The 54,590-nt window shown below is 67.8% G+C and carries 51 protein-coding genes and 1 tRNA gene (2 of these 52 cut by a window edge); 18 read left to right on the top strand and 34 right to left on the bottom strand.

Going from position 1 to position 54,590, the window contains the following annotated elements:
* Positions 1-6,149, bottom strand: partial view of a choice-of-anchor U domain-containing protein gene (locus ACJMK0_RS04785; protein WP_405236030.1) — the 5' portion only. Its footprint begins 1,975 nt before the window's first position; the window shows 6,149 of its 8,124 coding nt (coding positions 1-6,149); its start codon is at positions 6,147-6,149; the stop codon falls past the left edge of the window.
* A 112-nt stretch (positions 6,150-6,261) separates the two neighbouring features.
* A complete protein-coding gene (locus ACJMK0_RS04780; RefSeq protein ID WP_405236028.1) occupies positions 6,262-6,828 on the bottom strand; it encodes an ECF-type sigma factor in 567 nt (188 codons plus the stop codon).
* Positions 6,829-6,934: 106 nt separating this feature from the next.
* Here ACJMK0_RS04780 and ACJMK0_RS04775 point away from each other — a divergent pair, with 106 nt between their 5' ends.
* Positions 6,935-9,640, top strand: a complete 2,706-nt coding sequence (locus ACJMK0_RS04775; RefSeq protein ID WP_405236026.1) for a serine/threonine-protein kinase — start codon at positions 6,935-6,937, stop codon at positions 9,638-9,640.
* Positions 9,641-9,760: 120 nt separating this feature from the next.
* On the opposite strand, the gene ACJMK0_RS04770 is transcribed toward ACJMK0_RS04775, so the two are convergent.
* The 4 genes from ACJMK0_RS04770 to ACJMK0_RS04755 form a co-directional block, all read right to left on the bottom strand.
* Positions 9,761-10,885: a metallophosphoesterase family protein gene (locus ACJMK0_RS04770; RefSeq protein ID WP_405236024.1), complete on the bottom strand. Its 1,125-nt coding sequence runs from the start codon at positions 10,883-10,885 to the stop codon at positions 9,761-9,763.
* Positions 10,886-10,980: 95 nt separating this feature from the next.
* Entirely contained in the window at positions 10,981-11,382 is a 402-nt protein-coding gene (locus tag ACJMK0_RS04765; RefSeq protein WP_405226951.1) for a DUF1761 domain-containing protein, read from the bottom strand.
* Positions 11,383-11,505: 123 nt separating this feature from the next.
* On the bottom strand, positions 11,506-12,333 hold the full coding sequence (locus tag ACJMK0_RS04760; RefSeq protein ID WP_405236022.1) for a helix-turn-helix domain-containing protein: 828 nt from the start codon (positions 12,331-12,333) through the stop codon (positions 11,506-11,508).
* A 46-nt stretch (positions 12,334-12,379) separates the two neighbouring features.
* Positions 12,380-13,366: an OmpA family protein gene (locus tag ACJMK0_RS04755; protein WP_405236020.1), complete on the bottom strand. Its 987-nt coding sequence runs from the start codon at positions 13,364-13,366 to the stop codon at positions 12,380-12,382.
* Between the two features lie 178 nt (positions 13,367-13,544).
* Here ACJMK0_RS04755 and djlA point away from each other — a divergent pair, with 178 nt between their 5' ends.
* Positions 13,545-14,318, top strand: coding sequence for a co-chaperone DjlA (gene djlA, locus ACJMK0_RS04750; protein WP_405236018.1), 774 nt, complete (start codon positions 13,545-13,547; stop codon positions 14,316-14,318).
* A 77-nt stretch (positions 14,319-14,395) separates the two neighbouring features.
* On the opposite strand, the gene ACJMK0_RS04745 is transcribed toward djlA, so the two are convergent.
* A complete protein-coding gene (locus ACJMK0_RS04745; protein ID WP_405236016.1) occupies positions 14,396-14,893 on the bottom strand; it encodes a hypothetical protein in 498 nt (165 codons plus the stop codon).
* A 229-nt stretch (positions 14,894-15,122) separates the two neighbouring features.
* On the opposite strand from ACJMK0_RS04745, the gene ACJMK0_RS04740 reads away from it, so the two are divergent.
* Both ACJMK0_RS04740 and ypfJ read left to right on the top strand, forming a co-directional pair.
* On the top strand, positions 15,123-17,480 hold the full coding sequence (locus tag ACJMK0_RS04740; RefSeq protein ID WP_405236014.1) for a DUF6351 family protein: 2,358 nt from the start codon (positions 15,123-15,125) through the stop codon (positions 17,478-17,480).
* 148 nt (positions 17,481-17,628) lie between these two features.
* On the top strand, positions 17,629-18,513 hold the full coding sequence (gene ypfJ, locus ACJMK0_RS04735) for a KPN_02809 family neutral zinc metallopeptidase (RefSeq protein WP_405236012.1): 885 nt from the start codon (positions 17,629-17,631) through the stop codon (positions 18,511-18,513).
* A gap of 126 nt (positions 18,514-18,639) precedes the next feature.
* On the opposite strand, the gene ACJMK0_RS04730 is transcribed toward ypfJ, so the two are convergent.
* Positions 18,640-19,110 carry a DUF2306 domain-containing protein gene (locus tag ACJMK0_RS04730; protein WP_405236010.1) on the bottom strand — a complete coding sequence of 157 codons (471 nt, stop codon included), beginning with the start codon at positions 19,108-19,110 and terminating at the stop codon, positions 18,640-18,642.
* Positions 19,111-19,273: 163 nt separating this feature from the next.
* Here ACJMK0_RS04730 and ACJMK0_RS04725 point away from each other — a divergent pair, with 163 nt between their 5' ends.
* Entirely contained in the window at positions 19,274-21,475 is a 2,202-nt protein-coding gene (locus ACJMK0_RS04725; protein ID WP_405236008.1) for a patatin-like phospholipase family protein, read from the top strand.
* Between the two features lie 94 nt (positions 21,476-21,569).
* Here the strand turns inward: ACJMK0_RS04725 and ACJMK0_RS04720 are convergent, their stop codons facing one another.
* Complete coding sequence (locus tag ACJMK0_RS04720) at positions 21,570-21,743, bottom strand: hypothetical protein (protein WP_405236006.1); 174 nt, start codon at positions 21,741-21,743, stop codon at positions 21,570-21,572.
* On the bottom strand, positions 21,740-22,606 hold the full coding sequence (locus ACJMK0_RS04715; RefSeq protein ID WP_405236004.1) for a mechanosensitive ion channel family protein: 867 nt from the start codon (positions 22,604-22,606) through the stop codon (positions 21,740-21,742). The genes ACJMK0_RS04720 and ACJMK0_RS04715 overlap by 4 nt, the downstream gene beginning before the upstream one ends.
* 57 nt (positions 22,607-22,663) lie before the next feature.
* Here ACJMK0_RS04715 and ACJMK0_RS04710 point away from each other — a divergent pair, with 57 nt between their 5' ends.
* Positions 22,664-23,050 (top strand): hypothetical protein, encoded by a 387-nt coding sequence (locus ACJMK0_RS04710; protein ID WP_405236002.1) that lies wholly within the window; start codon positions 22,664-22,666, stop codon positions 23,048-23,050.
* Positions 23,051-23,129: 79 nt separating this feature from the next.
* On the opposite strand, the gene ACJMK0_RS04705 is transcribed toward ACJMK0_RS04710, so the two are convergent.
* Positions 23,130-24,011, bottom strand: coding sequence for an amino acid ABC transporter substrate-binding protein (locus tag ACJMK0_RS04705; protein ID WP_405236000.1), 882 nt, complete (start codon positions 24,009-24,011; stop codon positions 23,130-23,132).
* A gap of 133 nt (positions 24,012-24,144) precedes the next feature.
* Between ACJMK0_RS04705 and ACJMK0_RS04700 the strand changes: the two genes are divergently transcribed.
* Positions 24,145-24,516: a DUF427 domain-containing protein gene (locus ACJMK0_RS04700; RefSeq protein WP_405235999.1), complete on the top strand. Its 372-nt coding sequence runs from the start codon at positions 24,145-24,147 to the stop codon at positions 24,514-24,516.
* A 155-nt stretch (positions 24,517-24,671) separates the two neighbouring features.
* On the opposite strand, the gene ACJMK0_RS04695 is transcribed toward ACJMK0_RS04700, so the two are convergent.
* The 9 genes from ACJMK0_RS04695 to ACJMK0_RS04655 form a co-directional block, all read right to left on the bottom strand.
* Positions 24,672-24,875, bottom strand: a complete 204-nt coding sequence (locus ACJMK0_RS04695) for a cold-shock protein (protein WP_405227234.1) — start codon at positions 24,873-24,875, stop codon at positions 24,672-24,674.
* Positions 24,876-25,124: 249 nt separating this feature from the next.
* Entirely contained in the window at positions 25,125-25,553 is a 429-nt protein-coding gene (locus ACJMK0_RS04690; RefSeq protein ID WP_405235997.1) for a universal stress protein, read from the bottom strand.
* The gene (locus tag ACJMK0_RS04685; protein WP_405235995.1) at positions 25,553-27,217 is read right to left on the bottom strand and encodes a BCCT family transporter; all 1,665 of its coding nucleotides are present in this window, start codon (positions 27,215-27,217) and stop codon (positions 25,553-25,555) included. Before ACJMK0_RS04685 ends, ACJMK0_RS04690 begins: the two co-directional genes overlap by 1 nt.
* Positions 27,218-27,337: 120 nt before the next feature.
* Positions 27,338-28,645 (bottom strand): MFS transporter, encoded by a 1,308-nt coding sequence (locus ACJMK0_RS04680; RefSeq protein WP_405235993.1) that lies wholly within the window; start codon positions 28,643-28,645, stop codon positions 27,338-27,340.
* 88 nt (positions 28,646-28,733) lie between these two features.
* Positions 28,734-30,257: an MFS transporter gene (locus ACJMK0_RS04675; protein ID WP_405235991.1), complete on the bottom strand. Its 1,524-nt coding sequence runs from the start codon at positions 30,255-30,257 to the stop codon at positions 28,734-28,736.
* 341 nt (positions 30,258-30,598) lie between these two features.
* Positions 30,599-31,147 carry a DUF4124 domain-containing protein gene (locus ACJMK0_RS04670; RefSeq protein WP_405235989.1) on the bottom strand — a complete coding sequence of 183 codons (549 nt, stop codon included), beginning with the start codon at positions 31,145-31,147 and terminating at the stop codon, positions 30,599-30,601.
* Between the two features lie 98 nt (positions 31,148-31,245).
* The gene (locus tag ACJMK0_RS04665) at positions 31,246-33,234 is read right to left on the bottom strand and encodes an FAD-dependent oxidoreductase (RefSeq protein WP_405235987.1); all 1,989 of its coding nucleotides are present in this window, start codon (positions 33,232-33,234) and stop codon (positions 31,246-31,248) included.
* 16 nt (positions 33,235-33,250) lie between these two features.
* A complete protein-coding gene (locus ACJMK0_RS04660; protein WP_405235985.1) occupies positions 33,251-33,619 on the bottom strand; it encodes a hypothetical protein in 369 nt (122 codons plus the stop codon).
* Between the two features lie 39 nt (positions 33,620-33,658).
* Positions 33,659-34,861, bottom strand: a complete 1,203-nt coding sequence (locus ACJMK0_RS04655; RefSeq protein ID WP_405235983.1) for a class I SAM-dependent methyltransferase — start codon at positions 34,859-34,861, stop codon at positions 33,659-33,661.
* A gap of 113 nt (positions 34,862-34,974) precedes the next feature.
* Here ACJMK0_RS04655 and ACJMK0_RS04650 point away from each other — a divergent pair, with 113 nt between their 5' ends.
* The 3 genes from ACJMK0_RS04650 to ACJMK0_RS04640 all read left to right on the top strand — a co-directional run bounded on the left by ACJMK0_RS04650 (position 34,975) and on the right by ACJMK0_RS04640 (position 37,158).
* On the top strand, positions 34,975-35,298 hold the full coding sequence (locus ACJMK0_RS04650) for an REDY-like protein HapK (RefSeq protein ID WP_405235982.1): 324 nt from the start codon (positions 34,975-34,977) through the stop codon (positions 35,296-35,298).
* Positions 35,298-36,128 (top strand): SDR family NAD(P)-dependent oxidoreductase, encoded by an 831-nt coding sequence (locus tag ACJMK0_RS04645; protein ID WP_405235980.1) that lies wholly within the window; start codon positions 35,298-35,300, stop codon positions 36,126-36,128. Before ACJMK0_RS04650 ends, ACJMK0_RS04645 begins: the two co-directional genes overlap by 1 nt.
* A 112-nt stretch (positions 36,129-36,240) precedes the next feature.
* Complete coding sequence (locus tag ACJMK0_RS04640) at positions 36,241-37,158, top strand: LysR family transcriptional regulator (protein WP_405235978.1); 918 nt, start codon at positions 36,241-36,243, stop codon at positions 37,156-37,158.
* A 37-nt stretch (positions 37,159-37,195) separates the two neighbouring features.
* Here ACJMK0_RS04640 and ACJMK0_RS04635 read toward each other — a convergent pair whose 3' ends face one another.
* From ACJMK0_RS04635 to ACJMK0_RS04625, 3 genes are all read right to left on the bottom strand, one after another.
* The gene (locus tag ACJMK0_RS04635) at positions 37,196-37,903 is read right to left on the bottom strand and encodes a transporter (RefSeq protein WP_405235976.1); all 708 of its coding nucleotides are present in this window, start codon (positions 37,901-37,903) and stop codon (positions 37,196-37,198) included.
* A gap of 164 nt (positions 37,904-38,067) precedes the next feature.
* A complete protein-coding gene (locus tag ACJMK0_RS04630) occupies positions 38,068-38,823 on the bottom strand; it encodes a carbonic anhydrase (protein WP_405235974.1) in 756 nt (251 codons plus the stop codon).
* Positions 38,824-38,950: 127 nt separating this feature from the next.
* Positions 38,951-40,111 carry a hydroxymethylglutaryl-CoA reductase gene (locus ACJMK0_RS04625; RefSeq protein WP_405235972.1) on the bottom strand — a complete coding sequence of 387 codons (1,161 nt, stop codon included), beginning with the start codon at positions 40,109-40,111 and terminating at the stop codon, positions 38,951-38,953.
* A 103-nt stretch (positions 40,112-40,214) separates the two neighbouring features.
* Here ACJMK0_RS04625 and ACJMK0_RS04620 point away from each other — a divergent pair, with 103 nt between their 5' ends.
* The gene (locus tag ACJMK0_RS04620; protein ID WP_405235970.1) at positions 40,215-40,850 is read left to right on the top strand and encodes an SOUL family heme-binding protein; all 636 of its coding nucleotides are present in this window, start codon (positions 40,215-40,217) and stop codon (positions 40,848-40,850) included.
* 118 nt (positions 40,851-40,968) lie between these two features.
* Here ACJMK0_RS04620 and ACJMK0_RS04615 read toward each other — a convergent pair whose 3' ends face one another.
* The 5 genes from ACJMK0_RS04615 to ACJMK0_RS04595 all read right to left on the bottom strand — a co-directional run bounded on the left by ACJMK0_RS04615 (position 40,969) and on the right by ACJMK0_RS04595 (position 44,414).
* Positions 40,969-41,424, bottom strand: a complete 456-nt coding sequence (locus tag ACJMK0_RS04615) for an aminoacyl-tRNA deacylase (RefSeq protein WP_405235968.1) — start codon at positions 41,422-41,424, stop codon at positions 40,969-40,971.
* Between the two features lie 129 nt (positions 41,425-41,553).
* Positions 41,554-42,258: a ZIP family metal transporter gene (locus ACJMK0_RS04610; RefSeq protein WP_405235966.1), complete on the bottom strand. Its 705-nt coding sequence runs from the start codon at positions 42,256-42,258 to the stop codon at positions 41,554-41,556.
* 37 nt (positions 42,259-42,295) lie between these two features.
* A complete protein-coding gene (locus tag ACJMK0_RS04605; RefSeq protein WP_405235964.1) occupies positions 42,296-42,895 on the bottom strand; it encodes a c-type cytochrome in 600 nt (199 codons plus the stop codon).
* An 85-nt stretch (positions 42,896-42,980) separates the two neighbouring features.
* Positions 42,981-43,748 carry a DUF2182 domain-containing protein gene (locus ACJMK0_RS04600; RefSeq protein WP_405235962.1) on the bottom strand — a complete coding sequence of 256 codons (768 nt, stop codon included), beginning with the start codon at positions 43,746-43,748 and terminating at the stop codon, positions 42,981-42,983.
* 51 nt (positions 43,749-43,799) lie between these two features.
* Positions 43,800-44,414 carry a DUF1326 domain-containing protein gene (locus tag ACJMK0_RS04595; RefSeq protein ID WP_405235961.1) on the bottom strand — a complete coding sequence of 205 codons (615 nt, stop codon included), beginning with the start codon at positions 44,412-44,414 and terminating at the stop codon, positions 43,800-43,802.
* Between the two features lie 178 nt (positions 44,415-44,592).
* Here ACJMK0_RS04595 and ACJMK0_RS04590 point away from each other — a divergent pair, with 178 nt between their 5' ends.
* A complete protein-coding gene (locus ACJMK0_RS04590; RefSeq protein WP_405235959.1) occupies positions 44,593-45,015 on the top strand; it encodes an MAPEG family protein in 423 nt (140 codons plus the stop codon).
* Positions 45,016-45,072: 57 nt separating this feature from the next.
* Here ACJMK0_RS04590 and ACJMK0_RS04585 read toward each other — a convergent pair whose 3' ends face one another.
* Complete coding sequence (locus ACJMK0_RS04585; protein ID WP_405235957.1) at positions 45,073-45,492, bottom strand: DUF1330 domain-containing protein; 420 nt, start codon at positions 45,490-45,492, stop codon at positions 45,073-45,075.
* A 115-nt stretch (positions 45,493-45,607) separates the two neighbouring features.
* Here ACJMK0_RS04585 and ACJMK0_RS04580 point away from each other — a divergent pair, with 115 nt between their 5' ends.
* Complete coding sequence (locus tag ACJMK0_RS04580) at positions 45,608-45,946, top strand: ArsR/SmtB family transcription factor (protein WP_405235955.1); 339 nt, start codon at positions 45,608-45,610, stop codon at positions 45,944-45,946.
* A gap of 3 nt (positions 45,947-45,949) precedes the next feature.
* On the top strand, positions 45,950-46,483 hold the full coding sequence (locus tag ACJMK0_RS04575) for an SRPBCC family protein (protein ID WP_405235953.1): 534 nt from the start codon (positions 45,950-45,952) through the stop codon (positions 46,481-46,483).
* Positions 46,484-46,496: 13 nt separating this feature from the next.
* Here the strand turns inward: ACJMK0_RS04575 and ACJMK0_RS04570 are convergent, their stop codons facing one another.
* Positions 46,497-48,998 carry a zinc-dependent metalloprotease gene (locus tag ACJMK0_RS04570; RefSeq protein WP_405235951.1) on the bottom strand — a complete coding sequence of 834 codons (2,502 nt, stop codon included), beginning with the start codon at positions 48,996-48,998 and terminating at the stop codon, positions 46,497-46,499.
* A 300-nt stretch (positions 48,999-49,298) separates the two neighbouring features.
* On the opposite strand from ACJMK0_RS04570, the gene ACJMK0_RS04565 reads away from it, so the two are divergent.
* Entirely contained in the window at positions 49,299-50,000 is a 702-nt protein-coding gene (locus tag ACJMK0_RS04565) for a hypothetical protein (RefSeq protein WP_405235949.1), read from the top strand.
* 64 nt (positions 50,001-50,064) lie between these two features.
* Here the strand turns inward: ACJMK0_RS04565 and ACJMK0_RS04560 are convergent, their stop codons facing one another.
* Positions 50,065-50,859 carry a Mut7-C RNAse domain-containing protein gene (locus ACJMK0_RS04560; RefSeq protein WP_405235947.1) on the bottom strand — a complete coding sequence of 265 codons (795 nt, stop codon included), beginning with the start codon at positions 50,857-50,859 and terminating at the stop codon, positions 50,065-50,067.
* A gap of 83 nt (positions 50,860-50,942) precedes the next feature.
* On the opposite strand from ACJMK0_RS04560, the gene ACJMK0_RS04555 reads away from it, so the two are divergent.
* The 3 genes from ACJMK0_RS04555 (at position 50,943) to ACJMK0_RS04545 (ending at position 53,174) form a co-directional block, all read left to right on the top strand.
* A complete protein-coding gene (locus ACJMK0_RS04555) occupies positions 50,943-51,731 on the top strand; it encodes a ZIP family metal transporter (RefSeq protein WP_405235945.1) in 789 nt (262 codons plus the stop codon).
* A gap of 76 nt (positions 51,732-51,807) precedes the next feature.
* A complete protein-coding gene (locus ACJMK0_RS04550) occupies positions 51,808-52,098 on the top strand; it encodes a sll1863 family stress response protein (RefSeq protein ID WP_405232585.1) in 291 nt (96 codons plus the stop codon).
* A 98-nt stretch (positions 52,099-52,196) separates the two neighbouring features.
* Positions 52,197-53,174 carry a glutathione S-transferase family protein gene (locus ACJMK0_RS04545; RefSeq protein WP_405235943.1) on the top strand — a complete coding sequence of 326 codons (978 nt, stop codon included), beginning with the start codon at positions 52,197-52,199 and terminating at the stop codon, positions 53,172-53,174.
* 16 nt (positions 53,175-53,190) lie between these two features.
* Here ACJMK0_RS04545 and ACJMK0_RS04540 read toward each other — a convergent pair whose 3' ends face one another.
* The 3 genes from ACJMK0_RS04540 to ACJMK0_RS04530 form a co-directional block, all read right to left on the bottom strand.
* Complete coding sequence (locus ACJMK0_RS04540) at positions 53,191-53,784, bottom strand: DUF4136 domain-containing protein (protein WP_405235941.1); 594 nt, start codon at positions 53,782-53,784, stop codon at positions 53,191-53,193.
* Positions 53,785-53,811: 27 nt separating this feature from the next.
* A tRNA-Ala gene (locus ACJMK0_RS04535) sits at positions 53,812-53,887 on the bottom strand.
* Positions 53,888-53,952: 65 nt separating this feature from the next.
* On the bottom strand, positions 53,953-54,590 hold the end of the coding sequence (locus ACJMK0_RS04530) for a DUF748 domain-containing protein (RefSeq protein ID WP_405235939.1). The gene runs 2,515 nt beyond the window's last position; only the last 638 of its 3,153 coding nucleotides appear in the window; the start codon falls outside the window, past its right edge; its stop codon occupies positions 53,953-53,955.

Below are 54,590 nucleotides of genomic sequence, written 5' to 3'. Positions count from 1 at the left end.
TCCGTCTCCCAGGCGTCCGGCATGCCGTCGCCGTCGGTGTCGGCGTTGTAGCGCTCGTCCTCGGGGAAGGCGTCGTCGGCGTTGGCCACGCCGTCGCCGTCGATGTCGTCGTCACAGGCGTCGCCGACGCCGTCGCCGTCCAGGTCCGACTGGTCGTCGGCCGCCGTGCGCGGGCAGTTGTCGAACTCGTTGCTGGTGCCGTCGCCGTCGATGTCGTCGTCGCAGGCGTCGCCGACGCCGTCGCCGTCGAGATCGGCCTGGTCGGTGTTGGCCGTATCCGGGCAGTTGTCCGCGCCGGTGGCGACGCCGTCGCCGTCCGGGTCGTCGCCCGGGTCGACGGCCGTCAGGGCATGGCGGTAGATGCGCACGTAGCCGCCGTCGGGGTTCGGGCTCTGGGCGGTGGCGATGTCCGGGGCGCCGCCGGCGATGTCGTCGACGCCGTCGCCGTCCACGTCGCCCGGGATGGCGACGTAATAGCCCAGCATGTCGTAGTCGATGTCGCCCTCGCCGGTCTCCGGGTCGGCGGTGAGGCCGTCCGGCCCGCCGCGGTAGACCTGCACGTAGCCGGCGTCGGCGAGTCCGCCCCGGTTGGCACCGACCACCACGTCGGCGTAGCCGTCCCGGTCGAGATGGCCCAGGGCCACCCGCACGCCGAACTGGTCGCCGTGGGTGTCGCCGGGGTCGCTGCCGTCGTCGCGGCCGGCGATGGTCTGCACCGGCGGCGTGGTGCTGACGATCTCGTCGACGTCGGCCACCCAGTACGCCGTGGTGCTGTCGTAGACGTGGATGCGGCCGCGGCCGCCGTAGGCGCCGACGACCAGGTCGTCGATGCCGTCGCCGCCGATATCCGCGCCGCTGGCAATGCTGAAGCCGAAGCGGCTGGCCGACTCCAGGGCCTGCAGCTCGAAGGACGCCGCGGGCACGAGCGCCGGCGCCGCCCAGTCGTTGTCCGCGCCGAGATAGCCCGTGACCTTCTCGCCGCCGCCGACGAGCAGATCGGCGAGGTCGTCGCCGTCGATGTCGGCCACCGCGACGGCGGACGCCGAGAGGACATCCAGCGCGTGGACCAGCGGCGCGCCGTCCGGGCCGCCCGTGGTCGAGCGGTAGACGTACACCCGGGCGCGCTCGCCGGCGACGTTGGTCAGCGCCACCAGGTCGTCGATGCCGTCGCCGTCCAGGTCGCCGCTCGCGAGGAACGTGCCCAGATCGGCGCCGGTCTCGAGGCCTGTGAGACGCAGGTCCGGCGTCTCGTAGATCTCGCCGTTGTTGTAGCGGATGTCGATGCCGTTCTCGCTGGCGACGGCCACGTCCGGGTAGCCGCTGTCGTTCCAGTCGCCGGCGGCGACGGCGCGGCCGTAGGCGGTGTCGCCTGCCCCGGCCGGTAGTTCGGTGAGACCGGACGTGACGCCGTTCTCCGAGCCCCAGGCGATGAACGCGGCGCCGGCACCGTCGTATCTCAGCGCGCCGATCAGCACATCGGCGTAGCCGTCGCCATTGAAGTCGCCGCCGGCCAGGGCCTGGCCGAAGCGGTCGTCGGCGCCGGTCTCGGGCGCGGTCAGCCGCGCGCCGGCCTCGGCGGCCGGGCGCTCGGCCAGTTTCGGGAAGCCGCGGGCGCGGTATTCCTCCGCGAGCGTCATGCCGTCGCCGTCCTCGTCGGCCGCGGCGTCGTCCGCCGTATCCGGTTCGTAGCCGTAGTCCGTCTCCCACTCGTCGGGCAGGCCGTCGGCGTCCCGGTCGTCGGCGTAGTCGGGGTCGTCGGGGAAGGCGTCGTCCACGTCGATGACGCCGTCGTCGTCGGCGTCGGCCACCGAGACGGCCAGGACCGCCACGTTCTCGTCGCGGATCTTCGGCCCGTCGTCGAAGATCTCGAGCTCGATGGCGTAGGACTGCTCCTCGCGGGCGGCCTCGAGGCCGACGTAGCCCACGAGCTCGATGCGCGTGGCCTCGCCCCGGGCGAGATCACCGAGCTCGCACTCGAGCCGTTCGCCCTCGGCGCAGCGCGGGTCGACGGAGACGATGTCGAGGCCGTCCGGGATACCGAGGGACACCCGCACGTTACCCGCGACCAGCCCCTCCCAGCCGTCGGGGCGCAGGTTGGTCACGGCAATCGGCAGCGGGAAGGGGATGTCCGGATCCACCGCGTCGACCGGTGCACCGAGTTCCGCCGTCACGACGGTGGCGTCGATGACCTCGACGGTGGTGGTGGCGACGGTGTCGTCGAGGCCGAGATCCGGGTCGTTGAACATCGTGACACTGAGCGTCTTCGGCCCGACGCTCTCCCAGGTATGGCTGGCGATCAGGTAGCCGATGCCCGGCGCGGCGGGCAGGTGCGGGTCGATCTCCCGGTCGTTCAGATCGCGGCGGCCGGAGTTCGCCCAGTCGGGGCCGGTGGCACTCGTGCCGTCGCCCCATTCGATCGCGAGAATCTCCTGCTGCTCGTCCGGATCCTCGTCCGGATCGGAATAGTCCGCCGTGACGGTGCGGCGGAATCCGCGCGCCGCCTTCAGGTCGTCGGGCAGGTCGATCGCCACCGGATCCGGCACCGGTCGGATCTGCAGCCGCACGTCGGCGTCCGTGGCGGCGCTCGCCACGCCGTCGCTCACGTTCCAGGTGAATCCGTCGTCGCCGCTGTAGTCGGGGTCCGGTGTGTAGCGCAATACCACGGAGTTGTCCTGGGAGGCGATCTCGGTCAGCGTCCCGCTGTCCGGTGCGGTCTGCACGCTGAAGGTGTGCGTATCCAGACCGCCGGTGCTCACGAAGCCGTCGGGGTCGTAGGAGCTCAGGCGGATGAAGATCGTGCCGTCCTCATCGAGCTCACAGCGGACCGGCTCACCCAGCGTCTGGTCGGTGTAGCAGCGGGAGCGAAGGCGCTCCGGCGGCCGGAAGGCCCGGTCGACGGTGACGGTCACTTGGGCAGGCGCGCTCTCGTCGATGCCGTCGTCGACGACGTAGGTGAAGCGATCGACGTCGTTGTAGAAGTCGAAACGGGAGACGTATTTCACCTTCGCGCTGGCATCGGTCACGTCGTAGAACGGCAGCGTCTTGAAGACGTGGACGAAGTCGTCGCCGTACTCGCTGTCCGGTTCGATCACGAAGAACGAGGTGGAGTTGACCGAGAGGCGCTTCGGCTGCCCCATATTGCCGAGGATGAAGCCGGGTTCGTCGCCCTGGTTGACGCCGGTGCCGGTGGACTCGGCCTCGCCGGCGAAGCTCCCGTCCGGCCCGAAACGCTGCACGCGGAAGTTCAGGGTGTCGGCCACGTAGAGCCGGTCGTTCGGGTCGAGCTTGATGTCGCGCGGCCCGTCGAACTGCCCCGGGCCCGCACCGGCCGTGGCCCAGTTGCCGTCCGCATCCAGATCCTGAATGCAGGTGTCGTCCGTGCACGCATACCCCCGGCTGGTGCCGCTTGCCTCGTCACAGCCGTTGTAGGGCACGCCGGTGTCCGGGTCCGCCTTGTTGGCGGCACAGCTCCCCATCCAGCCGACATACTCGCCGAGCTGCCACTCGCCGAGGGCATCGCGGATGGTCGGCGCCCACTTGTGGATGCGGTTCTTGCGCGGCTCCAGTACATAGACATAACCCTCGCTGTCGACGGCGATGTCGGTGCCGCGCAGCGAGGTCTCGGTCAGGTCCAGACCGCCGATGATCGGGATCGTGAGATCGACGGGCGGGTCCGGGTCTTCCTCCAGCGTCGCGATGCCGGAGACGTCGAGGATGCCGATCTTCTGCTCCTCGGCCGAGAGATCGGGGTCGTCCGTGGAGGGGCGCACGTGCACGCCGTTGAAGTGCAGCTCGTACAGGAGATCCCAGCCGGACTCGCCGACGACGCCTTTCACCTCCCGGCCGTAGATGACGTCCGTCTCGCTGTAGGAGGAGCGGCCGTGGGCACGCAGGTCGCCGAGATCGGCGTCGAGGCTGCGGAAGTTCAGGCCCTGGCCGAAGGTCGTGACGATGTCCTCGAAGATGATCCAGAAGCGGCCGTTGTGGTCGACGGTGAACTCGTCCCGGGGCCACTCGTTCGAACCCAGGCCCGTGTCGTCGTAGGCCGGGTCGGCGGTGGGATACAGCGCGCGCATTGCCAGGAAGTTTCCGTTCTCGTCCCAGACGGATATGCGCGGGATGGCCGGCAGCTCGCCGGGAACGTCCAGGTGGTTGATCGGTGTCTCGCCGCAGACGAAGAACTTGTCGCGGATGTAGTAGACGTTGTCGTCACTCACGTACACGTGGCTCGGCTGGTAGACGAAATCCACCGGGATCACGTTGCCGAGGTCGTCGGCGCCGGGCGTTCCGGGCCCGGCCAGGCAGACGTTCTGATTCAGATAGGTGCCACGCTCGCCGGCGAGCGTATCGACGAAGCCCTGGGCCAGATCGCCCAGCGGGCTGACCCGTGTGATCTCGTCACCTTCGCGGCGCTCGCCGACCGGCGTGATGCGGAAGTCCTCGATGAAATAGGGATACAGCGGCGCCTCGAAATAGCCGCTCTCCGGCAGGCTCGCGATGCGGAAGTCCAGCGGGTCGACGCGGCCGTCGATCAGGTCGGTGTCCTCGCCCTCCAGCAGTATCTCCACGGCCTCTGAGGTGATGGTGGAAGCGCTCGCCGACTTCGCCTCGGGCGGCGTGTTGCTGCCCGGCCATTTCAGCGTCACCACCTGGGTGTAGCGATCCGGGTCGTCGGGGCCCGGCTCCGTCCGGTTGCCGGAGGCGTCGGTGGCCCACCATTGCACGATATAGCGGCGGCCGCCCTCTTCTTCCGTGGGTGCCGCCAGGCGCTCGCCTGCATCGTTGTCCGTCACGGGCGCGGGATCCGCCAGGTCGACCACCCGTGGCCGGCCGAGGGGAAAGGGCTCGGCCGTCAGGTCGATATCGGTCTCGGAATAGCGCGCGAAACCCGGCGGCGGCACCAGGATCGGCGCCTGGGTGTCCACCACCCGGATGCGCTGGGTGAGCGTGGTCACCACGTTGTCGCCGTTGCCGAGCCAGCGCTGATTGGCGGCCAGGGAATGCTCGGCGGTCTGATACGGGCCGCCGACGCGCTCCCGGCTCTCCCAGGTCACGATACTCTCCTGGTCGATCGGCAGCAGTCGCGCATCGCTCTCGTCGGTCTCCGTGAAGAACGCCTTGCCGCAGTCGTCCACCGGTTCGAATCGCTCCTGCAGTTTCTCGCGCACACGGCCGAAACGCACGCCGCCGAAGTCCGTGGCCTCCAGTTCGACGAGCTGCTCCTCGATGGGCGCGCTGCCGGTTTCGGTGTCGCGCAGATACGGCAGGTGCGTGTCCCACACCTTCAGCCACTGGGTGCCGCGATTTAGCGCGGTGATCTCGGAGATACGCTCGTTCCACGCGGTGGCGCTGATGTCCTCGTCCTTAGCGGCCAGTCCGGCGTCGATGGCGAGCTCGTAGAGCGTCGTGACGACACGGCCGGTGAATTTCGCCGCGCCCTTCTTCAGCGCCAGTTTCGCCATCGCCGTCTTGGCAACGCGGCTCTCCGCGTAGGAGGAGATGGGGATGAGCACGCTCGGCAGGGCGATGTCGAGGACCGGGTTCATGTACATGTCGGCCTGCCAGCTGAGACGGTGCAGGCCCTCCGGGAATTCCGGGTAGATGACGCCGCCGGCGAGATGCTCGTTACTGACCGAGACGGTGATGTCGCCCGACGGGTGGAACACGGACGGTGCACCCAGATCGGCCCAGACGTCATCCAGCGGGTTGTAGGGGATGAAGTAGGTGCTGGCGTAGCTCTCCTCGATGCCGTCGTCGTTCGCTTCCCCCTCCAGCGGCATCTTGAACCGGTAGACGCATTCGTTGGCGAACTCGGAGCCGCTGGCCGGTGCGTTCGGCGTGAGCTCCAGGTCCGCGGGCAGGCGCAACGACGGGGGCAGGAATTTCATGCCGATGTCCGTGCCGTAGCCGACCACCTCCGCGATCTGGTCGAAGGGCGGCGGCGCCAGGCCCGCCGGCACGCTCGCCACGTGCGCCCCGCCCAGTGAGCCGAGCGCCGCATCGAGCGTCCCGTTGTCGTCGGGCGTGCGCACGAGCACCGCGCCGCCGGCCGACTGCATGGCCATCACCGTCAGCAAGGCGCTCGCCAGGAGGTGGGCCGAGCCGAGGCGATGCCGCGGTGCACAAATCGTATTGGCGCTGGAAGTCATGTCGATTCCCCGGTTTTCTTCTGCCCTTGTCCCTGAAGGCGCAGAAAGCGGGGGAATCGTCTACGGATGGGTAGACGGGTAGGTCTACCGATGGCTGCCGGCGGCGATCCCGTTACCGATCCGGATCGTTCAGACGGACGTGCAGCCAGGCCTTGGCGAGGGTGAGATCCTGGGCCAGCTTGGCGCGCGACACGCCGCGGGCGGCCGCCGCCTCCTCGTAGGTGAGGCCGCCAAAGAAGACCAGTTCCACGGCAGCTGCCAGGTCGGCATCCTTGTCCGCGAGTTCGGCCAGGGCCTCATCGAGGTCCAGGATGGCCGTGAGCGGCTGCTCCGCGGCCACGGCGGCCTCGTCCAGGGTGACCTCCCGGGCACCGCCGCCCCGTTTGGCGCTGGCCTTGCGGCGAGCGTGGTCCACGAGGATGCGACGCATGGTACGCGCGGCCATGGCATAGAAATGGGCCCGGTCCTGATAGTCGAGCTCGATGTCGGCGAGACGCAGGAAGGCCTCGTTCACCAGCGCGGTCGCCTGCAGGGTGTGGGGTCCGGATTCCGCCCGCATCTGCTGGCCGGCGAGGCGCCGGAGTTCGTCGTAGACGTAGGGTGCGAGCTCGTCCAGCGCGCCGGCGTCGCCTTCGCGCCAGGCGTGGATCAGTCGGGTGATGCGCCCTGCGTCGCTCATCGCTCGGCTCTTGTGGCCCCTTGGAAGCCCTGGTCTATGACTGGTCTATTACTGGTCTATGACTAGTCTATTATCAGGGGATGCAGCACGACGGTACAGTACGGGCATGGCGAGCGGGGGCGACCAGCACTGGAGCACGCTGAAGGCCATCTTCGCCGAGGCGATGATGCGCCCACCGGACGCGCGGGAGGCCTTCCTGCAGGAGCGCTGCGGCGGAAACGAGGCGCTGCTGGCGGAACTCCTCGATCTCGTCCGCGCGAGCAGCGAAACCGACGCCGGACTCCGTGACATCGTGGCGGATGCTGCCGGCGAAATCACCGCCGCCGACGGCATGCGCAGGCTCGGCCCCTACCGGCTGGTCCGGCGCATCGGCGAGGGCGGCATGGGCACCGTCTGGCTGGCCGAGCGTGCCGACGACCAGTACCGCAAGCAGGTGGCGCTGAAGATCCTGCGCACCGGCGGCGATGCATCCCTCGTCAGCCGCTTCCGCACAGAACGCCAGCTGCTGGCGGACCTCGATCACCCGAACATCGCGCGCCTGCTCGACGGCGGCGAGACGGAAGACGGGCGGCCATGGCTCGCCATGGAATACGTCGAAGGCCTGCCGATCACCGACTACTGCGACCGGCACGGCCTCGACATCGAGGCACGGCTGCGCCTCTTCCTCGACTGCTGCCGCGCAGTGCAGCATGCACACCGCCGGCTGATCATCCATCGCGACGTCAAGCCGTCGAACATCCTGGTGGACGAGCGCGGCACGCCATACCTGCTCGACTTCGGCATTGCGAAGCTGCTCCAGGCCGGCGAGCTGCAGCACACGATCGCGGTCACGCAGGATGCGGCGCGGATCATGACGCCCGGCCACGCCAGCCCGGAGCAGGTGCGCGGCGAGACCGTCACAACCGCAACAGACATCTACTCCCTGGGCATCCTGCTGTACCAGCTCCTTAGCGGTCACTTCCCGTATCCGCTGGAGCGGTCGACGGCCGCCGAGCTCGAGCGCGCCATCTGCGAGCAGGAGCCGGCGAAACCGAGCAGCCGGGTGACCGCGGAGCAGCCGGCCGCGCAAGGGGAAACGGAGGACGCCGCCGACGTCGGGCGCGCCCGCGGCACGACCGTCGGCCGGCTACGCAGGGAACTCGCGGGCGACCTCGACAACATCGTCATGATGGCGCTGCGCAAGGAGCCGGACCGGCGCTACGAGTCTGTGAGCGCACTCATGGCCGACGTCCGGGCTTACCTGACGAGCCGACCGGTGAGCGCCCGCGCGGATTCCGCGGGTTATCGGCTGGGCAAGTTCCTGCGCCGCAACGCGGCGGGCGTGGCTGCAGCCGCCGGGGTACTGCTCGTCATCGCCGGCCTCGTCGGCTACTACACCTGGCAGCTCGCCGCAGAGCGCGACCGCGCCCGCACCGAGGCGCGCGTGGCCAACCAGGCAACGGACTTCGTCGTCACGCTGTTCAACGCAGCCAACCCGAAGATGACGAATCCCGGGGAGATCTCGCCGCGCTCGCTGCTCGAGGAGGGCCGGCGGCGCATCGACGAGGAACTCGCTGAGGCGCCCCGTGTGCGCGGCCGCCTGCTCGGCGTGCTCGGGGAGGCCTACCATTCGATGGGGGATCACGAGACGGCGATCGCCCTCGGCCGCGAGGCGGTGACCATCTACGACGAGGTCTATGCCGACCGCCCGGCGGAGGCCGCGCGCGCGAAGGCCGCGCTCGCCCAGAGCCTTGCCCAGGCCGGACAACGCGAGGAGGCCGCCGCGCTGTTCGAGGAGGCGCTCGCAGCCCTCCGCGCCGATGCGGACGCCGACGACGGCGCGCTCTCCTCCACGCTCAACCGCTACGGGAGGCTGCTGCGAGAGCTGGGCGAATACGACCGCGCGGAAGCGCTGCTCCGGGAGGTACTGGCCATGGTCGAGACCGGCCGCGACGTCTCCGCGCGCACGTCGGTTGCCGCCCTGGTGAATATCGGCACCGTCCTCGCCGGCAAGTCCCGCTACGCCGAGGCTCTGGAGTATCTGCAGCGGGCGGAGGCCCGCTACGCGCAGATCGGCGGGTCCGCCGACTACTCCCGGGCCGCGCTGTACCTGTCGATGGGCAACTACGAGTCGCGTCTCGGCAATGCAGAGGCGGCGCTTGCGCATCTCGACCGCGCCGTCATGCTTATGAAGCGGACGTTGGGGTCCGAGCACGAGGATTACGCGGCTGCCCGCCTCGCCCGCTCGAACGTGCTGGGCCTCCTCGACAGGGACGACGAAGCCGAGGCGGAGATTCGTGCTGCCCTGGCAGTGCAGCGCAGGGCACTCGGTCCGGACGACGCCCGCGTGGGCCTCAATCATCACTATCTCGGCAGTTTCCTGTGGCGCAAGCGGGGCGAGTACGAGGCGGCCGTGGGAGAGTACCGGCAGGCGCTGTCCATCTACGAGGCCGGGCTGAAGGCCGACCATCCCTACAAGGTGTTCACCCTGAACGCGATCGGCTCCATCCGGCTGGCGCAGGAACGCTATGACGATGCGGTGCAGCGGTTCGGCGAGGCGCTGGCGCTGGCCGAGACCGGCTTGCCGCCGGACCACCAGCAGGTGGTGTACGCGTACCGGGAACTCGGACGCGTCTACCGCGAGCGGGGCGACCACGAGCAGGCGCGCGCGTGGTTCGAAAAGGGTCTCGACCAGGCGCGCCGCGACGGCAGCTACCCCTACACCTTCGAACCGCTGCTGCAGGACTACGCCGAGCTGGCCGATGAGATCGGCGACGAGAAACTGGCCAACCGGCTGCGGGAGCAAATCGCCAGACTCGACGAAGGCGCCTGATCGGTACGCAGGAGGGCCTTCAGGCCCGATCGCGCTGTCGCGCCTGAAGGCGCTCCTACAGGGTGACAGTAGGAGGGGCTTTAGCCCCGATTCATTACAAGATCGGGCCTGAAGGCCCTCCTACGAGGTTCTCGAGAGGCGGTAGAGGAGGCGCAGCGCGTCTCCCGCCGTCTCGTCGCCCTCTTTCGACTGCGCCAGCAGCTCGTCCCAGGTGGCTTTCGCGTAGCCGGCCAGGGACACGGAGTCCTGGTCCAGCTCGTCGGGGACGACCGCGAGGTCGGTGGTGCGCTCGCGCAGCCTGAGGCTGGCGAAGAGTTCCCGCCGCGTCTCCATGACCTCGTCCAGCGCGCCGGCGGTGGCCAGGTTCACGCTGCCGGTGAACCCCACCTTCACCGCCGTGCGTTCCTTGCCCGGCAGGTCGTCCAGCCAGGAGCGGAAGCGTTCCACGTCGTCGGCCTCGTCGACGGTGAAGTGCTCGGCCACGAAGTGCCAGTCGCCGACGGCCAGCGGCGTGACCTCGCAGCGCCCGGCATCCGCGTCGACGAGCAGCGCCTGGTTCGGGTCCTCCTCCACAAAGTCGGTGGCCACCGGCGCGCCGGAGTACCATACCCGGCCGGTCTCGCCCATGGGCGTCACCGAGTGGCGGTCGCCGAGGGCGAGGTAGTGGAAGCGGCCCTCGCGGAGGGCGGTCTCGGCGCGCGCGAGGCCGATGATTGCGGGCTGGGAGAGATCCGGCGAGAGGTTATCGGTCTGGCCATGGCAGACGGCGATGCGTGTGACTCCGGCCGGCGCCGGGTCCAGGGCCGCGGCGAGCTCGGCGCAGAGGTCGGCGTTCGGGTGTCTGGTGCGCCAGGGCGCGCCGACCACCTCGACGCCTTCCGCGCCGGGCACCGGGATCGGCGTCTGATCGCGGATGACGATGACGTGCTCCGGCGCGTCGCGGAACTCCTTCGTCGAGAAGATGGCGGCGCCGTCCAGCGGGTCGTGGTTGCCCGGCAGCAGGAATACGGGGACGGGCAGCTGCTTCAGCGCCTCCAGCGTGCGCACCAGCGTCTCCCGGGAGATCTGGCTGGACTCGAACACGTCGCCGGCCACGACGATGAACTTCGCCTGGTGTGCGGCGGCGAGACGGCCGAGCGTGGCGATGGCATCGATGCGCGCCTGGCTGAAGCGGGCGGAGGCCTCGGGCGTGAAGAAGGCCCGGGTCATGCCAAGCTGCCAGTCGGAGGTGTGGAGGAAGCGCATGCGATGATCTTACCAATGTAGGAGGAGCTGGTAGGAGGGGCTGGTAGGAGGGGCTTTAGCCCCGATTCATTATCCAATCGGGCCTGAAGGCCCTCCTACATGGCGCCCAGGATAGCGCCCATCACCGTCAGTGCCACCACGCAGTAGCCGCCGTTGACCAGCCACAGCGCGGCCGGTCGCTTCTCGAACAGGTAGATGACGCCAAGGAACGTAGCCACCCAGCCGAGGCCGGCGGCGAGCCCCGCCATGGTGGCGAAGGCCATCGTGGCTTCGGGGCCGATGAACATCGCCAGGTTGACGGCGGCCGCCAGCATCAGCAGGAAGGAGACGCCGAAGACGAGTGGCATGCTTCGCTTTGCCAGGTCTTCCTCGGAGTAGCCGTTGGCGTTCATCCACGCCTTGCCGAACAGCGGGCCGTACCAGAGGCCGCCGATGATGAAGGCCGAAGCGGCGGCTGCGAAGACGGCCAGCCAGTTGATGGCGGGTGCTGGGTCCATTTTTTTCTCCCCCTGCTCTTGGAATCGGGCCTGAAGGCTCTCCTACTGTTGGAATCGGGCCTGAAGGCCCTCCTACAGTCGGTCGTAGCGTAGGCGAAGCGGCCGTCTGCGGATTGTAAAAAATTAACCTCGGCGGTCGAGGGGGAAGAAATTGGTCTGGGCGTCGAAGCCCTGGCGTAGGAAGTCGGTCGGGTTGAAGCCGCTGAAGTGGCGAAAGTCCCGGATAAAGTGGGACTGGTCCGCGTAGCCGCAGTGATGAGCGACGGCGCTCCAGGCCACCGGGCCTTCGGCCCGGATGACGCGCAGCACGTCGTTGAAGCGCAGTATGCGCTGGTAATACTTCGGCGTCACACCCAGGTAGCGGCGGAACTCGCTGATGAGATGCTTGCGGCTGCCGGGGTAATCGGCGATGGCATCCGCGTAACGCTCGCCGGGTTCGGCGGCGAGGCGTTCGACCACATCGTGTATTGCCGCAGGCGCCGCCAGGTCTTGCCGGTAGCGCTCGTGCAGCCATGCCTCCGCCACCGTGAACTTCGCCTCCCGGGATTCCGCTGCGGCCAGCCGGTCGCGGAGGGCGGGCAGTTCGCCGTCGAACACCTCGTCGCCGGGCACCACCCGCTCGCTGAATGCATCCAGCGACACGTGCAGGAATGGCCGCGCCCCGGCCGGCCGGAACTGGATGACGAGCATCTCCGAATCCGGGTGTGCGGAGATGGAAATGTAGTGGCGCAGCATGCCGGACACCCAGCCGCCGCGGAAGCTCGCGGTCGGCTTAAGGGTGTCGTTGTCGTAGGTGTGGCGCTCGATGCCGTCGAGTTCGAAGATCAGGAAGACGTGACCGCTGGGCACCACACGCTCGATGGAGTGGTCGGGTTGCCAGCCGCGGTAGTGGAAGAGCGTCTCGACATGACTATCGACGGGGGCGGCAGGGGTGTGGAAGGCGATGTCCATTCGGGCCTGAAGTAATCGGGCCTGAAGGCCCTCCTGCGTCTTCTGGTCAGCGCTGGACCAGCTCTACGCGGCGATTGCGTTCGCGGCCCGCGTCGGTGGCATTGGCGAATGCCGGCACCAGTGGCCCTACTCCGTGGGGCTCGATGCGGGCGGGATCGACGCCATGTTCCAGGCGCAGCGCATCCACCACCGCGCGGGCCCGGTCTGCAGAGAGCTTGCTGTTGTAGGCGAAGGTACCCACCGAATCCGTGTGGCCGACGACATAGAAGGACTTGTCCGGGTTGTCGGCCAGGTAGGTCGCGATGGCGGTCAGCGCTTCCGCAGACTCCGGCTTCAGCGTCGCCTTGTCGTGATCGAAGAAGATGCCGTCGAGGACGACCCTGCCGTATTCGTCGATATCGGCACCGATGGCTTCCGGGTCCACGGCGACCAGCCCGGTCTCGGCGGCCTGCACTTCCACGATGTCGATGAGCGTGCCAACGTAGTCCGCGGCATGCTGCTCGACGCTGATGACGGCGTAGACGATACCGGCCGCCCGCTCCTTCCGCGCCACGATGGAACCGGCGCCCCCCGCCGAGGCGCTGCCCGCGAACATCGTGTTCACCTCGCCGGGCTTGCCGGGCGGGTTCTCACGGTAGAGCACCTCCATCCATTGCCGGCTGCCCGCCGCCACGCCCTTGCGATCCTCGGAGATGCCTTGCGCCAGGATCTCGAAGTCCTGCGCCGTCAGCGAATCCAGGTAGTTCCTGTACACCTCGGAGAAAGAGCGCCCCTCACCCTGCAGCCGGTAGAACGTGCGGGTGACGCGACCCTCCGTGTCGATCCATTCACCGATGGCGCGATAACCGGTGACGGGGCCGACCGGCACCCGGTAGGGCATGTAGTTCTCGATCTGCTGCCAGCGGATCTCCTGGCCGGGATAGCGGGAGATCATCGGGTGCTCGGTCACGCCGTCGATGTCCTGGGCGGAGGCAGGGATAGCTGCCGTGGCAGCAATGATCAGGGCGAGTCGCGCCACGATCGGGTGCTTCATATTCTTCTCCTCCGCGATCGGCCTGTTTACGGCAGTCGCCAGAGATTAGACCAATTCCGGCGCGAAAACGGTAGGAGGGCCTTCAGCCCCGACCGGTAGGAGGGGATTTATCCCCGATCCATTAATGGTCGGGCCTGAAGGCCCTCCTACGCGTCCGTGGCATTGGTAAACTGGTGCCATGTTGTTCGTCATCATCGGCACTTTGCTCGGCGGGCTCTTCGGGGGCCTGAAGGGGCTGCTCATCGGCGCCGCCGTCGGCTGGCTGGTCGGGCGAGGCGTCCAGCGCTGGCTGATCGGCCAGCTGAGTGTGGTGCAGTCGCAGCTGCTCGACTCCACGTTTTCGGTGATGGGTGCGCTGTGCAAGACCGACGGCGTGGTCACCCGCGAGGAGATCAACGCCGCCGAGCGCATCTTCGACATGCTGCAGCTGGGCGCCGACCAGCGCCGGGATGCCAAGGCCGCCTTCAACCGGGGCAAGCAGCCGGACTTCGACCTGGACGCGGCGGTGGACGCCTTCGCGCAGCTGAGTCGGCGCCAGGGGCCGCTGATCCAGCTGTTCCTGCAGCTGCAGGTGATGGCCGTGGCGGCCGACGGCAAGGTGGACCCGGCCGAGCACGACATGCTGGTGCGGGTGGCGCGGCGGCTGGGCGTCGGCGAAGGCGCCGTCGCACAGCTCGAGGCCCTGCTGCGCACCGCGTCGGCGGGGCCTTCGGGCGCACCCGGCGGGCCGCCCGCCGGCAAGCGGCTGGAGGATGCCTATGCGGCGCTGGGGATATCGAAGGATGCCGGCGATGCCGAGGTAAAGCGTGCCTACCGCAAGCTCATCAGCGAGAACCACCCCGACAAACTCGCCGCCCGCGGCCTGCCGGAGAGCATGCGCGCGGTGGCCGAGGAGCGCTCGCGGGAGATCAACGCCGCCTACGACCTCATCAAGGAAGCGCGAGGCATGTAGGAGGGGCTGGTAGGAGGGGCTGGTAGGAGGGGCTTCAGCCCCGATTCCGCAAAAAGCAATCGGGCCTGAAGGCCCTCCTACCTCTCGAATTCGATGCGCCAGGTCTCCGACCGGGGCCGGTATTCGCCGGCGTCCATGTCGTAGGTGGAGACATCCAGGTCCACCGTCAGGGTGACGGCATCGCGCGGCTGCTCGAGGAACAGGTACTCGATCAGGTCCTTGTAATGCATGTGGTCGAAGGCGGAAGGATCTCGCAGCCGCAGGCCGCGCCAGCGCTCGGCGAAGATCTCGTCCACGCCGACGCCGTCTATCTCCGTGATCATCATGTCCGGCGCGAAACCCATCTCGTGCAGGTAGGGTCCGTGACCCGTGAAGTGGATGCCCGCGGGCCAGGTATTGCCGTCGATACCGGACAGCCGGGCGGTGGCGAAGCCGCCGGGGCCGTTGCCGCCGATGTAGGGTTTCGCGCGGATCTCCGCCAGGCGCTCGGCCGAAACCTGCAGAGTACGGTCGGCACCGGGGCCGCAGGCGGCCAGGGTGGCGAACACGGTCAGTGTCAGCAACAAGCGTCGCATGGACATACTCTTGCACGGTCACTGGCCTGGCGTCGTGACGAGAACCTCAGTTCCAGGGATACGCGCCTCGATCGCGGATTAAGTCAAATGACCTCTGAAGCGACGCGGGTAGGTCGACTCCTCCCAGAAATTCAAGTCTTGCATCCGAAACGGCGGTCTGCGAAGTTGGCATTGTCACTTGTAGAACAAAACCGACCACCCGGTCGGGACAACAATGAGGGGGAGTAGCATGAAGAGCGATAAGCGATTCAGACGCACGGCCCGTGCGTGCCTGGCGGTACTTGCGTGCCTCGCGATGTTGCCGGGACAAGCGGCATTCGCGAAGGCCGACAAGGGGAACCGCGGCGTCCCGAACGGGGAACGCCCGCAGTTTGCGGTCAGCGTGGTTTCCAGCGCCGCGGACCAGGTAACCGGCGGCGATGCCCGCATTCATATCGACGTCCCGCGCACCGTGCCGCCGCATCAGGTCAGAGTTCTGGTGAACGGACAGAACCAGGCGGACCGGTTCGAGCTGCTGCCGGGCACGCGCACGCTGTCGGGTGTCATCGACGGATTGGCACTCGGCGAGAACGAATTGACCGTGAAGCCGAACGGAAAGGGACGCGGCCGGCCGGATGACGTCCGCCTGACGCTGATAAACCATCCCATCACCGGACCGGTCTTCTCGGGACCGCATCAGGACCCGTTCGTGTGCACCGTGCACGATAACGGCCTCGGCCAGGCGATCCCGGACAACGGCAACGAGGGTTTCCCGGTCTTCGCGAACGGCTTCGACGACGGTGAGATCATCGGCTACAGCAAGGACTGCAGCGCCGAGACGCTCGTGACCTACGTCTACCGCTCGACCGGCGGAGGCTTCCAGCCATACACGCCCGGCGATCCGCGGCCAGCCGACATGGCGACCACCACCACGATGGATGGCAAGACCGTGGACTACTTCGTTCGCTGGGAACGCGGCACGATCAACCGCTTCATCTACAGCATCGCCATGCTGACGCCTTTCAGCGATGACGCGGATGGGCTGGACACCTCATCCTGGAACGGCAAGCTCATCTACTACTTCCAGGGCGGCGTCGCCATCGGCCACACCCAGGGCGATCCCAGCGGCAGCCGCATGCTGTATGACTACGGCCTGTCCCAGGGCTATGCCATCGCCTACTCGACGGGCACGAAGACCGGCACGCACTACAACCTGCAGCTCGGCGGCGAGACGGCGCTGATGGTGAAGGAACGCTTCGTCGAACTCTACGACACGCCGGTTTACACGGTGGGCGTCGGCGGCTCCGGCGGCGGCATCCAGCAGTATGTCTACGGCCAGAACCACAAGGGCCTGCTCGATGCGGCCATCCCGCAGCTGTCCTATCCGGACATGGTCACCCAGGCCATCCACGTGGGCGACTGCGAGCTGATCGAGTTCTACATGGATGCCATCTCGCCGAACCCGCTCTGGGAAACCTGGTCGAACCGGACGCTGATCGAGGGCATGAACGCCGAGGACGACCTGTTCAACGTATTCACCCAGTCGAATGGTCTTTCCGAGTGCGTGAACGGCTGGCGGGGGCTCTCGCCGCTGGTGCTGAACCCGCTGTTCGGCCGCGCAGACTTCCAGGAGTACTACGAACCGCAGTCCGCCATCGCGGCGATCCAGTGGACCCACTTCGGCGATCTCGTGAACATCTACGGAACGCGGGACGACGGTTATGCCCGCAATTTCTGGGACAACGTCGGCGTACAGTACGGGCTCCAAGCCGTGGCCAACGGCGACATCTCGCCGCAGGAGTTCCTGACGATCAACTCCGTGATCGGCGGCTGGAAGACGGAGCCCGAGATGCAACAGGAGACCTTCCCGTTCCTCGGTCCGTTCGCGCCCGAGCTGTACGACCCCTGGAGCGCCAAGAACCAGATCTTCAGCGTGGATCCCGCCAACCCGGCGCCCCGCAAGGAAGGCGACCTGCTGGCCATGCAGCGAGCCTACGAGGCCGGCCTGGTCTTCCTCGGCGATCACGAGATCCCCACCATCGACTGGCGTCCGTACCAGGAGCCGATACTCGACATGCACAACTCGCATCAGTCGTTCGCGGCGCGCCAGCGGATGATCGACGGCCAGGGTTCGGCGGACAACCAGGTGATCTGGATGACCGGCATCGGCCCGACCGGGCCGGAGTTCGACCAGACGCCGGAGGCGTTCCAGGTCATCGACCAGTGGATGACGAACCTGCTGGAGAACCCGCACCTCGGCGTGGCCGGCGCCAAGCCGCCGAAGGCCGTGGATCGCTGTTTCGACAAGGACGGCAACGAGATCGCCGCAGGCGATAACGTCTGGGACGGCATCCTCAACGAGAAGCCGAAGGGCGCGTGTACCGAGCGCTTCCCACCCTACTCCACCTCTCGCATCGTCGCCGGCGGCCCGTTCAAGGGCAGCATCTTCAAGTGCGAGCTGCAGCCGGTGGAGACAGCCATCGACAAGGGGCTCTACGGCGTGTGGGATCCCGCGCCCGCAGAGGTAGCGGCGCTGAAGCGCATCTTCCCCGATGGCGTATGCGACTTCGACAAGCCGGACGTGGGACTGCCGGCGAGCATGCGGTAACGAAATTGTAGGAGGGGCTTCAGCCCCGCCCGTCGGTAGTGCCTGCAGGAGGGCCTTCAGCTGTAGGAGGGCCTTCAGGCCCGATTCGAAAATGAATTCGGGCCTGAAGGCCCTCCTACATTTCTCCGGCTGCGGCTACACTTCGGTCATGAAGTGGAAAGGCCGGCGGCAGAGCAGCAACGTTACCGACGCCCGCGGGCGGCGCATGAGCGGCGGTCGCGGCGTGGGCAATCTCGGCGCCATTATCAACCTCGTGCTGCGCCTGCTTGGGCCGAAGGGTCTCATCGTCCTGGCGGTGGCCGGCGTCATCGCCTGGCAGGCCGGCCTCATCGACCCGGCGGCGCTCATGGGTGGCGGCGGCGGCCGGATGCAGGAGGTGAGCTACGAACCTTCGCTGGAGGAGCAGGAGCTGTTCGGGTTTGTCAGCGTGGTGCTGGCGGATACCGAGGACATCTGGGCACAGGAGTTCGCCCGCGTCGGCCGCAGCTACCAGCCGCCGGAACTCGTCATCTACCGCGACCGCCACCCCACCGCCTGCGGCGTCGGCGATGCGCGCATGGGGCCGTTCTACTGTCCCGCCGACCGGAAGATCTACATCGACCTGGGCTTCTATGACGACCTCGCCGGCCAGTTCAACGCGCCGGGCGACTTCGCCCAGGCCTACGTCATCGCACACGAGGTCGGGCATCACGTGCAGAATCTGCTCGGCATCTCGGAGCAGGTAGCCCGCCGCCGCGGCCAGCCGGATTACAACCAGTGGTCGGTGCGGCTCGAGCTGCAGGCCGATTTTCTGGCCGGCGTGTGGGCACGGCACAACCAGCGCTATCTGGACCGCGGCGACATCGACGAGGCCATGCGCGCCGCGAATCGCATCGGCGACGACGCCATCCAGCAACGCACCCGCGGCCGCGTGACGCCCCACGCCTTTACCCACGGCACCTCCGAGCAGCGCATGCGCTGGTTCGACCGCGGCTACGCGAGCGGCCGCCTCGAGGACGGGGATACGTTTGGTATCCCGTATCCAGAACTGTAGGAGGGCCTTCAGGCCCGACGAATGCATGAATCGGGGATAAATCCCCTCCCACAGGCACCCTGTAAGAGAGGCTGGCAGAAGGGGCTCTAGCCCCGATTCAACGAAGAATCGGGCCGGAAGGCCCTCCTACATCGGTAGATTTGCGACGGTGGCGGAAATGGCTGCCGGATCGCCGAAGAAGAACAGGTGCATGCGACGGCCCGGAATGAAGGTCAGAGCGCCCGCGATCACCAGCGCGCCGAAGTAGCTGCTCACCATCGGCCACTTGTGCGCGCGGCGGTCTTCTTGCACGAGTATCCCGTACAGCCCGCCGATGACGCCGTAGAGTGTCACGGGGATGAACACGTGGATCCAGGTCATGCCCTTCAGGGTCAGGTATTCGAGGCCGCTCACTTCGCCGTTGCGGATGAAGAAGGCGGCAACGGATGTCGCGAGCATCAACGTAACGTAGATGACGCCCATGGTGATATGGGTGGCCGTGCCCTTTCGGCTCGCCAGCACCGCCGCGCCCAGGCAGAACGCGATGACCGCGGTCGCCCAATGCAGCTGGATTTCGAAGGGCGAGAGGTGGGTGAATACCGGCCAGTTAAACGACATACGATCGTATCCGATTCCGCGTAGGAGGGCCTTCAGGCCCGATTTCCGATGTATCGGGGCTGAAGGCCCTCCTAGATAATGGCCTGCGTCGTGTGCGGATGGCAATCGTCATCCTCATCCGCCAAAGTTGGCCGGATCAACGATCCCGAACGGTCCGCTCGCAATGCTAGAACGGCTGCGCTGCTCGCATCTCCTGGCACTGGCCCTGGCCGCGCTGCTGGCCGCCGGCGACGCCCTGCCCCGCCCCACCGTCGGACTGGTGCTGAGCGGCGGCGGCGCCCGGGGCGGAGCCCACGTGGGCGTCATCCGGGTGCTGGAAGAGCTGAACGTGCCGGTGGACTACGTGGCCGGCACCAGCATGGGTGCGGTGGTCGGCGGCCTGTACGCCTCCGGCATGAACTCGGCCGAACTGGTTCGGGTGGTGGAGAACGCCGACTGGAACGTGCTGCTCACCGACCGTCCGCCTCGCTCGCAGCGCTCGTTCCGCCGCAAGTCCGACGACCTGGGCTTCCTGGTGGACTTCGATCTGGGCGTGGACCGGACCGGCCTGCTGCTGCCCGGCGGGCTGGTGCAGGGCCAGAACCTCGACCTCGAGCTGCGCCGGCTGACCGTGCCGGTGGCAACGGTCGATGAATTCGACGCGCTGCCCATTCCCTTCCGCGCGGTCGCCACCGACATCGCCACCGGCGATATGGTGGTGTTCGACTCCGGCGACCTGGTCTCGGCCATGCACGCCAGCATGGCGGTGCCCGGTATCTTCCGGCCGGAACGCGAGGGCGGACGCCTGCTGGTGGACGGCGGCATCGCCAGCAACCTGCCCATCGAGGTCATGCGCGAGATGCAGCCGGACGTGATCATCGCCGTGGATCTGGGCTTCCCGCTGCAGCCGGAGTCCGAGCTCGGCTCGGCCCTCGCGATCACGCGCCAGATGCTCACCATCCTGATCAACAGCCGGGCCGAGGATCAGTTGCGCCTGCTGCAAGACGGCGACGTCCACATCGAACCGCCGCTGGGCGATCTGGGCTCCCAGGCGTTCGACCGGATGGCGGAGGCCATGGAGATCGGCCGGCAGGCCGCGGCCGCGCAGGCGGACCAGCTGGCGCGGCTGTCGGTCCCGGCAGCCGAGTACCAGGCATGGAAGGCACAGGTGGCGGCACGCCGGGGCGAGCCGCCCGTGATCGACCGGGTGCGGGTGAAGAACCGCTCCGGTCTTTCGCCGAAGGCGGTGGAGGCGAGGCTGGGCGATCTCACCGGCGGGCCGCTGGACGTCGATGCGCTGGAGAGTGACATCGCGGAGATCTACGCGCTGGATACCTTCGAGACGGTGACCTGGGACGTGCGCGAGGAAGGCACGCTGACGACGCTGGAGATCGAGAGCACGGGGAAGAACTGGGGCCCGAATTACCTGCGCTTCGGCCTGAACCTGGAGGACGACTTCGAGGGCGGCAGCAACTACAACGCCGCCGCCCGGCTGACGATGACGGAGCTGAACCCGCTGGGCGGCGAGTTCCGCACCGAGCTGCAGATCGGCGAGTCCCCCCGCCTGTTCGCCGAGTTCTTCCAGCCGCTGGACTATCGCTCGCGCTGGTTCGTGAATCCGCGGGTGGAGCTCAGGCGCACGGCGCGGGCCCTGTTCGACGAGGGAGCGCAGCTCGCGCGCCTCGACGCCAGCGAGGCCATCGTGGCGCTGGAGGGCGGTCGGCAGCTCGGCAACTGGGGCGAGCTGCGCGTCGGCGTGTCGCGCTCGCGCAGCGACGAATCCCTGCGCATCGGCGACCCCGGTTTCGAGGAAGGCGAAGGCGATCTCGGGCTGTTGATCGCCGAATTCGCCTGGGACACGGTCGACCAGGTGGACATCCCCCGCCACGGCACGCTGATGGGGCTGGCCTGGAACGGTTCCCGGGAGGGCCTCGGCTCGGACGGCGAATTCGACGTGGCCAGCTTCTTCCTGCTGAAACCCTACACCTGGGGCCGCAACACGATCCTGAACTGGTGGAACCTGGACAGCACCGTGCGCGACGAGACGACGGGCGTGCGGCCGTTCACGCTGGGCGGGCTGTTCAGCCTGTCCGGCTACGCCATCGACGAGCTGCGCGGCAAACACCGGGGCATCGGCCGGCTGGTCTACTACCGCCGCCTCGGCGACGAGTCGCTGCCCGGCCTCGGCACGCCGGTCTACCTGGGCGCATCCCTGGAGGCCGGCAACGTGTGGGAGAGCACCGACGAGGCGAGCTTCGCCAATACCCTCACCGCCGGCAGCGTCTTCGTGGTGATGGACACGCTGCTCGGACCGCTCTACCTCGGCTGGGGTATGGGCGAAGGGGACCGGAGGTCGGCGTATCTGTTCCTCGGTCAGACGTTCTAGAATGTAGGAGGGGCTCGTAGGAGGGGCTCGTAGGAGGGGCTCGTAGGAGGGGCTTTAGCCCCGACCCATTGCACGATCGGGCCTGAAGGCCCTCCTACCCTCGTTTTCTCAGGAGTTCCCAGGTGGCCAGGGCCGCCAGGCCGCCGACGACACCGCTGAGATAGGGCGGCATGGCCGGCTCGAAGACGCGGGCCCAGACGAACCCGACGATCAGGCTCGCCGCGAACATCGCGACGAGGGCTATGAGCAGACGTTGCCAGAGCTTCATGACTTGCCTCCATGGACTTCGACGGGCGGCGCCGAGCGGATATCGACGGCCGTAGTGACGTCGGTGCTGAAGGTCATGCCCGCCTCGCGCAGCGCGCGCCAGCAGGATGCCTTCACGTCGTTGGTCACCGCGACCAGGCCGCGGGCACTCGCGTTCAGATCCAGATAGAAGAATACCTCGTACACGATCCAGCCGCTGCCGAACTCCGCGATGGTGACGAAGGGCTCGGGCTCGGGGAGCACGTCGTCCACGCCTGCGGTTGTGCGCTCCAGCAAGCCGATCACGCCCTCGGGTTCGTCGTCGTACGCGACGCCGACGGTGAAGCTCGGCCGCCGCAACCCGTCGCGGGTGTAGTTGTACAGGGGCTCGCGGAAGATCTGGGCGCTCGGCACGAAGACGTCGCAGGCGTCCGCGGTGCGGATGTGGATGGAGCGGATGTCGATGGAGCGCACAGTGCCGGTGAGATCGCCCGTCTTGATGAGGTCGCCGAGTTCGAACGGCCGGCTGAAGGTCAGGAATACGCCGGCCAGCAGGTTCTCCCCGATCTCACGGAAAGCGAAGCCGAGCACGATGGCCAGAACGCCGCCGGTGGCGAGCATGCTGGCTGCAACGCCGGTGAAGCCCATGACACCGAGGGCGAGCAGGAGTCCGGCGGAAACGATGACCAGGCTCGCCACCCGGCGGATGAAGCGCTCGTTCGGCCGGAAGCGCGGGCTGCGGCTGATGAGCCGGGCGAGGAGATTGCCGACGGCCCGTGCCGCGGCCATCGCGACGAGCAGCAGGATGACGGCGTAGATCAGCCGCGGGAGGAAGACGAGGAAGGCTTCCCAGTCGGCGCGGAGACTCTCGAGTACGAAACTCATACGGGTGGACTATACTCCGTCGGGCCATAACAACCATAAACCCCAAGGGGAGCTACGATGAAGAGATTACTGTCGCATGTGACGGTGGCGGGCGCTCTGACGTGCCTCGGCATGGCAGCTTACGCCGAGACCATCTTCGAGGAGGTGTGGACCTGCGAACTCGAGGAGGGCAAGACCGTCGAGGACGTGCAGGCGGCCAATTCGAAATGGCTGGCAATGGTCAGCAAGGAGATCGGCAAGGGCAAGATCCGCAGCAGCGTCGTTCGTTCGATCGTCGGCAAAACGGATATGTTCCTGTTCGTCGACACCTATCCGGACCTGGCGACGTGGAGCGCCACCAAGGAGTTCCTCGGCAGTGAAGAGGGCGAGGCGGCGGACCAACTGTTCGAAGGCATCTCCGACTGCAGCGAGAACCGCCTCTATCGCCGCGACTACACCGAATAGGAACAATGTAGGAGGGGCTTGTAGGAGGGGCTTCAGCCCCGATCCATTCACCGATCGGGCCTGAAGGCCCTCCTACCTCTTATTCGCCGACGGCCTGGAACTGGTACATGGCCTCGACGATGGGCGAGAGCGGCTCGCCGTAGCGGCCGAACCAGTCCTGGTAGAGGCGCCTGATGCGGGCGGAACGGTACAGCTCCGCGAGCGCGCGGTCGGCGGCCAGGCGGAAGCGCGTGTCGCCCCGCGGGACCATCAGCGCATAGGGCTCGAAGGAGAGCACGCTGCGGGTCATCTCGTATTCGTTGCGGGCGTTCTCGTCGGTGAACACCTGGCCGATCAGCATGGCGCGGTCCGAGGCGAAGCCGTCCACCTTGCCGCCGTTCAGCAGTGCCATGCCCTCTCCGTGGGTCTCCACCAGGGCCAGCTTCAGACCGGTCTCGTTCACCTCCGCGAATTGCCGCAGCACGTCTTCGGTGGTGGTGTCCGGCATCACGGCGATCACCTTGTCGGCGAGATCGGCGGCACTGGCGATGGGCGCGGCCTTGCGGGACAGTACCGCGCTGCCCGTGATGAACGTCATCAGCGTGAAGTCGACGCGCTCGCGCCGGGACAGCGTCACGGTGGTGGCACCACATTCGATGTCGACGTCGCCCTGCTCCACGGCTTTCAGGCGGTCCTGCATGGAGACCAGCGGCACGAATGTGAATTCGAGCTTCGGCAGGCCGAGTTCGCGCTGCAGCGTCCGGCCGATGTGCCGGCACAGCTCGATGGAATAGCCGGCCGGGTTGCCGTCCGCGTCATTGAAGGAGAGCGGCGGCGAGCCGGTGGCATAACCGATGCGGAATGCCCCGGTCTCGGCGACCCGGTCGAGGACGCCGTCCGCGGCACCGGCCGGCGGCGCGGAGGACAGCCCCGCCGCGGCAATCAGAACCATTACCCCCGCCAGTTTCGAGAATGCCGTCATCCCGCGCGCTCCTGATCCGCCCCTGGATGCGAATGAGTCTCCCAATTAGCAACCACGGTGTCTAGCACACGGTGTCTGCTACGCGGCTGTGCGGTATGCTCGAGCGCGGAAGAACCGGAACCGCGGGGTCGCCATGGATCGGAGCACATTGGGACCGTCGCCGGGCGCGGAGAGCGCGCCGGACCATCGAATCGAGATCACCGAGGCGGGCGGCCGCTGGAAGGTGGCGGTGAACGGCGTGCGGGTGGCGGACAGCACGGGCGTGCTGGCACTGGACGAGACGGGCTACGACCGGGCGCTGTACTTCCCGCCGGAGGATGTGGCCACGGAGAAGCTGGCGGCCAGCGATACCCGGACCACCTGCCCGTTCAAGGGTGAGGCGCGCTACTACGCGGTGGACGGAGAGGATGTGGCCTGGTACTACCCGGCCGTCTACGACGAGGTGGCGCCGATTGCGGGGTACGTTGCCTTCTACCCCCGCCGTGCCGAGATAGAAGAAATGTAGGAGGGGCTTTAGCCCCGATCCATCGAAAAGTCGGGGCTAAAGCCCCTCCTACAAGATCCACAACGAAAAACGGCCCCTTGCGGGGCCGTTTCCGGACGTAGGGATCCGGCCTGAAGGCCGGTCGGGCCTGAAGGCCCTCCTACATCTTGGTGGCGTTACGCCGCCTGCAGGTTGCCGGCCGCGGTCTTGCCGCGCTCGGTGACCAGCTCGAAGTTCACGCGCTGGCCTTCGGACAGCGTGTCCATGCCTGCAGCGTGAACCGCGGTGACGTGCACGAACACGTCCTTAGAGCCGTCTTCCGGCTGGATGAATCCAAAACCCTTGGCGGGGTCAAACCATTTCACAGTACCTGTAGCCATTCTGGCCTCCAATAACAGTAGTGCCGCACGCAAATCGGGTGCGGTGACGAACAATCCGGTCGCAATGGGTAGTCTCAAGAAGCCGTCCGAGGACCGGACGGGTAGTCGTAAGGCAGGCCAGAACTCTTGGATCGCCCCGGTATAATGCGACATGCGCGAGTTAAACGCAAGCGGCACGATTCATGTAGGAGGGCCTTCAGGCCCGATTGAGTAATGAATCGGGGCTAAAGCCCCTCCTACAAGGCCCTCCTACCCTCTGACCACGAATACCGACAGATCCGTGTGGGAGGCCAGGAAGCCGGCATTGGAGTGGAAGATGTACTCGCGGAAGCCGGGCACGTGGGAGGCCATCACCACCAGGTCCACGCCGAGCTCGTGGAACTGGCTGTCGAGTGCCTTGTCCAGGTCGGCGACCGGATCGCCGATGACCTCGGTCTGCGCATCCACCGCCACGCCGGATTCCTCCGCCAGCTCGGCGGCGAAGGCCTCCAGCTTCGCGCGGAATTCCTTCGGATTATGGGCCGCCTCCCCCGGCGCGGGACCGGTTACCGCCACCAGGGTCACCCGCGCTCCGTAGCACTTCGCCAGATCCGTCGCGGTGGCGAGCGCCTTGCCGAGCTTCTCCCGGTGCGCCAGATCCACCGGCACGCCGATGTGCCGATACAGTTTATCCGCCATCAGGCCTTCTCCCCTTCCGCCTGCTCCGTCTCGGCGTCTGCCTCTGCCTCTGCCTGAACATGAGCCTGCGCCTCCAGCAGCTTCACCTCCGCGGCGAGGCCCTTGTACAGACTCACCGACATCAGCAGGATCACGATGCCGAACGGGAATCCCGTGGCCAGCGCCAGGGCCTGCAACGAAGACAGCCCGCCGCCCTCCATGAGCGCGATGCCGATCAGCCCGAGGAACACGCACCAGAACACGCGCTGGGCGATGGGCGCGTCGATCTTGCCGCCGGCGGTCATGGTATCCACCACCAGCGCGCCGGAGTCCATCGACGTCACGAAGAAGATCAGCACCAGCAGGATGCCGATGCCCGAGGTCAGCGTCGCGAGCGGGTATTCGGCCAGGAACAGGAACAGCGAGAGCTCCGGCTGGAAGTTCCTGACCGTGTCGACGACGCCCTCGTAACCCTGCAGGAGGTACTGGTCCATGGCGGCATTGCCGAAGACCGTCATCCAGACGATGAAGATGAAGGAAGGCGCGAGGATGGACACCAGCAGGAACTCGCGCACCGTGCGGCCCGACGAGATGCGGGCGATGAACATGCCGACGAAGGGCGAGAATGCGATCCACCACGACCAGTAGAACGTGGTCCAGTCGTGCATGTAGTACATGTCCTCGCGGCCGACCCAGTTGGACAGCGCCGGCATGTAGCGGAAATAGGCGAGCGTGTTGTCGACGATGGCGCCCAGCGACTCCAGCGTGGGGCCGACCAGCAGCACGAACAGTCCCAGCACGGCGGCCATGGCCATGTTGCTCTCGGAGAGGACCTTGATGCCGCCGTCCAGGCCGCGCAGCACTGAGATGAGCGCCATGATGGTGATGACCACGATGATGGTGAGCTTCACCACGTGGCCCTCGGAGATGCCGAACAGGTAGGCGAGCCCGCCGGCGGACTGCTCGGCGCCGTAGCCGAGCGAGGTGGCCAGCCCGAACAGGGTGGCGAACACGGCGAGCACGTCGATGACGTGGCCCGGCCAGCCCCACACGCGCTCGCCGAAGATGGGGTACATGGCCGAGCGCACGATCAGCGGCAGGCCCTTGTTGAAGGCGAAGAAGGCGAGGGCGAGGCCGACGATGCCGTAAACGGCCCACGGATGGATGGCCCAGTGGAACACCGTGGCGGCCATCGCGAGTTCCCGCCGCGCGTCCTCACTGAGCCCCTCCAAACCGAGCGGCGGCGTGAGCAGATGGTTCATCGGCTCCAGCACGGCGTAGAACATGATGCCGATGCCGATGCCGGCGGCGAACAGCATCGACACCCAGGAGACGTAGGAGTACATGGGTTCGGCGTCCGGCCCGCCGATGCGCACCTTGCCCACCGGCAGCACGATGAGCGCGATGCAGAACAGCACGAAGAAATTGCCCGCGGCCATGAAGAACCAGTCGAACCGGGTGGTCAGCCACGGGCGGAGGTCGCCGAACCAGTGCTTCGCGAGCTCCGGGAAGAACAGCGTGAAGACCACGAAGACGATCACCGAGACGGCGGAGATCGCGAAGACGGGATTATGGAAATCTAGACCGAGGGGCTGGACGTTGTCCTGCCCGACCTCGTAGTCGGATATGTATTCGTCGACCAGTTCGTCGACGAGCTCGTCGCCGGTGTCGGTGCTCTGCTGCAAAGTACTGTGACCTTTACGCAGCCAGGGTCGCGCGGGGGCGTCCGCTACACCGTCCCTCGACGTCACACGGGCATTATGTTCTCCGGCGCGACCTGACGCGCTGATTGGGATGACACCATTCTAGGCGCCTCCGGCGCGGGATTCCAAACCGGGGCCCGGCCCGCGCGGATGCAGGCGGCGGAAAAGCGTGTAGCTGGCGGCCAGCCCGATGGCGGCGAAGGCTGCGAGGAACAGGAAGTAGTGGCGGTGGCCGGCAAGGCCGGGCGAGGCATCCAGCAGCAGCCCGCCGACGACGCCGACGAAGATATCCGGCGTGAAGCCGATCACCGAGACCAGGCCCACGGCGGTGCCCGTCAGCGCGTCCGGCACCTTCGCCTCCTCGAACAGCGCGAAGTACAGTGCGCGCAGGCCGAACATGGCCGCCGAAGTGGCCAGGACGTTGCCGAGCAGCACCCAGGCGGCGCCGGCCACGGGCGTGTCGAAGGCGAGGAACAGGTAGGAGGCCAGCAGCAGCACGAAACACGCGACGGTCATGCGGGCGACGCCGTAGCGGTCGCCGAGGAAGCCTGCGGCGACGGCGGCCACCGGCCGCATCCAGGCGCCGATGGCGGCGATGCGGGCGGCATCCACGTCGCTCATGCCGTAGACCTCCACGGCGTACAGGGAGTAGTTGTCGAAACCCTTGTAGGCGACGTAGGCGCACACCACGATCAGCGCCTGCAACCAGACGGCAGGCATGGCCAGCACGCGGGCGATATGGTGACCCAGACCCTCCTGCGCCGGCCGCCAGCGTTCGAGGTCCGGCTCCTCGGGCGGATGGCCGTCCCGGATGACGAACCAGACGAACACGCCGGCCAGCGCAGTGACCAGTGTGTAGCCATGGATCACCGTGACGAGAGCAGCCTTGCGTTCCTCGAAGGTGACGGCGCCCGTGCCTTCGGGGAATACCAGGCCGAAGAAGGCGACCGCGACGGAAGCCAGCGCCGCGGCGAGCAACCCGCGGCCGCCGTCCAGCAGTCCGTAGGCGCGGCCCTGTTCGTCGCTGCCGCCCCAGTCCCTCGTGGCCCGGATCAGCGCCGCCCAGAAGAACAGGATGGTGGTGACGCCGAAGAAGCCCCACAGCACGAGCGCGCCCGTGTAACCGGGGATGGTCGCCATGTAGAGGCCGCCCGCCGCCGTGGACCAGAGCGAAAACGCGAGCAGCTTGCGCGCGGGGAAACGGTCCGCCAGCGGCCCGCCGGGAAAATACGCCAGCATCGCGAGGATGCCGTACACGCCCTGCGCCGCGCCGAGCTCGGTGTTGGTGAGCTGGAAGACGTCGAGGACCGCGGGCCGGAAGAACCGCGCGATGTGGAACGGCAGCGCGAACACCGCCTCGCCGGCGAGGATGAGCCCGAACATGTAGAGGAAGCGATGCATTTCTACCATGTGGGAGGGCCTTCAGGCCCGATTGGTTATCGGATCGGGGCTAAAGCCCCTCCTACCAGCCCCTCCTACCCCTCCCACAAATCCCCTCCTACCCTGCCAGGCGGTAGGTCCACCGCCCGTACACGTACAGCCCGAAGCCCGAGATCAGCCCCACCGCGCCCATGAGGTACCAGACCGCGCCGATGTTGTAGGCCGCATACAGCTGATCGGTCATGGCCTGGGCGCTCTGGCCGCTCACCGCCACCAGCTTCTGGAAGGCCTCGCCGATGGGCACGGCCTGCACGTCGGCGGCGCTGAGCCCGTAGTCCCGTACCAGCACCTCCCGGGAGATCTGCTCCTTCGAGGAGAACTTGCCATACAGCGTGGGCCCGATGTAGCTCTCCAGCGACCAGCCCACGCCGATCGGCAGCTGGGAGAAGCCGAGGTACATCGCCTTCTTGTCCCGTGGCGCGATGTTGCCGAGATACTCGCTGGACTTCGGGCTGGACAGCATCTCGCCCAAAGAGAAGATCACGATGCCGCCGACAATCACCCAGGCGGCGTTGAAGCCGCCGAACAGCAGCATGGCCGACGAGGCGAAGAACGTGCCCAGCGCCATCGAGTTCGCGGCTCGCAGCCGCGCGCTCCAGCCGGCCACCAGGAAGCAGGTGAACATGATCAGCATGGCGTTAATATTCACCACGCCCTCGGGCATCATGCGCGTGCCTTCCTGGTTCAGGCCGAAGAAGAAGATCACGGCTTTCGAGTCGGTGCCGTCCGGGCCGAACACGTCGGTGACCAGCCGGCTGGTGTCGACCCAGTCGCGGAAGTACAGCGGCCCCACGTCCCAGAGTATGTAGAGCATGAACCAGAAGCCGCAGAACAGCACGATGTACCAGAGCAGCACCGGGTTCGAGAGCTCCTTCAGGCTCTCGCGCCACAGGGACTTCTCGGTGAGCTCGCCGCTTCTGATCTTCGCCCGGTATGCGAGCCGCTCTTCCTTGTCCGGCTCCTTGTAGGTGAGCAGCAGCAGGAAGTTCAGCGAGATGATGGCGGCGCACACGTAGAACACGTTCTCCCACGCCAGCTGGCGGAGCTGGGCGGCGATGATGGGGCCGAGGAAGCCGCCGATGTTCACCGTCTGGTAGAACACGCCCCAGGCCACGGAACTGTTCTTGCGGCTGGTGGCCTTGACGATGGTGCCCTGGATGCCGGGCTTGAAGATGCCCGTGCCGAAGGCGAGCACCACGGCGCCGGAGAGGAAACCCCAGAACGTGGGCACCATCGCCATGATGATATAGCCCGCGATCTTGAACACCGTGGAGGCGAAGATCGTCTCCTTGTAGCCCACCCGGTCGGAGATACCGCCGGTGAACACGGGCACGAACGTCTGGGTGACCGCCCAGACGAAGAAGATGATGCCGAGGTCCGATTCGAGCAGGCCGAGGCCGCCGCGGGACTGGGCGTCGGTGGCGTAGAGGCTGGAGACCTGGCGCACGCCGTAATAGGCGAGCCGCTCGATCATCTCCATGCCGCCGCAGATCCAGAAGACGTAGCCCAGGCTGCCGAGTGCGGCGAACGTGCCGAGCTGTTTGACGTCGCGAACGGTGGTGCTGTGGTCCTGGCTGCTCATGCGTCCCCCGGCCGATGGTCCCGAAGGCACGGGATGCTACACGGGAACGCCCCCACAGGCATGTAGGAGGGCCTTCAGGCCCGACCCGGCTCTTGCTGGCTGGGTATCACCTTCTCTTAACGTGGGCCCGCCATCGGGCCCGTAGCCCTGAGGGATGCTACCAATCAGCAGACGCTACTGACTGGCAGCTTCGTCACGCCACCGCGAGCACGGCCGTCATGCGGGGGTATCCATCGCCGCGACCTTTTGTCGGGAGCAAGATGGATACCCCCGCAGGGCGGCTAGGAAAGAACGGAGGTGTGGCAGAGCGGCGTCGGGCCTGAAGGCCCTCCTACATGGGATCAGGGGACTGCCAGCGAGCGGGTCTGCTCGACGCGCTGCCAGTGGCGGGTGGAGTTGATGCTGTAGGCCGGCGGTTCGCGCCAGAGGCCGAGTTCGTCCAGTTGCCGGAACTGGTCACGGCGGACCTTGGGGCCGGGCCGGAACGGCGGGCGGGGATGCACCACCGGGTAGTAGTAGCCGTCGCGGCCGTAGCGCCAGCCATAGTGGTCTTCCCGGCGATCATAGGGCTCGTATGCGAGGCGCTCCTGCGCTGCCCGCCGGGCCTCTCGCCGGGCTTCCCGTTCCTTTTCCCGCTCCTCTGCGAGCGCGGCCCACTCCGCGTGGATGCGCTCGGCCTGGTTCATCACGGAGTACTCATACTCGTCGGGGTCGTAGTCGTCGGGGGTGGACGTGGTGACTTCGCGGGTCTCGACCGGGACGGTCGCGTCGGCCGGCGGCGTCTGGCTGTAGTGGGCGACGCCGTCTTCGTCCACCCAGTGGTAGATCTGGCCGGCGTGGGCGAGGCCGGTGGCGAGCAGGAGGGTGGCGATGAGGTGAATGCGGTGCATGACGTTTTAGACATTGTAGGAGGGGATTTATCCCCGATCTTCGCCTGGTAGGAGGGCCTTCAGGCCCGATCCATTAAAAATCGGGGATAAATCCCCTCCTACAAAGACATCGCGACCTCGTAGCCTTCGCGCGTCGCGGCCAGCACGCCGCGGGGGGCGCGGGCGTCGCCGATGCATTCCACCGTCAAACCTGCCGCCTCCAGCGGCGCGCGCAGGGCGTCGTCCGGCACGCGCGCCGTGGCGTAGGTGATGGCGATGACGTCCTCCACCCGGCTCTGCCTGCCGCTCCAGACGTTCACCAGGCCGAGCGCGCCCTCCTCCAGCAGGCCCAGGTCGCGGGGCTCGACGCAGGTGAGTATCTCGACGCCCTTCGCATGCAGGCGGTGATAGATGCCCTGCCGATTGATGAGTGAGCAGTCGGAGGCGATGCGCTCGCGAGGCGTGACCAGCGTCACCCGTTCGAAGCGCTCAGCGAAGAGTTCGGCGGCCGCGTAGGTCATCTCGGTGTGGTCACGGTCCACGACGACGATGCGGCCGGGTTCGCGGCCGGTGCGCTCCAGCATGTCGCGGGCCAGGGTGCGCAGATCCGGTACCAGCTCGTCTTCGGCGAACTCCGCCGGCACGAAATCCGGCACCGCCATGCGGGAACCGGTGGCGAGCAGCACGTGGTCCGGCTTCAGGGCCAGGACGTCGTCGGCCCTGGCGAGCACGCCCATCTCGTAACGCACGCCGGCGGCCTTGCCGGCCAGGTACTGGTAGTCGTAGATGCTGGAGAGATTCTCGCCGCCGGGCAGCTCCGCGTGCAGCCGCGTCTTGCCGCCGGGCTCGTCGGAGGCCGAGAACAGGGTCACCCGGTGACCCCGCCGGGCCGCCGTGTGGGCCGCTTCCATGCCCGCGATGCCGCCGCCGACGATGACGACGTGTCGCGGCCGCTTTGCCGGCGCGGGCTTCCAGGCGGCCTCGTCCGGCGTGCCCACCCGGGGGTTATTGTCGCACTCCAGCCCGCCGCCCTCGATGATGGCGCGCCAGCAGGTGTTGCAGGAGACGCAGTAGCGGATCTCCGCCTCGCGGCCGTGCTCGGCCTTCGTGCCGAAGGCGGGATCGGTGATCAGCGGGCGGCCGAGGAAGGCCAGGTCTGCCGTGCCGTCGGTGAGCGCCCGCTCGCATTCGTTCGGGTCGGTGATGTAGCCGATGGCGCCGGCGGGGATCTGCGGCGCCACCTGCCTGAGCTCCCGGATGTGGCCGAGATACGGATGGCGCTCGCCGTGAGCATCCGGCAGGTGGCGCCAGAGCGAGTTGGCGTGCGCGCCCCAGGCCCAGGTCCAGTAGTCCACCTCCCCGGTGGCGGCCACGATCTCCGAGATGCGCCGGGCCTCTTCGAGGCCGATGCTGCCCGGCACGCCGTCGTCGCCGGGCAGTTTCACGCCGATGATGAACGGCCGTCCGCAGGCGGCGCGGATGGCTGCGATCAGCTCGGTCAGGAAGCGGGCGCGGCCGGCCAGGTCACCGCCGTATTCGTCCTCCCGGCGGTTGGACCAGGCGGAGAGGAACTGGTGGAAGAGATGGCCGTGGCCGGCTGAGATCTCCACGCCGGACCAGCCGGCGCGCTTCAGCCGCGCCGAGCCGGCCGCCCACTCGTCGATCATCTGCCGGATCTCGCCCGGCGTGAGTACCCGCGGCACCGTCCAGCTGAGATCGTCCGGCAGCGCCGATGCGCCCACGGCGCCCTCGTTGCGGCCGACGGCGTGGCGGCCGCGGCCCGAGTCCTGCACCTGGCCGAGCAGCCGGGTGTCGGCCCCTTCCACCGCTTCCGCGACACGTGCCAGCGAGTCGTACGCCCGGTCGTCCCAGACCCTCAGCCGATACGGCACCCGGTTCACCGAAGTCATGGCGACGGGCTCGGTGACGATCAGGCCGGTGCCGCCCCGGGCACGGGCGCCGTGGTAGTTGATGAACTGCTCGGTGGGCTCGCCGTCGCGGACGAACTTCGTGAGGATGGAGGCATGGGCCAGCCGGTTGCGCAGGCGCAGGCCCCCGATCTCGACCGGGCTGAAGAGGGCGGGATAGGCGGTGTCGCCGGCGCTCACGCGGGACGGCGTGCCGTCACGCGGCGCGGACCGATTTCGAGTCCCCGGTCGAGTCTTCCCTGTGTCCGCTCTCTTCGCCGGCCGGCGCCGCTTCCCGGGCGTCGCGGCTGCCGGACTCGACCGTGCGCAGCACGGTGGAGAGCAGCCGCTCGCGTTCGGCGGTGAGCCAGGCGTCGTCCTCGTCGCTGATCTCGTAGCGCTCGATGCCCTCGCCCACGGCGAGCCCGTTCTGCTCGAGCACGCGCTCGGTGACATAGAGCCGCTCGCGCAGCGTGGCCACCTCGGCCGTGAGTTCCATCACCATGCTCAGAAGCTCGTCGACGCCCTCCGCCTCGAAGAAGCGGTTGCGGCGGCCGCGGGCCATGCGGGGTAATTCTGCAGACATGTCTTTCTCCTCTCGGGCGCCGGGGCGCGGCTCAGCGGCTCAGGCCTGCTTCCAGGCGCCGAAGGCGTACCAGCGCGTCCCCTTCGGGTCCATGCGGCCGGTCTGGCTGTCGAACAGGGCGGGCTGGTCCACGCCCTCCCGGAAGGCCGCCTCGCCGACGAAACTGTACCGCGGCAGGGTGGCCTCGATGAAGTCCTCCGCTGCGAAGCCGGCGCCGGTGCACAGCCCCTGGTAGTCCTGGTCGCGGAACGGCTTGTAGAAGGGCTCGTTGTTGTAATAGCTGTCCCAGTCCAGATAGAAGCTCTCGTAAGGCGCCATGCGGGAGTTCGGCGGCAGCTCCATGTTCCACAGCACGCCGCCCGGCTTCAGCACCCGGTATGCCTCGCGGAAGTAGGCATGGATGTCTTTTAGCGGCAGCTCGTGCAGGAACATGGAGGAGAACACCACGTCGAAGCTCGCGTCCGGGTAGTCGAGCTTGGTCGCGTCCATCTGGCGGAAGTGCACCGGCACGCCCAGGCTCTTCGCCCGTGCGCTCGCGTAGCGCAGCACGCCCGGGGCGACGTCGATGCCGTGTACCTCGGCCTCCGGGAAGGTACGCGCCCAGGGCAGCGTGTTGTGGCCGATGGTGCAGCCGCAGTCGAGGATGCGCCGCGGGCGGAACTCCGGGTACTTCAGCCGGATGTAATTGGACAGCGTCTGGCCGATGTCGTCCAGCTCGCGGCCGAACTGGCCGAAGGCGAACACGTTGATGGAGTGGTCGTAGAGGGCGCCGGCCGCGACGTCGTCGTCGCCGTATTCGGCGTGATAGCTGCCCGGCGCGAGATGCACGTCGATCTCCGTCACGTTGCGGGGTACCTCGAAGTCCGGGTCGAGGGTGAGCGAGCCGCCGGCCCGGTCGTCGTCGTCGCGCAGCGCGCGGGCCTGATCGGCCAGCTCCGCGATGCGCCGCTCCACGCCCGGGATCACCGAGGCGAACACCATCTCCTGGGCGTTCGTGCGTACGGCGCTGTAGAAGCGGAATGCACGCGTCCCGCGCATGGCCTTGTGCACCTCCGGACCGTCGGACGGAGAGCGGCCGTGCTCGCGCTCGAACGCGGGCAGCACCTCTTCGTCGTATTCGGCGCGCATGTGTCCCGCCAGGCGGGTGAGCACGTGCCGGCGCAGGCCGGAGACGAACTCCTGCCGGGCCCGTTCGTCGCGGGTGGGGGCGGGCTGCAGATCGTGAGGCTGTGGCTGAATCATCCTTCGCGTCCTCTGCTGAGCGGACCCGGATTTTCTCGAAATTGGCTTTCTGTTGTCAAACACAAATACTTTTTGTATAAGAGGCATGAAGTTCTGTACCGGGAGCCGAAGCCATGACGACACCCATCACCACCATCATCGTGTTGTTCAACCTGAAACCGGACGCCGACCCGGCCGCCTACGAGCGCTGGGCCGCCGAGACCGATCTGCCGACGGTGCGCAATCTCGCCACCACCGACGGCTTCGACGTCTACCGCACCACCGGCGTGCTGGGTTCCGACGCGCCGGCGCCCTACCAGTACGTGGAGATGATCCGCGTGAGCGACATGGCCGGGTTCGCGAGCGAAGTGGCCACCGAGACCATGCAGAAGGTGGCGAGCGAGTTCCGCAGCTTCGCCGATAACCCGGTGTTCATGCTCAGCGAGGAGGTCGCGTGATGCGAGGACTGGAAGGCAAGGTCGCCGTCTGCACCGGCTCGGGGCGGCGCGAGGGCCTCGGCGAGGGCATCCTGAAGCGTCTCGCGGCGGAGGGCTGCAGGGTGGTGGTCACCGATCTCGGCCGGCCGGACGAGGGCCTGGACACGGGCAACATCGGCACCACCGAGGAGATGGAAGCGGTGGCCTCGGGGCTGCGCGAGGCCGGCGCCGAGGCGGTGGCGCTGCCCTGCGACGTGCGCGACGAGGCCCAGGTGCAGGCACTGGTGGACGGCACCGTGCAGGCGTTCGGACGGCTGGACATCCTGGTGAACAACGCCGGTGTGGGTTACATGATGAAGCACACGGCCGAGCTCACGCTGGAAGAGTGGCAGCTGGTGCTGGACGTGAACCTGACCGGTGCCTTCCTGTGCACCCGTATCGCCGCGGCGCAGATGCGTGCGCAGGGCGACGGCGGGCGCATCATCAACATCGCCAGCCAGGCCGCGAAGTCCGGCTTCCCGCACATGGCGCCCTACGTCGCGTCCAAGCACGGCATGGTCGGGCTGACCCGCACGGCGGCAATTGATTACGCCGGCGACGGCATCACGGTGAACGCTGTCTGCCCGAACCACGTCACTACCGGACTCGGGAAGAAGCAGAACGAGTACTTCGCGAAGTACCGCGGCCAGACCGTGGAGGAGTACCGTGCCGGTCTCCGCAGCCGCATCCCGCTGGGCCGCGTCGGCCTGCCCGAGGACACGGCGGCAGCGACCGCGTTCCTCGCCTCCGACGACGCAGCGTTCATCACCGGCGAGGCGCTGAACGTGAGCGGCGGCGAGGAGATGCATTAATCACCATGTGGGAGGGCTTGCCTTTGTGGGAGGGCCTGCCTTTGTGGGAGGGCCTTCAGGCCCGATTCATCAGACCGGGTCGGGCCTGAAGGCCCTCCTACCGGGTGTCACCATGGAACTAAGGCAGCTCGAGCGCTTCCTCGCAGTGGTCGATCACGGCACGCTGGCCGCCGGCGCGCGCGAGCTCGGCCTCACCCAGCAGGCGCTGTCGGCCAGCCTGTCGGGGCTGGAGAAGGAGCTCGCGGTGCGGTTGTTCGACCGCGGCCCCGGCGGCATCACCCGGCTGACGGCCTACGGCGAGGCGCTCGTGACCCACGCCCGCTCGCAGATCGCGGCGGACCGGCGCGCCCGCGAGGCACTGAGGAGCCTCGCCGACGCGGAGACCGGCACGGTGACGGTGGGCATCGGCGAGACCTTCGCCGGCGACATCATCGCGCCGGCCGTGAGCCGTGTGCACGCGGCGCGGCCGAAGCTGCGCATCAACCTCATCGAAGGCTATTCCGAACAGATCCTGGAGCGGCTCTACGATGGCGAGTTCGACTTCGTGGCCGTCGGCGTCGGCGATTTCGCGCTGCAGGACGGATTCCGCGCGGAGGTAATCTACTCGGCGAACGACGTCGTGGCCTGCCGGCCGGGACATCCGCTGGCGCGCAAGCGCCGGGTCCGCCTGGAGGACCTGGCCGACTACACCTGGGTGGTGCCCTACTCCCGCCCCTCGGACGTGGAGGTGATCGCCGAGACCTTCGTGGCCGCGGGCCTCGAGCCCCCGACCCGCTTCATCGGCTCGGATGCTTACCGTATCGGCATGAAGCTGCTGGCCGCGAACGACTTCCTGCTGATGACCTCACCGGCGCTGGTGACGAGCCGGCTGGCGAAAGAGACCTGGGGCGTGCACATCCTGCCGGTCGACCGGCCCACTGTCAGGCGCAACGCGAGCCTGGTGACGCCGACGGAGCGGCCGATGACGCCCGCCGCCGCGGCCATGCTGGCCGAGGTACGCGCCGCCGCCGGCCACTACGGAGGCAGCTGACTCGACTCGCTATCGAGTTGCGGGTCCCCGTCAATATTCAGAAGCCGCGGATCACGAAGAGGCGGAAGTCGCCGTCGTCGGCCGCATCCGAGACGCCGAAGAGATAGCTCGCCAGCAGCGACCAGTCGCGTCCGATCTTCGCCTTCAGCACGGGACCGATCTGGTGCTCCTGCTCGTCGAAGCTGCCCGTGTCCGCCGTGGTGTTCAGGTCGTTGAACATCTCCACGCCGAGACGCATGCCGTTGCCGATCGTGCGGGTGACCTGGGAGCGGGTTTCCAGCAGCAGGCCCGGTGCGGCGCCGGCGCCGGTCTGGCGCGCGACGAGCGCATTGGCCCGGAGCTGCCAGCCGCCGTCCAGGTCAAGCTTGCCGGTCCAGCCCAAGCGGAACCGGTTCGGCCCCTCGTCTCCGGCCTGGGCCTCGAATCGCAGCGCCGCGTCCCAGCCCGCGTCCTGGTCTTCCAGGTACTGCCACTGCACCTCCAGCCGGGTGTAGCTGAGATCCAGGGTATCCCCGCCGACGCTGCGCTGGGCGGCAAGGATGCGGGCGCGCCAGCTGTCGTTGAAGGCCTGCTGGTAATGCAGCCGGTGGGAGAAGACCTCGGGTGCCGGTTCGTCCTCCGGCACGAAGCTCACGCGGTATTCGGCCTCCCGCTCGCCGTCGTCGACGTCCGGGCTGAAGACGTTGCTGGTATTGGCCGCGGCCGTGGCGGGGAGCAGCAGGAACAGGGCGAGTATTCGAATCATGAAGACGGCTTGGTAATGGCAAGGACAGCGAACTCATCCGCCAGTTTGGTCCGCTGCCCGTGGAAACAAAGAATCCGGCGCGGGGNCCCCGCGACCGGCTCCGCAATCCCTGCGGAGTGGATGGCCGGTATACCGACCTAGGGGACTCGATGCAGGCTACCGCCTTATTCCGGGGCGACCAGCAGACGGCCGTTCAGCGGCAGCACGGGGCGGGCGTTGTTGCCCATGAAGCCTTCCATGGCCGCGATCTGGGCGGCGCTGGCCTCAACGGTGTCCTCCGCCACGTGCCAGTTCACGCCCTCGGAGCACGGCGGGGTGGTGAGGGAACCCATGTAACGGAAGACCTCGATCTCGTCCGGCAGCATGCCGTTGGGGTCGAACGTGGCGCCCTTGATGTCCTCGGCGTCGGCGCCCACCTTGCCGGCGTTGTCGATGAGCGTCTGCAGCTCGACATTCGCCTCGCCTTCCTCGAACAGGATGCCGAGCACGCCGAGCTCGCCCTTGTCGGTGGCATGCACGAAGTGCGCGACCAGCGGATAGTGCTCACCGCCGATGGTGTGCTCGCTGGGCGTGTGGAAGTGCACCTGGATCAGCGAGAACACCTTGCCGCCGCTGGTCATGTAGGAGCCTTTGCCGAAGTTCGCCTGCACCGTCTTGCCGTTGTTGAACATGTTGAGAGGCGCCGACTCCCAGTCCACGGACACCTCCAGGTCGCCGACGGCACCGGCCTGGCCCAGGTCGATGGGCGACTGCATCAGACCCTTTTTGCAGACCTCGTAGGCCTCAGACAGGTCGCCCCAGTTCTCGGGGCCGGTCTTGCCGGAATAGCCCCATTCGGCGGAGCCGCCGGCCGCCAGCGCGGGAGCCGACAGCAATAGGGAGAGCCCGGCACCGGCCAGGATGTTGGTGGTCTTCTTCATGGCATTATTGCCTCTCGAAAGTGTTGGCTCGGGGGGATCTGCCGCCGCATGCTACGGCGTGGGGCAGAAGCAACAAGCCGTTTCTGCCGATGAGAAAGACAGGCTATACCTGATGATTAGCAGCCTTTCATCGGTTTCTTCCATAGGTTTCATGACTGCTCACCCACTCTTCGGCCACGACGGCGGCGCCCAGGGAGATCTCGCCGCAGAGCACGGTGGCCGCGATGATCTCCGCGAGCTTGCGGGCCTTGCCGGGTCCGTAGCAGCCGAGCGACTCCAGGCACTCGCGCTGGGTGGCCAGCCCCGTGCCGCCGCCGTAGGTGGCGACGATCAGCGACGGCAGCGTGATGGAGTAGTAGAAGTCACCCGTGCGCGTGACCTCGGCGTAGGTGAAGGCGGCGTGGGACTCGGCCACGTTGGCCTCGTCCTGGCCGGTGGCGATGAAGGTGGCGGCGATGGCGTTGGCCGGATGCACGCCGTTGTAAACGGCGCCGGCCATGAGCGCGCCCAGCTGGGACACGCGCCGCGTGGCGAACAGCTGCTCGGCGGAGACCCGCATGCGGTCGCGCAGCAGCGCGTCCGGGATGGTCACCTCGGCGATCACGCGCTTGCCCCGGCTGTGCAGGGAGTTGAGCGTGGAGTGCTTCTTGTCGGTATCCATGTTGCCCGACAGGTAGTACTCCACGCGTCCGTATTGCTCGACGATCCAGTGGCAGGCCGCCAGCGCCGCCTTGCCCGCCATGTTCTGGCCGGCCGCGTCGCCCGTAGTGAAGTTGAAGCGCAGGTAGAGCATGCGGCTGGCCGCATACTGCTCGATGTCGCGCAGCTTGCCGACGCTGGTCGTGGCCTCCGCCGCCGCCTTGATGCCGGCGAAGTTCTCGGACACCCACTCGCCGAAAGCGCGGGCCTCCCGCGCGCTCGGGAAGACGAAGACCGGCGCGCGCTGCATGGCATCGTCGGCGATGGTGGTGGTAATGCCGCCCGCCTCGCGGGTGATGCTCATGCCGCGGTTGTAGCTCGCCACCAGCGTGCCCTCGGTGGTGGCCATGGGCACGTAGAACTCGCCCTCGGCGTGCTCGCCGTTCACCAGCAGCGGGCCGGCGTAGCCGACCGGCATCTGCGCGACGCCCGTGAAGTTCTCGATATTGCCACGCAGCGTGGCAGGGTCGAGCGAGTAGCTGGCGAGATGGGTAAAGCGGGTGCCGGTCTGCTCGGTGATGAACTCCCGGCGGCTGCGCACCGCCTCCTCGGAGTAATCGTTGTCGCGATCGCGGGGGATTCTCGGCATGGCTGCCTCCGTTCTTGTTGTTTTGGCGAATTATATCGGAACGATATCGGATCGATATCGGATCGGGCCTGAAGGCCCTCCTACGTGATTATCGAGGTGATCCATGCGTCCAGCCGTTGCCATAATCACTGCCGTCGTCTCTTTGATGCTGACGGGGATCGCCATGGCCTACGAGGAACCGGAGTACCAGGTGCTGGCCGAGCGCCAGGAGTACGAGATCCGCGCCTACGAGTCCTACCTGGTGGCCGAGACGGTCGTGGAGGGCGATTACGGCGAGAGCGGCGGCAGAGGGTTCCGCATCCTGGCCGGCTACATCTTCGGCGACAACCAGGCGTCGGAGAAGATGGCGATGACGGCGCCGGTGACGCGGGAGCCGGCGGAGAGCGTGAAGATGAACATGACTGTGCCGGTGATCTCCGAGCGCGTGGCCGGGGCGCAGCGCTACCGCTACCAGTTCGTGATGGAGCGGAAGTACACCCGCGAGACGCTGCCCGTGCCGGACGACGAACGGGTGACCATCCGCGAGATACCCGCACGCACCATGGCCGTGCACCGTTACTCGGGGCGCTGGACGGCGTCCAACTTCGAGAAGCACACGTCGATCCTGCTCCGCGCGCTCGAGCGCGACGGCATCGAGATCGTCGGCACACCCCGGTCCGCCGCCTATAACGCCCCGTTCACGCCGCCGTTCCTTCGCCGCAACGAGATACTGGTGGAGATCGACCCGAACACCCTGTAGGAGGGGCTTCAGCCCCGACCGCGGTGTCGCGCCTGAACGCGCTCCTACAATGTCCCCGTAGGAGGGGCTTTAGCCCCGATCCCTTGAGCAATCGGGCCTGAAGGCCCTCCTACGGCCGTTACGCCGCCAGCGGCGTCGGGTTCACCAGCCGCTCGAAGTCGGCATAGGCCATGCGGATCAGCTCGCTGTGGGAGCCGGCGTTGAAGGCGATCTCGTCGTCCTCCCTGAGTGCCGCCGAAACGAACACCTTCATGTCGTAGAGGTTGCCGAAGGGCGGCATCGCCCCGGTCTCGCAGTCCGGGAAGCGCTCCTTGAACTCGTACTCGCCGGCGAGTTCCACCTCGTCGGCGCCCAGTGCCTCCGTCAGATGCGCGAGCTTCACGTGGTCCGACGCCGGCACCACGATCATCGCCAGTTCGCCGTCGATCTTCACCATCACCGTCTTGGCCAGCTCCTTGCCGGGGATGTGCGCCCGTTCGGCGATCTCCTGGGCGGTGAAGGCGGGCGAATGGCCGATGGTGACGTACTTGACGTTCTCTCGGTCGAGGAATTCCTTCAGTCTGGTAACAGGCATGGCCGTCTCCTTGTCTCCCGCGGGAAACCGGGCAGGCCCGGGCCTGCCCGGACAAGACCACGATAACGCGTTGCCGTGCGCCGGGAAACCGTCGGAATCTGCATATGCGCGCCCGCCCGCAAGAGCCGCTCAGGCTCCCTCCACCAGAAGCTGGCCGAGCATGCCGAGGGCGAAACCGAGCACGGCGCCGAGACTGGGGCCCCAGTGACGCTCGAGACGGGACTGGGGCGCGATATCCTGAAAAAGCAGATAGAGGATTCCCCCTGCGGCGAACAACATCACCGCTCCCAGGGCTACCGGGTAGTCCGGGCCCCAGTACCAGCCCACCAGCCCCACCGCCGGGCCCAGCAACGTGAGCCAGGCCATTTTCACCAGGGTGCGGTCGGGGCCCGACTTGCCCGCGGCTGCCAGTTCCCGGTAGGCGTTGAAGCCCTCGGGCAGGTTCTGCAGACCGATGAGCAGTGCCAGCAGCGGTGCGGCGCCGGCGCCCGTGGCGAACATCCCGCCCAGCGCGAGGGACTCCGGCAGGTAGTCCATGAGCATCGCGCTCAGCTGAGGGGTCTCACGGCGGCGTAGCCCGAGATAGCGCTCGACGGCGAAGAAGACACCGCCGCCGGCGATAAAGGCCGCGCAGGACAGCACCGCCGAATCCGTGTAGTCGCTGCCCTCAGGCACGAGGACCAGAGCCACGGCGGAGACGAGTACGCCGCCGCCGAACGCGATCACGCCGTGGCGGAATTCCCGCTCCAGCCACTGCGGCCGGATACGCTCCAGCCGGGCGAAAAGACCGCCGACGACGATGCAGGCGCCTGCACCGGCGGTGCAAAGCAGCATGATCACGATGTCCCGCAACGGGCTGTTCCCCGAGGGCCTACTCCGCCGCGTCGGCGGGACGGTAGCTCGCGTAGTAGTTCACCAGGGCGCCGATGTCGCCCGGCTCGAGCTCGGCCAGCTCGTGGGCCATGGCCGGCAGCAGGGCTTCCCGGTCGCCGGCGAGATAGGCCTCGATGGCGAAGCGCAGATAATCCTTGCGCTGACCGTGCAGCGGTATGCCGATGGCGAACCCAGCCTGCCGGCTGTCCGGCCGTGCATGGCAGGCCCCGCAGTGCTGGCGGTGCAGCGCGGCGCCCTCCTCGGCCAGTGCCTCGTCGAAGGCCTGGTCGAGCGCCTGGCGCTCCTTGGCGCCGTAGTAGTTGGCGATGGCGAACACCGTGTCCTCGTCGAGCTCTGCCACCGTCTCGCACATCTTCGGCTCCCGCACGCAGCGCCGGGCGCCGTCGATATAGGCGAAGACGGCCTCCTCGATGTGCCCGGCGGGTATGCCGGCGAGCACGGGAATCATGGGATCGCCCTTGCCCATGCCGTCCGCGCCGTGACATTCGGCGCAGGTGTCCACCGCGTCGGGCCGGGCCGTTGCGATAGCCGGCAGAACGAACAGTGCGAGCAGGCAGAAGCGGAATTGCTGTTTCATGCCTCACCCCCGAGACGTTGCTTCCCTTGTGAGACTTTAGGCAGTGAAAGAGCGCCGGGGAATAAGGGGATGACGCGGCACGCGCTCAGGAAGCCGCCAGGCCGGCGGCGGCGATGCCTCCGCCGGCGAGCAGCAGCACCGCGCCCAGCGGCTCGCCGATGCGCCGGCCCCAGCTCGCGTTCTTCTCCACCGCCATGATCAGCCCCAGCACGAACATCCACAGGAGATTCGCGCTGGCCGCGGCGAACATGAGCAGCATCAGCGCCCAGCAGCAGCCGGCGCAGAACACCCCGTGGTCGACGCCGATGCGCCAGGTCCGACGCGCATCTCCCGCGTTCGCGCTCCAGCGCGACAGCACGAAGCCCAGCGGGGCACGGCACTGCTCCAGGCAGCGGTACTTCAACGCGGAGAACTGGAAGGCGCCGGCCAGCAGGAACAGGCCGGCGGCGGGCGCCCAGGCCGGAAGCGACAGCTCCAGCAGGCCGAACGCCCGGCCCGCGGCAAAGACGAGCGCGCCGAGGATCGCCCACACGACCAGATAGCCGACGGTGAAGACGCCGACCAGGGCCGCCGCGTGCCGGCGGCGGCGCACCAGCCGGCGGAATATCTCCGCCAGGGGGAACGTGCTCGGCAGCATCATGGCCACCGTCATGAGTGTCCAGCCGACCACGAATGCGGCGGCCGTCACTGGCAGCGGCAGGGCATGGCCGGCATGGGCGTGCGCGCCGCCGTGGGCGTGGAACAGGGCGCCCCAGGGAGTCCGTTCCAGCCACCACAGCAGCGCCCAGGCGACCGCGACGGTCCCGCCGAGCGAGACCGCGAGCCAGCTCTGATAGCGGGTGTTCGGGTACATGCGACGACCAAGCCGCGGCGCCCTGCCGCGGGCGCACGCGCTGCCGCCGGGTCAGGCGGCCTCGTCGTAGTCGAACACGAACGGCCCGGATATCGCGTTGTGGCCCGAGATATCGATGTCCTGGCCCAGCTCCTCGCTCTTCTGGCGGTAGCGGGTCGCCTTGCCGACGTAGGCAGGCGAGCCCGGGATGGTCGAGAAGACGGAACCCACCAGTTTGGTCGGCTCGCCGCTCGGGCCCACGTAGGGCTCGAGATCCGCCTCGACGACGTCACCGATGCTGAACCGGCCCTTGCCCTCTTCCACGTCGCAGACGATCGGCGCCCGGCGCACGTCGATGAGCTCGCTCACCAGCTGCGCGAGGTCGGCGATGGGCCCGCCGGCTTCGCCGAGGAAGACGCGGCGCAGCGCGGCCTCCTGCTCGTCGGTGGCCGTGTCGTTCAGATACGCGATCTCCCGCCAGTTGCCATCGAACACGTTGCCGGGGATGTGGACCACGCCGACCCAGGTCAGGCCGGAGACATCCACGCCGTCGATCTCGCCGCTGCGGATGTGGTAGGCCAGCGAGGAATCGCAGGTGCCGCCGTCCGGGTTCTCGCCCACCCAGCACGGACACAGCGTTTCGCAGGTGCAGACCTCGAGGAGGTCGCCTTCCAGGTGATAGGGCATTTGAATCTCTCCCCCGCGCGTCGCGGGAACCGCGCCTGGGCAGGTGAGTCCCGCGACGGATTACGCGGATTTGCGTATGTATGGCCCGAGGCTAACGCCGCGCCGTCGGGCGGGTCAAACGGGCCGGCGCCGGATGTTAGCCTGCGGACATGTATCCGCAAGCCACAGGAGTCCGACCATGACTGTCCCCGTATGGGTATTGCTCGCCTTCGCCGGTTGGACGCTGCTGACACTGACCGCCACCGTCGGCCTGTACCGGTGGGGCCACATACTGACCGGGCGGGCGTCCCTCAGCGAATGGAATCCGGACGTGCCCCAGGGCAGCGACTGGTATCGCCGCGCGATGCGGGCGCACATGAACTGCGTGGAGAATCTGCCGGTCTACGGAGCGATCGTGGTGGCGCTGGTGGCCAGCGGCACGACCGGGCCGAGTCTCGACCTGCTGGCGATCGTGCTGATCGTCGCGCGGGTGTGCCAGACGCTGCTGCACATCGGCACAAAGCCCGGCGAGTTCACCGCGGGGCTGCGATTCGCGTTCTTTCTTGTGCAGCTGGTGTGCATGGTGGCCATGGGCGGCATCGTGGTCGCCCGCGCCCTGTAACGCAGGCACTGTAACGCAGGCCGTCTCAAGCAGTCCCTGGGAAGCAGCCCCGATGGATCAGCCGCCGAAGCCCTCGCCCTCGTCCGCCTCGCTCATGCGGATGAGCCGGCTGTCGGCCACCGCGGCCTGGCGGTGCTTCACGGCCTTCCGGTAGTCCGGGTCGGTGACCATCTCCAGGAAGGCGCCGGCCGTCGGATAGCGGGCCACGAACACCAGGTCCCAGTGCTTGTCCGAGGGGCCGATCACCATCAGCTCCGGCTTCGCCCGCCAGACGATCTCCCCGCCCACGCGGCGGAAGATCGGGCCGCTGTCCCGGCCGTAGGCGGCGTAAGCCTCGGCGCCGGTGGCCTCGCGGCCGTCCGGGTAGGCGGCTTTGTCGCGGAAGCGCAGGAAGTTCAGCATCAGTATGGGTTGATCCCGGGGCAGATCCTTGAAGGCCTCGAACTGATCGCGTTCCGGGTCGATGTATCCGGTCATGGTGCGGCTCCCACAGTCAGCGGAGCCGGCAGGATAGCAGAGCGACGGCAGCCCGCCGGCATTGACGCAAGCGAGTGTCGGCCCTATTATTCACCGAAAAGTATTAATTAAAACGATGCGAACCAACGACGTTCTGGACAACACGATGATCGCCCTCGCGGACCCGGTGCGAAGACGCATCCTTCAGCGTCTCGAGGCGGGCGAGGCACGGGTGACCGACCTGGCCGCGCCGTTCGACATCTCGCTCAACTCCGTCTCGAAGCACATCCGGCTGCTGGAGCGCGCCGGCCTGGTGCGCCGGCGGCGGGCCGGGCGCGAGCATTTTCTGTCGCTGGATCCCGCGCCGCTGGATGCGGCCGCGGCATGGATAGAGGAGCGGCGGCGATTCTGGGCCGGACGGCTGGATGCCCTGGAAGAGGCGATCGCCGCGGACGGGCACAACACGGGGGAGTGAAGCATGAACGAGTACGGTGAATGCCATGCGCCGGGCTGTATCCGCTTCGAGCGGCTGCTGCGCGCGCCGGCCGACTTGGTCTGGCAGTACCTGGTGGATGCGGAGAAGCGCTCGCGGTGGCTCGCGGACGGCGAGTTCGAGCTGCGCGCGGGTGGGCGGGCCGAGTTCGTGTTCCGGAACGGGGATCTCTGCCGGCCCGGCGACGGGCCGCCGGAGAAGTACCGGTCGCTGTCCGGGGAGGCGCGGCTCGAGGGCCGCGTGCTGGAGGTGGACGCACCGTCGCGCCTGGTCCTCGAGTGGCCGTCGGATCACGGGCCGCCGAGCATAGTGACGTTCGAGCTGGAGCCGCGGGGCGGCGAGACGCTGCTGAGGCTGACCGAGACCGGACTGGCCGCGCGCGGCGACCTGCTGGGTGCCGCCGCCGGCTGGCATGCCCACCTCGACATACTGGCGGCGCTGGCGGGCAGTGCCCCGCCGCCCTCGTTCTGGTCGAACCATACCCGGCTGGAAGCCGAGTACGGACTCCGGCTGTCCTGAGCGGCCGATCCGGTCAGTAGCCGTCGCCGATGGGCGAGCCGGGCGGCACCGTGGTCTCGGGCAGCTGTTCGACGTAGGCCGGGTCGTCGCCGAAACGCTCGATGTCCTGACGGGCGGCGGTGCAGGCGGCCCGCCAGCGCGCATCCATGCGGCCATCCAGGCGGTCTTCGAGCCAGTCGTCGAGATTGTCTATGGCGCCGGTGGCGAGCATGCGCACGGCGGGGTCGGCGTCCTCGTCGGCAGCCAGGCGCATGAGAGCGTGCAGCGTCTGGCGGTTGGTGCGCCGGTGGATGAGGCCCTCCATGCGATCGCGGCGGTCTGCATACCAGGTGGCTTCCAGCACGGCGTCGACCAGCTCGGCGAAACCGGGCAGGTCCGCGTCCGCCGCATGCTGGCGCTCCAGGCGGGCGGCGCGAGCGGGGTCGAGCAACGCGGCCAGGGTGAGGGCGACGGCGCTTTCGGCCGGCCCCACCGGGTCGAAGGTGTTGCCGGTCTCGCGCGGGAAGAGTTCGCGGTTCGGGGCGTAGCCGGGCGGCCGTCGCGGGATCAGCTCGACGATGCGGTCCGGCAGGCGCAGGACGGCGGGGTCGAGCAGTGCGATGAGGGCGTCGATGGCGGCGCGCTGGCGCTCAGCGGGCACCTCGGCGGTGATGCGCTGGCCGTCGCCTCGCAGGGCGTAGTCGAAGTAGCGGCCGCCGATGAGTTTGGAGACCGCGCGGATCTGGTAGCGGTGCAGGAGGTACATGGGTACGAGCACCTCCTCCAGCGTCGCCCAGGGGCGGCCGGGGCGGATGTTGCGCTCGCCGAAGCGCTCGAGCACGACGTCGCGGACGCGCAGGAGGTGTTCGAGTTCGGCGATGGCGTCGGCGCCGTTGTCCCAGAGATTGCCGTCCGGGTGCGGCGTGCCGGTGCCGCGGGCGTCCTCGTCGGCGACGTAGGCGTAGCGGGCGGCGGTCTCCGCCAGGATGCGATCGCGTTCGGCTGCGGCGTCGGCGCCTGGCGGGAAGTCCTGGTAGGCATAGAGGATGGCGCGCTCGTCCCATGCGCCGATGCCGGTGTCGTAGGCGGCGGAGAGATCGATGTCGCCCTCTTCGGTAAGGCGGATCAGCGGGAAGGGGTAGTCCATGACCGAGGCCCGGTCCTGGGTGCTGGCGGCGAAGTTGTGCTCGATGCCGAGGGTGTGGCCGACCTCGTGGGCGGAGAGCTGGCGGATGCGGGCGAGGGCCATGGCGAGCATGGGGTCGTCGTCCGGGGAATAAGTTGGAAAAGTTTCGAAAGCTCGGTCCGGCACCTCATACGGTGCCAGCAGGCCCTCCGCGAGGAGGTAGTCCTGGCGTACGCGCAGCGATCCGAGGGTGACGTGGCCCTTGATGATCTCGCCGGTGCGGGGGTCGAGAACGGAGGCGCCGTAGGACCAGCCGCGGGTGGTGCGGTGCACCCACTGTATGACGCTGTAGCGCACGTCCATGGGGTCCGCGTCCTCCGGCAGCAGTTCCACCCGGAAGGCATCGCGGTAACCCGCTGCCTCGAAGGCCTGGTTCCACCACGCGGCGCCCTCGATCAGGGCGCTGCGTACCGGCTCCGGCGCGCCCCGGTCGACGTAGTAGACGATGGGCTCCACCGGCTCGCTCATCGGCGCGGCCGGGTCCTGCTTCTCCAGCCGGTGCCGGCGGCCGTAGTCCAGCCGCAGGGGCTCGCCGATCTCCGATGCGTAGTCGATGAAACCGTCGTTGCCGTAGCTGAGGCCGATGATGCCCCCGCGGGGATCGTAGGGCAGCGGTTCGTACCCAGGCGGCGGCAGCCGCACGAAGGAATGATGCAGGTGCACGGTGAAGCTGGTCGGGTCCGGGGCGACCGTGGGCAGCAGTTCGCCCTCCGGCTTGCCGATGAAGGTGACCATGGCCTCGGCCTCGCTGTTGTCCGGGAAGGCCTTCGTGCGTGGCAGGTAGACGGCCGAGCGGTCAGCATCCACCGCATAGGTGCCCTCCTCCATGTCCGCCAGGCGGCGGGCGATGCCGTGAGCGTCGCGGAGCAGGAACGGGGTGGCGTCCACGAACACCGCATCGTTGCGCTCCCCCAGCACCTCGAAGCCCCACAGGACCGAGGTGGCGAAAGACTCCGTGGTGGCGGCGCGTTCCGGGGCATCACCGTCGAGGGCCCGGTAGGCCAGGTTATGCTGGACCAGCAGGACGCGGGGACCGACCCGGCGGAACTCGACCAGGCGGGTGGCCCCGAGCTGCCCCCGGTCCAGACCGATGTCGTTGGAGCCCAGGCCCCGGGCCAGCGAGGACTGGTAGATGAAGGGTTCGCCGAAGGCATCCAGCGCGAGCACCAGGCGGCCGCCCTCTTCGTCCCAGTACATGTCGATGAAGCCGGGCATCGCCTGCCATGCGTCTGGCGCGAAGGCCTCCGGAGTCTCTCCGGCGCGGCCGTCGCCGGACTGGCCGGCGGCGAGCGCCGGGACCGCGAGTGTCAGCAGTATCAGCAGGGCTGGCGGCATGAGGCGTCGTGTCATCGTCGTTGTTCTCGTCGCTTCGTCCGGTGCGTTATCTTGCCCGAGAAAGGCGGCTGACTCATCATCGCCGCCAACCGTATCCGCGATGCCGCCCTGTCTCCCGTCGAGCGAATAGGTTGGAAAAGTTGCAAAAGTTCGGTCCGGCACCTGCCCACCTGCCGCCGATCCGGCCGGCTGCAAGCATTACGTATTGCCGCCGCAAGGGCGCTTGCCACAGCATGATGAGTGCAAGGAAGACCGCGAGCGACCGGTCTCACACCGCGGGCGGCGGTGCCGGCGCGGGCGGTTTCGGGAGGAGACATGAATACGCGCAAGACCCCCTCACGGCCAGGGACATGGCCGCTGCTGTCACTCGTCATACCGCTCCTCGTCTTCGTCGTCCCCGCCGGGGCGGAGAATCTGGTGAAGACGTTCACCGGCTCCGGCCCGGACACGACGCCCCGGTTCGAGGTGGAGGGCCCCTGGCGGGTGGACTGGCAGGCCGAGAGCGAGCATCCCCTGCTCGCCGCCTTCTACAGCAACCTGTACGACGCGCAGACCAGCGAGTATCTCGGCTTCATTACGCAGCTCCGCGGCACCGGCACCGGGTCGAAGTTGATCCGCGAGAGCGGCACGTTCCGCATCGGCGTGTCGGGCAACGACGTGGACTGGACGCTCAGGATCGTGGAGCTGAGCGACGCGGAGGCCGCGGCACTGTCCGCCGGGGCCGGCCGGCGTCCGGCCGCCGATCTGCCGGAATCCCGTGGGGAAGCCGGCGCGCTGGTGGCCGCCGGCTCGTTCATCGGCTGGAACGTCGTCGACGAGCGCACGCTGGACCTCGTCACCGGCGAGGACGGTCTCGTACTGGAGGCGACGCTGACCGCCCCGTGCCCGGGCCTGACCGAGACCGGGGAGGTGCTGTTCGTGACGCCGGACACCGGCGCGACGAACGTCTACAACTCGATCCTGCTGGACGACGGCACGCGCTGCTACTTCGAGCGGGTGGTGCCGCAATACCGCTAGGCAATACCGCCAGGCGAAGCGCCTCGCCGACTGCGATAACGACCGGCCGCCGCGGCGATTGCCCCTATTGCCGCGATGGGCCGGCCGCGGCCCGGGCCCGCTCGATGACCCGGTCCAGACGCTCCAGGTGGGACCCCGGCCAGTAGACGCGCCCGCAGCCCGTACAGCGGCGGAAGTCGCGGTAGACGAGGAATACCTGCAGCGGGACCCTCAGGGCGGCCTCCCGGCGGCGCATCGGCACGCACTCGCCGTTGCACTCCAGGCAGCGGGCGTAGGGCTCGAAGTCCGGGCCGAGCTGAAGGGCCCGGACCACCTCCTCCAGCTGGGCCGCCGGCGCTGTAGCGCGCAGCCAGTAGCCGTGGGTCACCCGCCCGTTGCGCAGGATGCCGATATCCCGCGTGAGGATAATTCGGTGCTCGGCGAGGGAGCGGTCGATGATCTCGTCGTCGCCGAGGTCGTTCCGCCACACCGTGTCGTAACCCAGCAGGCGGAGGTAGCGGGCCAGCGTGCCGAGGTGCACGTCCGCGATGAAGCGCGTCACCCGCAAGGGCGCCGGGCGCAGCCGGACCAGGGGCGAGACGTCGAGACGCTCGAACACCGGATAGACGGCCACCCGCTCGCCGCCGCGCAGCCGGTGGCCGAAGTCGACGGACTCGCCGTCGACCAGGATCACGTCGATCTCGGTGTGGGGCACGCCCAGCGCCTCGACGGTGTCCTTGACCGAGGGCGTGTCGGTGAAGCGGTGGACGAAGCTGCGCTTGCGCCGCGCCGTAGGCAGGAAGTCGTTCAGCTCCTCGTAGAAGCGGAACTCCGCCTCGCGCGCGGGTTTGGCATGAGGGTCGTCGGGAGGAGCTGCCATGTGTAATGTAGGAGGGCCTTCAGGCCCGACGCTGTAGGAGGGCCTTCAGGCCCGACGGGGTAGCCACCAGAGTGTAAGCCACCATGCAGGAGACCGCCGTCAACGTCGTCTGGCTCGGCTTCGCCGCGAGCCTCGTGGCCGGGCTGGGCACCGGCGTCGGCGCCGTGGGCGTGTTCTTCGTCCGCCGGCTCACGGACGCCACCGAGGATCTGCTGCTGAGCTTCGCCGCCGGCATCATGCTGGCCGCCTCTTTCTTCTCGCTGCTGCTGCCGGCCATTGCCTACGGCGAGGCGGAATTCGGCGGGAGGCAGGTGGCGGTTGGCGTGGTCATCGCGGGCCTGCTGCTCGGCGCACTGGCGCTGGCCGGCATCCATCGCTACGTACCCCACGAGCATTTCTTCGCCGGGCGTGAAGGCCCGGACACCGCAGCGCTGGAACGCATCTGGTTGTTCATCATCGCCATCACGCTGCACAACTTCCCCGAGGGCATGGCCGTCGGGGTCGGTTTCGCCGGCGGCAACGTCGATAACGGGCTCGCGCTCGCCACCGGCATCGGCATCCAGAACCTGCCCGAGGGCCTGGCCGTGGCCGTCTCGCTGATCGGTGCGGGATACACCCGCCTGCAGTCCTGGCTGGTGGCCTTCCTCACCGGCCTCGCCGAACCGATCGGCGGACTGTTCGGCAGCGCCGCGGTGTCGGTCGCCGGGCCGCTCATGCCCTGGGCGCTGGCCTTCGCCGCCGGCGCCATGCTGTTCATCATCAGCGACGAGATCATCCCGGAGACCCACCGGCGGGGGCTGCAGAACATCGCCACCTTCTCGTTGCTGGCCGGCTTCGTGGTGATGATGTTCCTGGACGCGACGCTGGGATAAATCCTGCCGCGGCACCTTGATCGAGCCGGATCCGCGCCCATGTCTGAAGCATAAGCGCAGAAAAGGAGTACTACGCATGGCCGACAAGAGCACCTATCAGAAAAAGCTGGAAGCCCAGCTCGAGGAATGGAACGCCGAGATCGACAAGCTGCAGGCGAAGGCGAAGCGGCAGCGGGCCGATGCCGAGGCGGACTACTCCGAGGCGATCGAAGACCTGAAGTCCCGCCGTGACGACATGAAGAAGCGGCTCGAGGAACTGAGGGAGGCCAGCGACGACGCCTGGGAGGACATCAAGGCCGGCGCCGAGAGCGCCTGGCAGTCGATGTCCGCGGCCGTTAAATCGGCCACGTCGCGCCTGAAACAGTAGACTGTCCCCCGGGGCGCCGGTCGGGTCCGGCCCGGCCGGCGCCTCTCTATGTCCGCAGATCGCTCACTGTCAGGAACGCAGTCAGCAAGGAGTCCGCAATGGGTTTGCTCGTAGACGGCCAGTGGAAGGACCAGTGGTACGACACGGAGTCCACCGGCGGGAAGTTCAAGCGCCAGGAACAGGCGTACCGACACTGGATCACCGCCGACGGCGAGCCGGGCCCCTCCGGCGAGGGTGGCTTCCAGGCGGAGCCCGACCGCTATCACCTCTACGTCTCGCTGGCCTGCCCCTGGGCCCACCGGGCGCTGATCGTGCGCGCGCTGAAGGGCCTGGAGGAGATGCTGCCCATCTCGGTGGTGCACTGGTACATGGCCGAGCACGGCTGGACCTTCGAGCCCGGTCCCGGCGTGATCCCGGACCCCATCCACAACGTGGAGCGGCTCTATCAGCTCTACCAGAAGGCGGACCCGGGCTTCACCGGCCGGGTAACGGTGCCGGTGCTCTGGGACAAGCAACGCGACACGATCGTCAACAACGAATCCTCCGAGATCATTCGCATGCTGAATACGGCATTCGATGAGCTCGGTGCCGAGGCCGGCGACTATTACCCGGAGCCGCTGCGCGAGGAGATCGACGCGGTCAACGAGCGCGTCTATCACACGCTGAACAACGGCGTGTACAAATCGGGCTTCGCCACCACCCAGGAAGCCTACGAAGAGGCGGTGTATCCCCTGTTCGAGACCATGGACTGGCTGGAGGAGCGTCTCGCCGGCTCACGCTGGCTGGTCGGGAACACCCTGACCGAGGCCGACATCCGGCTGTTCACCACCCTGGTGCGGTTCGACCCGGTCTACCACGGCCACTTCAAGTGCAACGTCCGCCGGCTGACCGAATATCCGAACCTGTGGGGCTTCACCCGGGACCTGTACCAGCACCCGAAGATCCGGGAGACGGTGAACTTCGAGCACATCAAGAAGCACTATTACGCGAGCCACGAGACCATCAACCCCACCCGCATCGTGCCGGTCGGGCCGGAACTCGAGTTCGAGGCCCGGCACGGGCGGGAGGGCATGTAGCCCCGGCGCCCGAGCCCTATTCCCCGGCGTCGGACGCCTGCCGCGTCGGGAACTGCATGAACAGGTCGTGCACCACGTCCTCGATGGCGGGCTTCGGGTTCTCCAGCGACTCGCGGGTGAGCCGGCCTTCGGCCACACCCTCCCAGATGAGCTGCCTGCGCTCGGCATCGACCACGTCGATGTTGGCGGTGCCCACCCGGTAGTGCACGGTGTCCACCTCCTGCTCGTACATCGGCCAGGCGGTGTACAGGCCGTAGCGGTAGCCGTAATAGCCGACGCCCACGGTCATGGACGGGCGGCTGCGCACTTCGCTGCGCTCGCGCACCCGGGTGTAGAAGTTCACGATCAGGTCCGGGTCGGTCTCCACGTAGCGATAGCCGAGCCCCTCCATCTCGTTGCGCACCGCGCCTTTGAAGTGGCTGGTGATGAGCGAGGAATAGCCGGCCCGGTCGGTGCCCAGCTCCTCGGCGAAGCCGAAGGTCTCGTAGCGGGTGAAGTCGACGCTGCGGTCGTAGTCGGTGCGCAGCTGCGGCCCCGTGGCGCAGGCCGCGACGAGTACGCTGCAGGCGATCGCCAGAACCGTGAACAGTCTCCCTGTTCTCGCATGCATGGCATGCCTCCTTGGCATTGAGGGAAGTGGTGGAGCCGAGGAGGATCGAACTCCCGACCTTCGCATTGCGAACGCGACGCTCTCCCAGCTGAGCTACGGCCCCGTGTTTTCGATAGCGCCTATTTTATCGCAGGCGACGCCGGTTTGGACCATTGCCGACGATGGCAATCAGTCGCCGGCGGCCGGTTCCCCGGATTCGGCACCGTTCTCCGGCGGCGGCTGAGCGGCGGCTGCCGGGCGATCGGCGGTCAGGGTCACTTTCATGGCGACCCGGTCGTTGTCGGTCAACGCCGCTTCGGCCGGTTCGGTCACGAGTACCCGGCCTTCCAGCTCGCTGCCCGCGGCCAGTATGGTCTCGCGCAGATTCGCCGCCCGCTCGGCGGCGAGGGCCGCGAGAGCCCCCTCCTCCAGCGGCTGCAGTGGCACGAGTTCGTCCGCGAGGTCGGCGGCGTAGGCGGTGGCGTCGAAACGCGTCTCGCCAGGCTGGGCAGCTTCGCCCCTGCCCTTCTCCGTCTCCACCGCGCGGGTGTTCTCTGCGCGCAGGGCGTCGAGCCGGGACTGCGGATCCTCCACGGTGGCCAGTTCCCGATACAGCGCCTCCAGTACCTCCCGGCGCCGCTCCGCATACATGCCGCCGGCCTCTCCGTCCTGCGCAACGCCGGCCACCCGCTCCGCGACGGCGGCCTCCAGCTTCGCCTCGCGGAGCGCCCGCGCATCGGCCGCCGGCGCCTGCACCGGCGGCAGCTCCAGTACGAGCTGGGGACGCAGGGTCAGCGCCTCGGCCAGATTCGCCGCCTTCTGCACCT

It is taken from the genome of Lentisalinibacter orientalis (assembly GCF_040706535.1).
In the GTDB taxonomy this organism is placed as follows: Bacteria; Pseudomonadota; Gammaproteobacteria; order Steroidobacterales; family Woeseiaceae; genus Lentisalinibacter; species Lentisalinibacter orientalis.
This window is presented reverse-complemented; position numbering and strand designations above follow the sequence as displayed.

What these genes read in the sequence shown, in the direction of transcription:
- ACJMK0_RS04715 (WP_405236004.1), bottom strand. Translation starts at nt 22,606, where the DNA reads ATGAGTTTCGTACTCGAGAGTCTCCGCGCCGACTGGGAAGCCTTCCTC.
- ACJMK0_RS04550 (WP_405232585.1), top strand. Translation starts at nt 51,808, where the DNA reads ATGGCCGACAAGAGCACCTATCAGAAAAAGCTGGAAGCCCAGCTCGAG.
- ACJMK0_RS04555 (WP_405235945.1), top strand. Translation starts at nt 50,943, where the DNA reads ATGCAGGAGACCGCCGTCAACGTCGTCTGGCTCGGCTTCGCCGCGAGC.
- ACJMK0_RS04740 (WP_405236014.1), top strand. Translation starts at nt 15,123, where the DNA reads ATGAAGAGCGATAAGCGATTCAGACGCACGGCCCGTGCGTGCCTGGCG.
- ACJMK0_RS04630 (WP_405235974.1), bottom strand. Translation starts at nt 38,823, where the DNA reads ATGAAGAAGACCACCAACATCCTGGCCGGTGCCGGGCTCTCCCTATTG.
- ACJMK0_RS04560 (WP_405235947.1), bottom strand. Translation starts at nt 50,859, where the DNA reads ATGGCAGCTCCTCCCGACGACCCTCATGCCAAACCCGCGCGCGAGGCG.
- ACJMK0_RS04765 (WP_405226951.1), bottom strand. Translation starts at nt 11,382, where the DNA reads ATGGACCCAGCACCCGCCATCAACTGGCTGGCCGTCTTCGCAGCCGCC.
- djlA (WP_405236018.1), top strand. Translation starts at nt 13,545, where the DNA reads ATGTTGTTCGTCATCATCGGCACTTTGCTCGGCGGGCTCTTCGGGGGC.
- ACJMK0_RS04590 (WP_405235959.1), top strand. Translation starts at nt 44,593, where the DNA reads ATGACTGTCCCCGTATGGGTATTGCTCGCCTTCGCCGGTTGGACGCTG.
- ACJMK0_RS04540 (WP_405235941.1), bottom strand. Translation starts at nt 53,784, where the DNA reads ATGCATGCGAGAACAGGGAGACTGTTCACGGTTCTGGCGATCGCCTGC.
- ACJMK0_RS04615 (WP_405235968.1), bottom strand. Translation starts at nt 41,424, where the DNA reads ATGCCTGTTACCAGACTGAAGGAATTCCTCGACCGAGAGAACGTCAAG.
- ACJMK0_RS04780 (WP_405236028.1), bottom strand. Translation starts at nt 6,828, where the DNA reads ATGAGCGACGCAGGGCGCATCACCCGACTGATCCACGCCTGGCGCGAA.
- ACJMK0_RS04640 (WP_405235978.1), top strand. Translation starts at nt 36,241, where the DNA reads ATGGAACTAAGGCAGCTCGAGCGCTTCCTCGCAGTGGTCGATCACGGC.
- ACJMK0_RS04580 (WP_405235955.1), top strand. Translation starts at nt 45,608, where the DNA reads ATGCGAACCAACGACGTTCTGGACAACACGATGATCGCCCTCGCGGAC.
- ACJMK0_RS04605 (WP_405235964.1), bottom strand. Translation starts at nt 42,895, where the DNA reads ATGAAACAGCAATTCCGCTTCTGCCTGCTCGCACTGTTCGTTCTGCCG.
- ACJMK0_RS04700 (WP_405235999.1), top strand. Translation starts at nt 24,145, where the DNA reads ATGGATCGGAGCACATTGGGACCGTCGCCGGGCGCGGAGAGCGCGCCG.
- ACJMK0_RS04545 (WP_405235943.1), top strand. Translation starts at nt 52,197, where the DNA reads ATGGGTTTGCTCGTAGACGGCCAGTGGAAGGACCAGTGGTACGACACG.
- ACJMK0_RS04655 (WP_405235983.1), bottom strand. Translation starts at nt 34,861, where the DNA reads ATGATTCAGCCACAGCCTCACGATCTGCAGCCCGCCCCCACCCGCGAC.
- ACJMK0_RS04680 (WP_405235993.1), bottom strand. Translation starts at nt 28,645, where the DNA reads ATGGTAGAAATGCATCGCTTCCTCTACATGTTCGGGCTCATCCTCGCC.
- ACJMK0_RS04570 (WP_405235951.1), bottom strand. Translation starts at nt 48,998, where the DNA reads ATGACACGACGCCTCATGCCGCCAGCCCTGCTGATACTGCTGACACTC.
- ypfJ (WP_405236012.1), top strand. Translation starts at nt 17,629, where the DNA reads ATGAAGTGGAAAGGCCGGCGGCAGAGCAGCAACGTTACCGACGCCCGC.
- ACJMK0_RS04720 (WP_405236006.1), bottom strand. Translation starts at nt 21,743, where the DNA reads ATGAAGCTCTGGCAACGTCTGCTCATAGCCCTCGTCGCGATGTTCGCG.
- ACJMK0_RS04575 (WP_405235953.1), top strand. Translation starts at nt 45,950, where the DNA reads ATGAACGAGTACGGTGAATGCCATGCGCCGGGCTGTATCCGCTTCGAG.
- ACJMK0_RS04645 (WP_405235980.1), top strand. Translation starts at nt 35,298, where the DNA reads ATGCGAGGACTGGAAGGCAAGGTCGCCGTCTGCACCGGCTCGGGGCGG.
- ACJMK0_RS04650 (WP_405235982.1), top strand. Translation starts at nt 34,975, where the DNA reads ATGACGACACCCATCACCACCATCATCGTGTTGTTCAACCTGAAACCG.
- ACJMK0_RS04620 (WP_405235970.1), top strand. Translation starts at nt 40,215, where the DNA reads ATGCGTCCAGCCGTTGCCATAATCACTGCCGTCGTCTCTTTGATGCTG.
- ACJMK0_RS04675 (WP_405235991.1), bottom strand. Translation starts at nt 30,257, where the DNA reads ATGAGCAGCCAGGACCACAGCACCACCGTTCGCGACGTCAAACAGCTC.
- ACJMK0_RS04745 (WP_405236016.1), bottom strand. Translation starts at nt 14,893, where the DNA reads ATGCGACGCTTGTTGCTGACACTGACCGTGTTCGCCACCCTGGCCGCC.
- ACJMK0_RS04695 (WP_405227234.1), bottom strand. Translation starts at nt 24,875, where the DNA reads ATGGCTACAGGTACTGTGAAATGGTTTGACCCCGCCAAGGGTTTTGGA.
- ACJMK0_RS04730 (WP_405236010.1), bottom strand. Translation starts at nt 19,110, where the DNA reads ATGTCGTTTAACTGGCCGGTATTCACCCACCTCTCGCCCTTCGAAATC.
- ACJMK0_RS04565 (WP_405235949.1), top strand. Translation starts at nt 49,299, where the DNA reads ATGAATACGCGCAAGACCCCCTCACGGCCAGGGACATGGCCGCTGCTG.
- ACJMK0_RS04725 (WP_405236008.1), top strand. Translation starts at nt 19,274, where the DNA reads ATGCTAGAACGGCTGCGCTGCTCGCATCTCCTGGCACTGGCCCTGGCC.
- ACJMK0_RS04770 (WP_405236024.1), bottom strand. Translation starts at nt 10,885, where the DNA reads ATGCGCTTCCTCCACACCTCCGACTGGCAGCTTGGCATGACCCGGGCC.
- ACJMK0_RS04595 (WP_405235961.1), bottom strand. Translation starts at nt 44,414, where the DNA reads ATGCCCTATCACCTGGAAGGCGACCTCCTCGAGGTCTGCACCTGCGAA.
- ACJMK0_RS04625 (WP_405235972.1), bottom strand. Translation starts at nt 40,111, where the DNA reads ATGCCGAGAATCCCCCGCGATCGCGACAACGATTACTCCGAGGAGGCG.
- ACJMK0_RS04600 (WP_405235962.1), bottom strand. Translation starts at nt 43,748, where the DNA reads ATGTACCCGAACACCCGCTATCAGAGCTGGCTCGCGGTCTCGCTCGGC.
- ACJMK0_RS04710 (WP_405236002.1), top strand. Translation starts at nt 22,664, where the DNA reads ATGAAGAGATTACTGTCGCATGTGACGGTGGCGGGCGCTCTGACGTGC.
- ACJMK0_RS04755 (WP_405236020.1), bottom strand. Translation starts at nt 13,366, where the DNA reads ATGAAGCACCCGATCGTGGCGCGACTCGCCCTGATCATTGCTGCCACG.
- ACJMK0_RS04705 (WP_405236000.1), bottom strand. Translation starts at nt 24,011, where the DNA reads ATGACGGCATTCTCGAAACTGGCGGGGGTAATGGTTCTGATTGCCGCG.
- ACJMK0_RS04635 (WP_405235976.1), bottom strand. Translation starts at nt 37,903, where the DNA reads ATGATTCGAATACTCGCCCTGTTCCTGCTGCTCCCCGCCACGGCCGCG.
- ACJMK0_RS04775 (WP_405236026.1), top strand. Translation starts at nt 6,935, where the DNA reads ATGGCGAGCGGGGGCGACCAGCACTGGAGCACGCTGAAGGCCATCTTC.
- ACJMK0_RS04690 (WP_405235997.1), bottom strand. Translation starts at nt 25,553, where the DNA reads ATGGCGGATAAACTGTATCGGCACATCGGCGTGCCGGTGGATCTGGCG.
- ACJMK0_RS04670 (WP_405235989.1), bottom strand. Translation starts at nt 31,147, where the DNA reads ATGCACCGCATTCACCTCATCGCCACCCTCCTGCTCGCCACCGGCCTC.
- ACJMK0_RS04610 (WP_405235966.1), bottom strand. Translation starts at nt 42,258, where the DNA reads ATGCTGCTTTGCACCGCCGGTGCAGGCGCCTGCATCGTCGTCGGCGGT.
- ACJMK0_RS04585 (WP_405235957.1), bottom strand. Translation starts at nt 45,492, where the DNA reads ATGACCGGATACATCGACCCGGAACGCGATCAGTTCGAGGCCTTCAAG.
- ACJMK0_RS04760 (WP_405236022.1), bottom strand. Translation starts at nt 12,333, where the DNA reads ATGGACATCGCCTTCCACACCCCTGCCGCCCCCGTCGATAGTCATGTC.
- ACJMK0_RS04660 (WP_405235985.1), bottom strand. Translation starts at nt 33,619, where the DNA reads ATGTCTGCAGAATTACCCCGCATGGCCCGCGGCCGCCGCAACCGCTTC.